Genomic DNA, 57671 nt, shown 5'->3' with positions numbered 1-57671 from the left:
GATGTAGCGCCCTTGCGGGAGAGTGTTCTGGTCCTTGCCCACAAAGTGGCCGTTGATGTCGAAAATACCGACGGTTGTGGCCGTGCCGTAGAACTGCGGTGCATTCACGAGGCGCGTTGTTGACGTGTCGGTGGATGTAGTCGGCGTGTACTTGTCCCAGCCGGGCATGTCTTCGAGCGAAAGGACCCGCTCGTCATCCATATTGCTCTTCCACACGGCGTCCTTTGTCTGGCCGGGCCAGGTTCCGCTCCAGGTGCTGTACCACGGCATCCACCAGCTCCATACCGCTTCGTCGGTGTGCATGTTGTTCACGTCGGGAATGGGGCCGTTTTCGCTGAGAGCGAGAATCTTCGTGGCATTCGATGCGTTCTTGAACTTGTCGAATGCGCTCGCGTTGCTGGAATGGTCGTTTGCGCTGTTGTATATGTCGATGGAAAGCACGTCGTAGTATTCGCTGCCCGGATTCCAGGAGGTGACGGTAGAACCTTCGGGGTTGAACACCCAGATCATGTTCTTTACGCCCTTCACCTTCACCATGCGGTCAAATACCAGGCGGTAGAGAGCCGCGAACTGCTCGCCCGAATTGATACTCCACCAGAACCACTTGCCACCCGCTTCGTGCAGGGGACGGAAAATGCCCGCCACGCCTTCTTTCTGCAGTTCGAGGAAGTAGTCTGCGATGTGGTCGATGTCGGCAACGATTCCCTTGTAGGCGGCACTTTCGGTGTTCCATTCGGTGGTGCCGCTCTTGAATGCGGTCGCGAAATCGAAGGTCGTGTATCCCTGGCCGTTGTCTGCGCCCTGGATATAGAACGCGTCATCCTTGTCGAGCGGGTCTTTCCAGTGCCAGGTGAATGCGGGAATGCCGCCAGCCTTCCAGAGGCCCTTTGCAATGGAGATGGCCTTGTCGGTGTATTCCATGTTCCAGCTGCCGGAAGCGTTCGGGCCTGTCGCAAAAAGGAAGTCGAGGCCGACGAGTACCGGGTACTTGCCCGTGCGCGTGTAAATGTACTTCACGTCGTCGTGGGTCTTGAAGTCGGCGCCCAGCGTGTATCCGCTCATGTCGCCGGTCATGATTCCGCTAATCGTCTTCTTGCCGAAGTTCTCGCGCAAGAAACTGTAGAGCTTTACCGCACTTTCGGTGGCGTTCGGGGTGACCGGGGTAGCGGAGATTTTGAAAGCCGCAGATTGGTAGGGCTCTACGTCGATATAGTCCACGCTGATCCAGCCCCAGTATTTTTCGAGCGAGATGGTGTTCGTGCCCGCCTTGAGAGTGACGATGGTTGAAACGTCGGACCAACCGGTGGTCGCCTCGAAATCGACTGTGCCCGAGGTGGCGCCGTTTACTACGATGTAGTTCGCTTTGAAATCGCCCGCCTTGTAGCGGATGGTCACCTGGTACTTGCCTGCCGTTTCGGCAGATACCCCTTCAAAGGTGATGTTGCCTTCCTGCATGTCGGCGTAACCCGTGCCCGAGACGCCCGAGGCGTTGATTTTTTTAGAACCTCCGGAGAGCGTTGCGGATTCCGCCTCGTATTTGGTGGCGAAGGCTACAGTTGCGAGGGTTGCCACGAGAATAATGGCCGTTTTTCTTTTAAACATTAGAACTCCTTGATACACCATTGTACCCTTAATCTATGTTCTAGGCGGTATTTTAATGAGTTTTTTTTCGATCATATGTGGACAAAAATGTCAACATATCTGTAAAAAATCAACAAAAAATAGCCGTAAAAATTGATTATTTTGACAATAGAAACTATATTATTGGGGTTGGTAAACCATGTTCGCAAGAAACAAAATCAACATATACGACTACACTGACTACCGTAAGTTCCTGCAGGACTTCTACGAGTTCGAAAAGTCGCTTGATACGACCTTCAGTTACCGGGTCTTTGCTGCTGCGGTCTGTATTGACGCAAGCCTCCTGGTGAAGATTTTGCAGGGGAAACGTCATGTGTCCTCAAAAGGCCTTGAGACGTTTGTTGATTTTTTCCGTTTCAAGGAGGCGAAGGCGGAATACTTTCGCGAGATGGTCGCCTATGGCAAGGCAAAGACCGACGAAGAAGTGCGCAAGCATTTCGAGGCACTCCAGAAAATGCGCCCTGCCAGTTGCCGCGAGCTTGACGAGGCACGTTACCGTTACTTTCAGCAGTGGTACTACCCGATGATTCGCTCGGCACTAGATGTGTTCGATTATCGTGGCCCGCAAGATGCCGACGCACTCGGTGAAGCCTGCATTCCGAAGCTAAACGCCTCTCAGGTCGAGAAGGCCGTTGAAGCCCTGCTTCAGTTGGGGCTCGCCCGCCATTGCAAAAACGGTCGTGTGGAGCCCACCGAGGCACACCTCCGCACGCAGGAACACTGGCTGAGTGCCACCATCAGCGATTATCAAGGCTGTATTGCGGAACTAGCTCGTGATTCGATAGCAAATACCCCCAAGGAAAAGCGCGATATCAGTACGCTTACCATGGCGCTCGACTCGAATCAAATCCAAAAAATCCGCGATATCCTTGCCGAAACGCGAAAAGCCATCGTAAATGTGGTCAATGCGATGCCCGCGCAGATATGCGACAGCGTTTATCAGTTAAATTTCCAGTTGTTCCCGATGATGAAAAAGGAAGAACGATGAGATTGTCCCAGGAGTTTAGGAGTTATACACTTTTTTGCATCGCGTTCGGCATTGCGCTGGTCGCGTTCTCGGGCTGTTCCGACAGCGGGTCCGGGACTGCGGGAGCCACGAGCGAGACGACGAACGGGATTGCCGTCGCGGTGTACGACGTGGATCGTCACCCGGTTCCTCAGGCTCGTGTTACTTTGTACCAGCGTTCCGGTGCCGTTCGCGCAGAAAGCCCGTCCGAAGACGTGGAGGACCAGAAGGTGACGCAGTTCCTCCCGTCCTATGTCTCCGCACTTGAAACCGCCACTGCGGATGATTCCGGAATGGTGCAGTTCGAGACTCGACTGGACGAGTGCCAGAATGCAAGGTGCTATGTCGAAGGAATTGCCGGCGAGGACTCCTCGCTCATGGTGTGGACAAGGCTCAAGGCTGCGGATTCTACGATGAATGAAATCGAACTTCTGCCGTCCGTTTCGCTTACGGTGCGCACCGGTGCGGCTGACTCGGTTGCCGCAAGTTCGCTAGGTTCGGTTTTGCTAGACGTTTCCCCCTACTATGCAAGACAAGAAGGGAACGAGTTCGTGTTTCCGCATGTCCCGGCGGGAAAATATACCGTCGTTATGTGGGACAATCCTGTTGCCGATGTCTCGCTCGATGCGGGTGCTACCGTCGATACGCTCATGCACATTTGGGAGTTGACCCGCGAATATGTTTTCGAGGATTTCGACGATGGCGACAGCCTGAACAACATGACGAAGGACTACCCGAATTACGGCTGGTACTACATGCCGCACAAGGGTGCTTCCTTTGAAAGCCCCGACAGTGCGGGCGGCTTTGCGAGTGCGCTGGTCGATGATGGTACTCGCGGGAAGTATCTTTCGATGAAGTTCACCATCGCCGATTCGGGCTACGTCATGCTCGGGACGCATCTCGGGCTTGATACCGGATATTACGATCTAAGCGCACTTTCCGCAGTCCGTATGAAGGTCCGCGGGGACTGCATGTTTGCTGTTGCGCTTGAACATTACCGCGAAATAGCAAACAACAACTACAATAAGGCGCTGTGGTTTGCAAAGGCAAGCGATGAATGGACAGAGTTGGTCTTACGGCCTGGAAATGAAACGTTGGACGATAAGAATTACCAGGTCGCGTGGGGCGAAATCTCGAAAGAGATTGGCATATTCAGCATCTTTATATATAATGGCTCCCACCTGGAAATAGACGAAATCGTATTCGAGGGGATCGATACGGTTGGAGTGCCTGCTCCCTAGTCTTTCCCGCCGACAGGGAACAGCGCAAACTGTAGCTGGAAAACCTTGTCGCTCGATTCGTCCTCTTCGGCGATGAGCGCAATCTCCTTGCGAAAGGCATTGATGCGTTCTACAATGCGCTCGTAGCCTTCTTGGCTTATACCGAGGGTGAGCCCCGAAATATGGCGTGTGCCCGGCGGGTCGCGGTCGATGGAATCGGCGGCGAGCTTTAGGCACTGCTGATGGTACCCTCGGAGCGCGAGTCTCGACGTGCGGTCTCCGGTGGTAATGGCGCTTTCTGTCAATTCGTATTTGCCGTCCTTGCCCTTCTTGATGAGCTGGCAGTCTTCGAGCAACTTTACGGACTTCTTCGCTTCTTCGGCGGTGATGTGCGGGTGAACTTGCTTCGCGAGTGCTTCGTAATTGCCGTCAAAGCCGTACATGCCGATAAGGCTGCGGATGGTGAGGTGTCTCCAGTCCGAATACACCATGTATTGTGCGTGTCCCAAAACGTGCTGCTTTTCGGCGAAGCGAACCACCTTGAGTATGGCCTGCATTTCTTCGAATGCGCCGTTGCGTTCTTCGGTGGTTTCTGCCTGGGTAAACTTGACGAGCACTATGAAAAATTCTGTCTCGTGTTTGCCGAGCCTAAGGCCGCTTGCGACCTTGGAAATGCTCTGGCTCGAAAGGTTCTTGTCGCCGTTCATCACGCGGCTGATGAAATCCTTGGCCTTGAAACCGATCTTGTCCGAAAATACACGGAGAGAGAAGGCGGGATTCGCCTCCTTCTTGGCGTTGTAGTAATCTTTCAGAAATTCCCGGTAGTCCAGGTATTCGAAGATTTTTTTTGACGGTTTCTTTTCGCCCATGCCCTAAATGTAAGAAAAATGCTCGGAAGAGAATGCGTCGGCCATGTTTTCTCGTTGTCCAGAAACAACGCTAAATCGGGATGTCAAAAGAAAAGTGTGGGCGAAATCACTTTTACAAGGTAGATTTTACCTAGTTCCCGCGAAAGTTGTGCAAATGTTTGCGTTGTCCGGGAAAGGGTGTATTATGATAAAAAGGATGTTTGGAACCGTGGCGTGCGGAGTGTGGATTGCCGCCGCGGCGATAAGCCCCTCCGAGGTGGTGTCGCTTCCGGGCGACGCCGCCTACGGTGGTGGCGACAAGGTGGGTTCGCAGCTGGTGGCCGCGACGTACAATGCGGGCGAAGGTCCGGGTATCTGGATTGTGGCCGATGGCGGCTACAGGCTCTACCACAATGGCGCGCTCCTTGCCGAAGACAACCAGGCGGGCCGCGTGCGCTTTGTTCCGATGACTTTCCTGCCCGGCGAGAATGCGATTTCGGTCGTGGGCGTGAACGGCCAGGGCGCTCCCGGTGTTCTTGTGCAGATTGATGACCTCGACAAGTCCTACTATTCCGGCAGCGCTTGGAAGGCGAAACCTACGGTGGGTAACAACTCCTGGAAGAACAAGGGGCGCGATCTTAGCCAGTGGGGTGGTGCGACAACCCTGAACTATGCGAGCAACAAGCTCCCGAGCGGGGCTGCCCTTACGGGATTTGCCGCGAATACGCAGGCCAAGTGGATCTGGAGCGGCGCGGAAACTGACCCGACGGCCGTCCTGCTTTTCACATTCAACGTGAAGGCCGAAGGCTTCGGCGCCAATACCACCGGCGGCGATGCGGGTAACATCGTCATCGCGAGCGATACCGCCACTATCCGTAAGCATATGCAGAGTAACGATGCGGTGACAATCCTTGTGCCCGAAGGTACTTACGACTTCAGAAAGTTCGTAGATGCGGCCACATCTGCCGCCAATTCGGGATGGACTTGGTGCAAGTCTTCTTGTGGCAACACTGTCAATTCCAACAACACCTTTTATCGTATCAGCTTTACGCAGAACAGCTGTTCCGGCCTTAGCGAACAGACCACGATGGTGTCTGCGGGCGAAATCAAGAGTTGGAGCAACTGGATTACGACCAAGGGCAACAAGAGCCTCGTGGGTATGGGCCGTGGCGCAAATATGCGCGGTGTTTCGTGGTCAAACCGTTCCTACGAAGGTGCCAAGAACAACATTTATCGCAACTTGGCCCTTTACGATGTGAACCCGCACCTTATTGAGGGGGGCGATGGTCTCGAAGTGAGCGGCAGCGGCGGCAAGGAAGTTGAAAATATGTGGTTCGACCACATCAGCTACAAGTGGATTAGCGACGGCATGGACTTGGAATATGTCAAGGGCATCACCGTTTCGTATCTAGACTATGATGGCAGCAACGAGTACAACTGCTACTATTACGATCCGTATATGCACCTGGTTGAAACGGCGCAGCTGACTTTTGCGAATGTCTATTGGCACAATTCTTTCGGACGCGTTCCCAAGGTGACGAGCGAGGCGGATGGTTCCTACGCCTCGATGGTCCACATCTACAATTCCTATGTGGATTACAACCACTGGCATGTGATTGATGCCTCCGGGAAAAGCGACAAGAAGACGCAAGTCCTTTACGAAAACAACTATGTGAAAAATCCGCAAATTCAGGTGGCCGGAAAGGATGCCTATTCCTTGATCAAGTTCAAGAATACGACGGTCACCGGAGCAAAGAGCTCCACCCCCTATAACAACAATGGAACATCTCAGGCGTCGGCGTTCAACGACAATGTCTTTACGCCTTCTTATTCTTACGAACTACGCGGCAATTCAAGCCTTCCTACCGACCTCCCGAAACTTGTGGGCGTGGGTGGCCGCTACGGCAAGATGCCCGAATACAACCAGGCTTTTGGCCTGAGCAACAAGGCGGCTAGCGTTTCTATGACCGCCCCTGCGGCAGGCGCGAAGTTTGATGTCGGTGCGACGGTGACCTTGAAGGCCGATGCGAAGGACAACGACGGTTCCGTGAAGAGCGTCGCCTTCTATGTGGGCAATACTTTGGTTGGCTCTGCGACAAGCGCTCCCTACCAGGTAGACGCGAGCGGGCTTGAACCGGGCGTGTATTCCGCGGTTGCCGTGGTGACGGACAATTCGGGTCTTTCGCAGATGTCCGCGTTCGTGACCTTCTCTGTCGAAGGGACTGCCTACCCTGAGGTTGTAAAGTGCGGTGGGGGTTCCAGCAGCCAGAGCATCAATCTGGGCGAACCGATTGTAGATTTCTGCTACACCTGGAGCGGCGCCGAGACGGTCGTGCCCGAGGGCTTCCCGACGGGCGTTACGACCAGCATCGATAAGGCAAACCGCAAGATATCCATCAGCGGGACTCCTGCGGAAGCGGGCGAGTTCGCCTTTACCGTCACGGCCACCAACAACGATTCGACTTTTGTCAAGAGCGGCCGCATCGTGGTGACCGACCCGAATGCTCCCGCGTCGTCTTCGAGTGCCAAACCGGCATCTTCTTCGGGCGAATTCGTGGAATCGAGCAGCGGAATGACCCCGATTGCTCAACGTGTAAATAGGGCGACCGAGGCCGAAACCGCCTACTACCGCATGTTCGACATGCAAGGGCGCCCGTTGTTCGCTGGCTATAAAAAGCCTGCGAAAATGCCCGCTGCGCGGGTCATCGTGGTGGAATACACCACGGCGGGCTCTATAAAATGCAGGTATTTGCAATAAATATTCCTTTTTTTTCCAATTCTTAGTTATATTGGTATCGATGAAGTCCTGTAAAAACATAAAATCAGTAACGGTCGCCTTGTTGGCGGCCTTTATGGCGTTTTTTGCAGGATGTTCTTCAAGTGACAAAGTTGCCGGCAACAGTGCCGAGACGGGTTCCCCGGAACTTGCAGGTATCTTGGTATTGGACGGCGGCAAGCCGGCCGTGAATGCGCATGTGCAGTGCGTGCCCGAGGGCTACGACGCCATGACCGATGCGGAACTTCCTGCGGCATATTCCACTGAAACTGACGACAAGGGCCATTACCGCCTGGATTCCGTACCTGATGGAACTTATGCTCTTGAAGCCTTCCACGCACAGTCGGGCAAGCGCCTGCTGGTGCGGGGTGTGAAGGTTGCCGAAGACGATTCCGTTGCCGTGAGCGATACGCTGCGTGCGCCGGGCGTGGTAAAGCTTGAATTGGTGGATTCTTATAATGAACACAAGGTCGTTGTTGTTGTTCCGGGAACGACCATCCGCAGGGAAACGTCGATTCGTGATTTTCATGAATTGGTTGTGGATAGCTTGCCTGCAGGTGAACTTGATTTGCAGATTTACTTTGACGATTTATATTGGTCGTCTGTTTTTGAAGTCGAGGTCGCTCCGGGCGATACCCAAACAATCTTGATTCCGAGCGCGATTGAACCGGATGTCGTGATTCCGCACGATTCAGTCTCCTTTACCTGGAAGGCTCCGCTTTCGCTCCCCGAGGGGGTCGATACGCTGACGTCTTCCGTGACCGATATCCCGATTGCGCTTCGCCTTACGGAAGAAAACTGCAATTTCGATTCGCTGCAGTACATTACGGGCCGCTGGGAGGCCGTTCGCATTTCGAAGGACGGTTCCCGCAGCAAGAAACTCCCGATATCCTACCATGAGTTGGCAACCCCCGGTTACGGTGTGGAAACCAAACAAGTCGTGCTCTGGGTGAGGGTGGATTCGCTGAACGTGACCGATTCCTTGGAACTTTCCTACGATGGTCTGCTTAATCCGGCCTATGCATTCGATGTGTTCCCCACGAACCGAAGCTACTCACTGGTGTGGCATTTCGGCTATGCGGTTTCTCCCCAGACGGATTATGCCGAGATGGGGGACTTTGACGGCACGGCTTTTGGCTCGGTCGATGCTGATGCGATAACCGAAGGCGTTGTCGGAATAGGAATAGAAATGGATTCCGCAGGCTCGTTCTATGTCAAGAGCTCCGCCAGGGTGGATACGACGCGCGAAGTGAACATGTCTTTTGATGAAGACGGATACTTCTGCTTCTCGACGTGGGTGGAACTCGATGCGCTCGACAAGGAACAGACCATCTTCGAGAAGGCGAAGGAGTACGCGCTGCTCTATGTTCCCGAAAAGGGCTTTGTCGTGGAAATATATCATGTGGCGAATCCTGCAGATAGCGCCGATACCGCAAGCTTCAAGGTTTCCTGGGCTTCGGGCATGGACGGAATCAAGGCGGGCGAATGGACATACGTGGCGTTCAGCAGGCGTGCGTTCGAACAGACGGTGTTCTACCTGAACGATGCTAAAGTTTCGGCCTCGCCGGAAAAATCCGATTGGGATGATACGAAGGTGACGTTCTCGCTGGAGCCCTCCGACAGAAGCGATTCTGTCGGTGTCCGCGCCTACTTCGAGGTGGGCGGCTTTACGGGCAAGCTCGACGAACTCATGGTGGGCGGCTGCTTCCGCGATGAAACCTGGACGCGCCTGACTTACCTGAACCAGAAACCCGAAAGCTACTGGCCGGTTCTTCGAACTGAGAAATAATTTCGAGCAATACTGCTTACTTGAGCGTAATCTTTCCGTCGTCGGCAATCTTCACGCCGGCTTCGGGAATGTCCTGCTCGGTCAGTTCCTTCATGAGCTTGATGCAGGCGCCCTTGTCGTCACGCGTGGGCTTGCGGTCGCCGTTGTTGCCCCTCTGAATGAACGAGTAAATCTGGCCTTCCTTGAAGTTGCCTGTCTTCTTGTCGACGGTAATCTTCACGATGGGGGCGTAACCCGTGACGCCAGTGATGTTCACGCTGGTCGATGTCGCGAAGTTCCCGAGGCTGTAGGCGATAAATTTTCCCTTGTAGAGGTCGATGGCGCGCGGCACGTGCGGGCCGTGACCGAACACTACGTCGGCGCCTGCGTCGATGGCGAGGCGTGCGAATTCGTAGGGGTTGCCGCGCTTGTCGCCCAGGAATTCTTCCATCTCGCGCGTGACATGCGTGTACTTGGATCCTTCTGCGCCCACGTGCATCGTGACGATGACGATGTCGGCGCTGTCACGCAGTGCGGCAATAGTCTTCTTGGCCTTTTCGGTATTGAACACGGTCAGCGTCCCGCTGCTTACGGAGAACGAGGCGAACCCATAGCGAACGCCGTTCAGTTCGAGGAATCTCTGTTCGCAGCTGTTCTCGAAACCAGCGTAGGCGAGGTTTGCCTCATTGAGGGCGCGCATCGTGCCGATCTTGCCTTCGTTGCCGAAGTCGCCGGAGTGGTTGTTCGAAACGCTCACGTAGTCGAAGCCCGCATCGAGCAAGTGCTTCGTGTAGTGCTCGGGTGAACGGAAGCAGTAGCAGTTGCCGGATTTCTTGGTCACGCGGCAGCAGGGTTTCGGTAGCCCGCCCTTGTTCAGGAGAGTTCCTTCGAGGTTGCCGGTAGTGAGGTCTGCATCGCGCAGGATATCCTTCACTTCGGAGAAGGTGAGTTCGCCGTCCTGTGTGGGGAGCGCGGGCTTTTCGTCGGGGTAGTTGAGGCCCATCATGATGTCGCCCACGCCGATGATGGTGAGCGATTCGCCGGCGGCTTGTTCTGCTGCGGGTGCTGTTTGCGATTGTGCGAAAACTGCGCTTGCCGCGATGGCAGCGCACAGGGCAAAGGATTTTGAGAAGTTCATCTTGATCCCGTTAGTCGTGGATGGAGTTCTTGAGGCCTTCGATGAGGCGGGCGAAAGCGGCGTCGGTTTCCATTTCCTTCTTCACGCTCTTGATGGCGTGAACGACGGTGGAGTGGTCCTTGCCGCCAAAACGTGAACCGATGCTCTGCAAACTGATGGACGAACATTCGCGCATGAGATACATGGCCACCTGGCGCGCCTTCGAGATTTCCTTGGTGCCGCGTCCGGGCTCGGTGAGCTTGGATTCGGCAACTTCGTAATGCTGCGACACGGTGTGGAGAACGGCGTCGAGGCTTACGCGGCGGCGCAGTGTCGGAGCTATTTCGGCGGCGACCTTCTGTGCGATGCTCATGTCGATGTCGTGGTTCATCAGGCTCGACTGGAGCGTGAGCTTGATGATGGCGCTTTCGAGGCTACGCACGTTGCTTGCAATCTTTTCGGCGAGGAAGTGGAGCACGTCTTCGCTGATGTCGAGGTGGCGTTCTTCCGCCTTCTTGTGGAGGATGGCTTCGCGTGTTTCTACGTCGGGCGGCTGGATGTCGACGGTGAGACCCCAGGAGAAGCGGCTCACGAGACGGTCGGAGAGGTTCTTCACTTCGCCCGCGGGAGCATCGGAGGTAAGCACGATCTGCTTGCCGGCCTGGTGCAGCGCGTTGAAGATGAGGAAGAATTCGTTCTGCGTCTCGTACTTGCCGGTCCAATTTTGGATGTCGTCGATGAGGAGAATGTCCACTTCATTGCGATAGAAATCACTCATTTCTGTCACGCGACCTTCGCGCAGGCACTTCATGTACTGCTGTGAGAAGTCTTCGCTGGTGAGGTAGCATACGCGCTTGGCGGGGTCTTCTTCGAGCACGTAGTTGCCGATGGCCTGCAGCAGGTGGGTCTTGCCGAGGCCCGAAGGTCCGTAGATGAAAAGCGGGTTGTACTGCGTACCGTACGGGTTCTTCGCGACGGCGAGGGCGGCGTTGAATGCAAGCTGGGCCTTGTCTCCGGGGACGAAGTTCTCGAAGCGGAAGCTGTTCGAAAGCGGAACGCTCGGCTTGATAAAATCCTTGAAGTTGTTGTCGACGCTCGGGGCGGCGGCCTGCTGCAGTACGACTTCCTGCGGCTGGAACTCGAATTCCATCGGGGTGTCGCTGTGGGTTGCTTCTTTCCAACCGAGCTTGATAAGTTCCTTGTAAGCGGAGTAGACCTTAGTGTCCAGTCCGGGGGGCACGGAAATCACGGCGTGGCCGGTGGTTAGGTTCACCATCTTGGTCTGTGCGAAATACGTCTTGAATACGGAATCGGAGAGCATTCCGCGTAAATAGTTCAGGCATCTTTCCCAGTCAATCTGCATATCGGTCTATCCTCGTGCGCTTGTTCCCGGTAAATTTCAAATCTATCAACAGGCGATTAAGAAATTTAATAAAAAAGGGTGGGTGTGTTGATAAGTCTGCCGGAATAACCCTAAAAATGACCTTTTTTAGGGGTCGGACTGGCAGTGTAAGTCCTTGATGTTCATTGTGTTAGCGAAAAAGCCCTTTGGCGGGGCTGAGAGTGTCTGCCTGTATTTCATTGATTGTGAACAAATTAACGGCATTGTGCGGCGTGGCGACTGGCTGGGTCGGGGGAGACCGACTTACCGAAATTTCTATATTTTTGCGCAGTATGGATCTCTATCAAGTTATGGATTATGCATTTTGGGTCCCGGTACTTTTCTGGGCCCTCCTCTATTATTGGTTCTACCGCTTTTCGTACCCCCTCTATTTGCGAAAAATGGTAAAAAAAGGGAAGAAATGGGCCTGCCTGCCAGAAAAGGTCACGAAGACCCCCGGTTGGGTGGCCAAGTTGCGAGTGAAGAACTTCGTATTTTCGCTTGTCGCCTCGCTTGCGCTTTCGGTGACGCTCTTCTGGGCTTTCCACAAGTTTGCCGTTTGCCCGCCCGAGTATGCGTTTGCCGGTATTCCTGTGTTCCTGCTTTTCGCACTTGCGCTCTACCGCGGAGCCATGCGCCGGATTTCGGCACTATTCGAGACGGCGTATTTCCTGGAATACCGCAAAGTGCGCTACCAGTCCGAAAGGAAGGGCAATTTCCAGAGCGAAACCGATGTCCATAACCGTACGGTATGGAGCTTCGCGAAGAAACTTAGGAACGCCGAGGCGCATGGCCGGTTCTGGAAGTACCTGAATGCAATGGCCAGAACAAAGAAGATTCCGCCCGATATCTATGCGGAGACGATGTATGTCTAGGAATATCTTGGATACGCTCGGTATGGGTGAGGAAGTTCTCGAAGGGAAGAAGGCGTGGCTGTACGCCGAAGAGATTCTTCTCCTGGTTTCGAGGACGTTTGCGCTTAACATCAATGTGCTCAAGGGCAAGTTGCACAAGAGCATTTTGCTTGCCTACCTTTACCTGCGTATCGCCGATACGGTGGAAGACGATCCCGACATGAAAGCCTCCGAAAAGGAAACCTTGCTCGGGCTCTTTGCCGACATATTCCGCACGCCCGACCTGAAGGAAGAGGCCGTGTCTGCGTTCGAGGGCGCCCTGCCCGAAAGCTGGCGCAAGTCTGACCACCCGTACATGAACCTCTGCCTGCATACGCACGTGGTGCTGCCGCTCCTGAAGGAACTGCCCGAGGTCTATGCTGCTCCGGTGCGCGACGTGACCATCGAGATGTGCGGTGGTATGGCGAAGTTTGCGCAAAGGCAAGAAGCGGCGCTGAGTTCGGGATGGTTTACGCTCGAAAGCGTCGCCGACCTGGATGAATACTGCTATTATGTGGCGGGCATTGTCGGGAAGTTGCTCACAAACCTGTTTGCTGCGGATACATGCCTCATCAGCGATGCACGCAAGGCCGAGATGCAGAAACTCGACGTGAGCTTTGGGCTTGCGCTCCAGGTGGCGAACATCGTGAAGGACTGCGTAGAAGATTCTACCCGCAGGGTGTGCTTTGTTCCCGAAGAGATTTGCCGTCGACACGGCTTCGCGCATTCGTACGAGATGTTCGACGTGCCGGCTGCGGGTTCGGATGGAGCTTCGGTAGAATTCCGTGCCGACTTCAATGCCCGCCGTGCTGCGGTGATGGGGGAACTTGTGGCGAAGGCGTGGAAACACCTGGACGATGCCATCGCCTATACGAAACTCGTGCCGAACGTGAAGATGCGCACCCGCCTGTTTTGCCTGTGGCCGCTCTTTATGGCGGCAGAGAACATGAAACTCATTGGCGACGGTTCGAGCCTCTTTGCCAGCGACAGGAAGGTGAAGATTTCACGCGATACCGTGAAGAAAATCGTGAAGTCAACGACTGCACATTTCTATTCGGACAAGTGGATTGAGAAAACCTATACGAATTTGAAGAAGGAGGCGGGCATCTAGCCGCCCGGTAACGAATGAAATTCTACAATAAGTGGCCGTTCCATATTGGCGTTATTGTCTTTAGCATTGTCGCTGACCAGTTGACCAAACTCTGGGCGCTTGCTCGGTTCACGAACGAGACGGGAGCGCCGAACCACGACATCATCAACGTGATTGGCGAACTGGTGCGATTCCAGTTGGTGTTCAACAAGGGGGCCGCATTTAGCAGTCGCCCGCAGGACCTGATGCCGTTCCTTTCGCCGACAGTGTTCTTCATACTGATTTCTATCGTGGCGTGCGTAGTGATGTTCTTCTTTTACAGGAATATCGACAAGCGTGACTGGATGAGCCGTCTTGGTGTGGTGATGATTCTTGGTGGTGCTGTGGGCAACTTTATCGACCGCATGCGCCTCAAGATGGTGGTGGATTTTATCGACTGCGATTTGCCGGACTTTATCATGACTCGCTTCCCGACGTTCAATGTTGCGGATTCGTTCGTAACGGTCGGTGTCGCGATAATTATCCTTTCCCCGGTGCTCTTGAAGAAGGTGCATAAGCAGATTAAGGAAGAAAAGGAAATAGAGAAGCAGAAACTTGCCGATTCCAAGACGACCGAAGCGAACCCGGAATCGAATGAGTCTGAAGCAACCGAGCCGAAGGATTAGGCATGAATTACATTGTTAAAGAACAGCATAACGGCGAGCGCATAGACAAGTTCCTTGTCGGCGTGATGGAAAACGTGTCGCGCACCGACGTGCAGAAATTGATTGCCGCAGGCGAGGTGAAGGTGGGTGGCGTTGCTGCCGCCAAGAATTTCCGCGTGGAAACAGGCATGGTTGTCGTCGTGGAAAAGCTCATCGAGAAAGAATCGAGTACGCTTGAGCCCGAAGAAATCCCGCTCGACATCGTGTACGAGGACGAAGACATTGTCGTACTGAACAAGCCTCGCAACCTGGTGGTGCATCCGGGTAACGGCGTGAGCAGGGGTACGCTTGCCGCAGGCCTTCTGCATCATTTTAAGGACAACCTGTCGCAGGTAAATGGCCCGCTTCGCCCGGGTATCGTGCACCGCCTGGACAAGGATACGCCGGGCCTCATGGTGGTAGCCAAGAACGATGCCGCCCACAGGCTTTTGGCGCACCAGCTCGAAACCCGCACGCTGCACCGCACCTACAATGCGCTCGTGTGGGGCTGCCCGCGTGACTTGGAAGGCTGCATTGACGCTCCTATCGGGCGCAATCCGAAGAACCGCCTCAAGATGGCGGTGGTGAAGGGTGGCAAGGAAAGCCGCACGCATTTCGTGGCCAAGCAGTTCTTTGCGATTGCTACTTTGCTCGAACTCCAGCTCGAATCGGGCCGTACGCACCAGATTCGCGTGCATAGCCGTTATACGGGCCACCCGGTGGTGGGCGACCCGCTCTACGATGGCCGTGAAGAAAGCCTGAACCGCGTGCCGCCCCTGATGAAGGATATCGCAGCGAAGGTTCTCGAGATGGCTCCTGCTCAGTTATTGCAGGCGGTAAAGATTGAACTCATCCACCCGCGCACGGGCAAGAAGATGAAGTTCAAGGTCCCGCTGGAAGAACCGTTCGCGAAGGTGCTCAAGTTCCTGAAGAAGGAATGCCCGGCAGATGCGCCGGTGTTCGACGAAGAGGAAGGCTTCCGCGACTTCGATGCGGACATCCGCTTTGACGAAGGCTTCGAAGAGGAAATCGATGAGGGCTCGCTCGACAAGTTCGACGAATGCGTTTTCCCGGAACTGAAGGAACGTAAGACCCGTGCCCAGCGCCATGCCGAGAAGGCGGCTACGGCCGCACACCGCAAGGCGAAAGCAGCCGAACGCAAACTCATCAAGCAGATGAAGGCTGCGCGCAAGAAGGGAATTGCGACCGAGGACTTCGTGGAACCCGGTTACGAACCCACGATTGACCCGGACTTGCTTTGATTTTGAGGTTTTGAACGATGGCTGAATCCTACTTCTTTATCGGTGTTGCTGGCGTGGGCATGAGTGCCATCGCTCAGTACTTGGCGGGCAAGGGAGTCGCGGTGAGTGGCTCCGACCGTCAGTTCGGTGAATTCCTGGCGGGCAAGTGTGAAAAGCCGCTCGTGATGGGCCAGCTCGAGGACTGCGGAATCAAGTGCTTTGCGCAGGACGGCTCGGGCGTTGTTGCCGGCTTGACCGCCGTGGTGGTGAGTACCGCCATCGAGGACACGAACCCCGATTTGAAGCGCGCGAAGGAACTCGGCGTCCCCGTAATGCACCGCAGCGAAATGCTCGCGAAGATTTCGAAGGAAGCCCGCACGATTGCCGTGAGCGGTACAAGCGGTAAAAGCACCGTGACCGCGATGATTTACCACATTCTGCAGTATGCCGGATTGCAACCTTCCGTGATGACGGGTGCTGGCCTCGTGAACCTGCAGAAGGAAGGCAAGATCGGTAACGCAGTCAGTGGCAAGGGCGAATGGCTCGTTGTGGAAGCCGACGAAAGCGATGGAACGCTCGTGCGCTACGAGCCGGAAATAGGGCTCATTTTGAATGTGGACAAGGACCACAAGGAAATGAACGAACTGCAGGAAATCTTCCTCAAGTTCAGCCACAACATTCTGGACAACGGCAAGATCCTCATCGTGAACGACGCGCACCCGCTGGCAAAGAAGTTCAGCGCGGGCCGCGAATTCGATTTCGGGTTCGAGAACTACGTGGGCGTGCAGGGCACGGACTTCAAGACCGCTGGTACGCATATCAAGTTCCGCGTGCGCCATAAGGCGGAACTCGTGAATTTCGAAGTGCCGCTCCCGGGCAAGCATAACATGGAAAATGCCCTTGCGGCAACGGCTGCGGCGCTCTTTGCGGGCGTGTCGCTCCATACGTGTGCCGACGCGCTAGCCACGTTCCCGGGCGTGTTCCGCCGTCACCAGATTCTGGGGACGTTCAATGGCGTCACCCTCGTCGATGACTTCGCGCATAACCCCGCAAAGATTGCCGCAAGCATCAGGAGCGCACAGGACTTTACCGATGGTCGCGTGATTGCCTGGTTCCAGCCGCATGGCTTCGGGCCCACGCGCTTCTTGCGCAAGGACCTTGTGGAATTTATTGCGAAGACGCTTCGCCCGAAGGACTTTGACGATGACCGCGACAACGACATGATGTTCTTCAGCGAAATCTACTATGCGGGCGGTACCGTGACGCGCGATATCAGTGCGGGCGACCTTGCCGACGACTTGTTGCTGAAGGGCTGCGAGGCCATCTACATCGAGAACCGCGACGAGTGCGCGAAAAAGATGGTGGAATGCGCCCAGCCCGGCGACACCATCTTGCTGATGGGCGCGCGTGACCCGAGCTTGCAGGCCTACGCGCAGTCGGTACAGAAACTGCTGGAAAACCGCGAGTAGTTCTCTTGACGGTTGGAGGAGCCATGAAAAAGATTTTATTGAAATCGGCATTCCTGCCTGCTCAGGACGGGGCTCGTGTTGCCGACATCTTGATTGCGGGGAATCGCTTTGCCCGCATTGGGAATGTCTCGCCAGAAGAGTCTGCGGGTGCCGAAGTCGTGGACTGCTCCCGTTTTGCCGTTTTTCCTGCATTTTACAACGGGCATACGCATGCTGCCATGTCGCTCTTGCGCGGGTATGCCGACGATATGCCGCTGCAGAGGTGGCTGCAGGAATACATCTGGCCGTTCGAGGCCAAACTTACGGGTGGCGATATCGAGTTGGCTTGCCGCCTTGCCGTTCTCGAGATGATAAAATCCGGGACGGTGTTCTTTGCCGACATGTACTGGCATCGTGAACGTACCATCAAGATAGTTGAGGAAATGGGCATCCGTGCTGCGGTGGGCGTGACGTTTGCGGAATCGCTCATGACGGCAGAACAGATAGAGGGCAATTTTAAGTTTTTGGCTGCCCATACGGGTGAATCGGATCGCATAAGCCTTACGGTTGCTCCGCATTCCGTTTATACGGTGGGCGAGAAGATGCTGAAGCGTTGTGCCGACTTTGCGCGTGCGGAAAACTTCTTTGTCCATACGCACCTTTCCGAAACGGTAAAGGAACTGGAAGATTGCGAAAAGCAGTATGGGTGCAGCCCTGTACGCCTGCTGGAACGTGCCGGGCTGCTCGATGAAAAACTTGCCGCGGCGCACTGCGTCCATTTTTCGGACGATGACATGAAGGTTTTTGTGGAATCCGGCGCAACGGCTGTACTGAATCCGTGTTCGAACCTGAAACTGGCTAGCGGAATCCCGCCGATTGACTGCCTGTTGCGTGCTGGCGCCAAGGTCGCCCTCGGTACGGACGGCGATTCTTCTAATAACAACCTCGACATGCACGAAGAGATGAAGCTTGCGGCTTTGCTTGCGAAGGTGCAGGGTGGTGCCGAAACTTTGCCTGCGTACGATGCGCTTAAAATGGCAACGGTGAACGCGGCTCGTGCCTACGGGCTAATGGATGCCGGCGAAATCAGGGAAGGCTACCTGGCAGATTGCCTGCTGGTTGACCTGAAGAACGAACGCATGGTACCTAGCCACAATCTGGTGAGCAACTGGGTGTATGCCGCCGACAGCAGCAGCATCGATTCGGTTATCTGTAACGGAAAGTTCGTGATGCGTGGCCGCCACGTGGACGGCGAAGAAGAGATTGTCCGCGATGCGGAAGCCTGCGCAAAAAGGCTTGCGTAAACTACTTAGTGGCTTTTTCGACCTTTTCCTTGACGGCCGAAACGGCCGAGTCAGCCTTTACTTCGACTTTCTTGGCTAGGGAATCCTTGGCTTGTGTAGCGGCCTTTATGGCGGCGTCCTTGGCCTGCTCGGCGGCCTGCGTCGTGGTCTCCTTGACCTTTTCGACGGCCTTGTCCGTAATTTCCTTGCTGAGTTCCGTCGCCTTCTTTTCGGCCATGCCAATCAAATCAGGTTCTTCGGAAGAGAATCCGAGTATCTCGAGATTGAACTTGTAAAAACTGTAGGCGATAGATTCGTTGCGCGATTCCTGCAGGTTGCCTGTGACCGGCAAAATGTGGAGAATGGACAAGAATATGGCGCAGATAATCCAAGCCTGGAATGCCCCGAAGAGCCCGCCAAAAATGCGGTTCACTTTGCCCACGGTAGTCTTTTCGATGGACTTTTGTACAAAGTGCCCAATCATGAACAGTGTAATAAACGGAATGAGGAACCCGATGCAGATACAGACGAGCGTGACGGTGAATCCGCTGATATCGAGATTTTTTGAAATGGTATCGGCAAGGAGGTCGTTTGCAAAGTAGGCGCCGGCAATGGCGGCAACCCATGCGATGAGGCGGAACAGGTCCTTCAGGAACCCGCGCCATACGCCAATCAGGGTCAATACGAGTACGCAAACGAGGCAAACAATGTCAATCCAATTCATGTTAGTCCGTTAGAGTATGTGCAAAAGGGTGAATATTGTCGAAGGAATGATAATACCGGTCGCAAGCCCAATAATAAACATTTTTTTCGACCAGCTCGGGTATGTTTTCGGTTCTATTGCGGGAATCGAACCCTTCACTGTAGCGGTGACCCATTCGGCGAGGTAGGGCGAGAGGTCGCGTGGGTAGGCGCGCAGCATGCGGCTGAGTTCGTCGGCCACGTCGGCGGCGGAAAGCGGACGCTTGGAAGGCTTCTTTTCGAGGAGGCGCATTATCAACTTTATGAGAGCCTTCGGTGTGCCTTCGGGGAAGGCCTGCTTGCCAATCTTTAGCCTGCGGATGTTTTGCAGGGTCTGGTTGAGCGATTCGCCACGGAACACGTTCTCTCCCAGCAGCATTTCGCTTGCGATGACGCCCATGCTGAACAGGTCGGAGGCCGGAGTAGCCTCGTTCCCGATGGTCTGTTCCGGGCTCATGTAGGCGGCAGTGCCGATTTGTGAACCGGCCATGGTGAGCGTCGGGTCGTCTTCGTATTCCTTGTCCACGTGCGCGACGCCGAAATCGAGCAGGCGGATGCGCCCGTCCTTGTCGACCATCATGTTGGCGGGCTTCAAGTCGCGGTGCACGATGCCTGCACGGTGTACGACACTCAGGGCGAGGAAAATCTCGTGGAGAATGGCCATCACGACCCATACGGGCGGCTGCTTGTTCACGTCGAGAATCTCGCGAAGGTTCTTGCCCATCACGAATTCCATGGAAAGCGAAAGCTGGCCGTCGCTCTCCTTCCAGAGGGCGTAGGGCACCACGATGGCGGGGTGGTTCAGGTGGGCGAGAATGGTTGCTTCTTGCTGGAAGCGCAGGATGAACGAATCCTGGTCCAAGAGTTTCGGAACCATCTGTTTCACGATGACCATGCGGTCGAGCGATTCGTCGTGACAGAGCCATACGTTGCCCATCGCGCCGTGCCCGAGCATCTGCGTCGGAGTGTAACCCCCGATTTTTTTCGGGAGGGCTTCCTTGCGGGGTTTCCTTGCTGTGCTCGTCTTCGCTTCGGCCATACTAGGTTTCTCGCTTACTTCTTATCGTCCAGATAAATGGTATGGTGCTTTGTTTTCGGGTCGAGGTTCGGGTAATCAAGAATGTAGTGCAGGCCGCGAGATTCCTTGCGGTGGAGTGCCGCGATGAGGATCATCTTGGAAACCTGCAATGCGTTCTGGAACTCGATGAAGTGGAAGTTCTCGGTTTCCTTGTTCTTGATGGCCGCCTGGATGTCCTTTTCTAGGTCCTCGATGATTTTGAGACCTTGGTTCAGGCCTGCGACGGTGCGGACGATACCGCAGTGCGTCCACATCATGTCTTGCAACATGGCGCGGCGCTTTTTCCAGAAGGCGGCCTTGCCGAAACTTACGACTTCCTGCTTGCGCGACTTGCTTACTGCAATCTTGTCTTTCAGGAGCCCGCTTTCGAGGATGTTGTCTACCGCACGTACGGCAAAGACCACGCTTTCGAGGAGCGAGTTCGATGCAAGCCTGTTTGCTCCGTGGACGCCCGTCGCGGCGACTTCGCCGCAGGCGTACAGGCCCTTGATTTCGGTGCGGGACCAGGTGTCGACCAGTACGCCTCCGCACATGTAGTGTGCTGCGGGCACCACGGGAATCCATTCCTTCGTGATGTCGATGCCAGCGTCAAGGCACTTCGCGTAGATGTTCGGGAAGTGGCTCTTGATATCCTTCGGGGTGCGGCCCGAGAGGTCGATAAACATGTTCGGCTTGCCGAGTCGCTGCATTTCGCTGTGGATGGCGCGTGCCACGATGTCGCGGGGCGCAAGCGAGTGCAGCGGGTGCACCTGGTTCATGAATTCTTCGCCCTTGTAATTCTTGAGGATGCCGCCGAATCCGCGTACCGCTTCCGAAATCAGGAACGGCTTCTTGAGGCTAGGTGCGTAGAGGCTGGTCGGGTGGAACTGCATGAACTCGATATCTTGCAGTGCAGCACCGGCACGGGCTGCAATTGCCATGCCGTCGCCACAGCTGTCGGGCGGGCATACGGTGTACTGCCAGATGCGTCCGGCGCCGCCGGTAGAAAGGATGGAAGCCTTCGCGTAGAGGTCTTCGACAATGCCCGTCTTCTGGTGGATAATCTTTGCACCCACGCAGCGCTTAGCCTTGCCTTCGCCCTTGCAAATGAGGTCCTTGATGTAGCAGTTCTCTATATAGTGTATGTTCTTGTGCTTGTGAAGTTCGCACAGGAGCGCGCGCATGATCTCTTTACCGGTGAGGTCGGCCGCGTGCAATATGCGGTGGTGGCTGTGGCCGCCTTCGAGGTGAAGGTCGAACTGCGTCTTGTCGGCAGGCGATGGAGTGAACTGCACGCCCCACTTCACGAGCTGCTTGATGGTTGCGGGCCCGCTCTTGGTGAGGATGTTCACGGGTTCTTTTTTGCAGAGCCCGGCTCCGGCTTCGAGCGTGTCGTCGATATGGAATTTGAACTTGTCTGTCTTCTCGGTGACGGTTGCAATACCGCCCTGGGCGTAGTTCGAAGAGCCGTCTGGCTTGGCGCCCTTGGTGAGAATGACGACAGAAAGGCCTTTTTCGGCGGCGTGTATGGCTGCGCTTAAGCCGGAAATTCCTGCACCGAGGACCAAAATATCGTACATGCGATGTCTCCGTTGAGAATCTTTAATTTTTCTATGTTCATAGATAGAAAAAATGCGCTATTTCGGCATTATTTGAACGTAAAATAAATGAGTTTGGAATTTATTACTAAATTTTGCTCCGACAAATTTTAATGGAGTCTACTCTATGTTAACGTGGATTAATGAAAAGGCCAAGTGGATTATCGTGATTTTCGCGGCAGGTATTGTCGTGGGTCTCCTGGCTATGGACCGAGTGCCGAAGACTGCGCAAAGCTATCCTGTCGGTGTTGTGAATGACCACAAGATCTCTTACGCGGAATTTGACTCTCGCTTCAAGATGATTCAGCAGAACCAGTTCCAGGGTCAGCACCTTGAAGACGAACAGTACTCCCAGCTCCGTAACGACATCTTCCGTTCTTTCGTCCGTCAGATTCTTCTGGACGAACAGTTCGAGAAGGCCGGACTGGCAGCCTCGGTCGCCGAACTCAAGGCCGAATTCAAGAACAATTTCCAGGCGGTTCGCGGCCGCGTGGTTCAGGAAGCCCAGTACAGGCTCAACGCTATCCAGCAGCAGGCTACCTCGCAGGAAGACCTGATGCAGCGTAGCCAGGCCTACATCGCAAGCCTCCCGAAGTTCATTACCGATACGACGGCCACCCAGGAAGATTACGAAGCCTGGCTCGAAACGCCGGAAGCCTTCAAGTGGGGCATGATGCTCCAGCTCGAAGAAGAAATGAAGAATACGAACATTCCGATGCATCAGCTCCAGACTCTGGTTTCCGCTGGCATCCATCCGACTACGCTTGAAGCCAAGTGGAACGTCGAACGCCGCATGACCGAGTTCGATCTCGATGTGGCCTTTGCTTCTGCCAGCGATTTCGCCGTGGCTGAAGACGTGGTCGATACCGCTATGGTCAAGGGTTACTTCAATGCTCATCTCGATAGTTTCTTCGTTGAGAACGATGCTGCCAAGTTCCAGTACGTGTCTATTCCGGTCGCCGCTACTGCAGCCGACGATGAACGCGTCCGTGAATATGCGATGACGATTTACTTCCAGCTTGCGGATACATCCTCTACCGCTACCTTCGAAGAAATGGCCCGTATTTCTTCTGAAGACCCGGGCAGCGCCGAAAACGGCGGTATCCTTTCTCAGCCTGCTGGTCTCGGCGTCTACGTTCCCGAATTCGAAAAGGCCGCTCTCGCTCTCGATTCCGGTGCGGTTTCTGAACCGGTCAAGTCTCAGTTCGGTTACCACATCATCAAGAGCTTTGGCAAGTCTACTGATTCTACCGGCAAGGTTACCGCGAATGTCGGCCATATCCTGCTTGTGGTGAACGCCTCTTCCGAGACGGTCGATAGCCTCGAGAAGATTCTGACTGGCATCAAGAATGAAGTGGCTGCCGGCAAGGAATTTGCCGCTGCCGCCAAGGAAAGGAATCTTGAAGTTGCTGAATCCGGATGGGTCGGCCGCAACGAGAATATCCCTGAACTCGGTTACCTCAAGGGACTTACTTCTTTCGCATGGCCCAACGAAAACCTTCCTGAAGAAGAAGGCAATGTTTCTCCGGTGCTCCGCAACAGCAAGTTTGTCGTGCTCGCCAACAAGGTCAAGGAACTCAAGGCTGGCGATCGCGACTTCGACATGTACTTTGAATCCATCAAGACTGCCTTGAAGACGAAGAAGTCTGCTAATGCTGCCGGCATCTACCTGAATTCCGTTGCAGACAAGGTTAAGGAATGGAAGGCTCCTGCTGAAGGCGATTCTACTGCTACCCCGGTTGCAATCGAAAAGGTTCTTGTCCAGAACATGAAATCTTCTGCCGAAGGTTATGTGAACGGATTCGGCTACAGCAGCACGGGTCTCTACAAGGTTCTTAATGGCCAGAAGGTTGGCGAATGGGGTCCGGTCATCGAAACGGATCTCGGTGCCGTGATGGTGCGCGTGAACAGCAAGACTCCTGCTGAAGAGGCTGCTGTCGCTGCTGCCGTGAAGCAAGAATACGATAACGGTGCTCGCTTCTTTGCATCGGCATTGTTCAATGATTTTGTGAGCAAGATCGAGAAGTCGACTCCGGTTGAAAGCAATCTCGACCTGTTCTACAGGGATTGACGAATTAGGCGGGCTTTGCTATATTTGAGCCCGCTTGACGCCCCCATCGTCTAGTGGCCCAGGACTCGGGATTCTCATTCCCGCAACAGCGGTTCGAGTCCGCTTGGGGGTACTAAAGAACTCACCTTACGGTGGGTTCTTTTGTTTTTTCTGTTTAGAGGGCTTTTTTTGAGGGGAGGGGCTTATCCGTTTTGGGGAAAATGTATTTATTTTATTTATATGATGCGATACATGACTCCTCTTTTCATTATGGCATTCTCGGCGTCGATGGTGTTAGCCGCAGTCAACCCAATGCCAGATCTCGTGGACCCGCGTGACAAGCAGGTTTACAAAACCGTGCAGATAGGCACTTATCGCTGGATGGCGGAAAACCTTCGCTTCAAGCTCAAGGGTACCGAGTGCTATGAAAAGAAGGAGTCGAACTGTGAACAGTATGGCCGCCTCTATACATGGGCCGCCGCCATGATGCTCGTCGACCATTACAATTATGTTTCGATTAAAAAGTTTAAGGCTCCAAAGTCAGGGAAAAAGTATCACGACGTTTGCCCTGCTGGTTGGCATGTGCCGACGAATAAGGAATGGTATAAGTTGAAGTACTATGTTGCCAAGAAGGGCAAAAGCGATGGCATTGGCATTAGCCTCAAGTCCCCTGATTTGTGGGAACGCGAATTGCGCCTCCCGGCGGGTACCGATGAATTTGGCTTTAATGCCATTCCTGCTGGTGAAAAGACTTCGTACAGCGGCTTTATGGATATAGGGCGTAGCGCACAGTTTTGGTCGTCCTTGGAAATAGACAACGTCGGTGCGTATTACTGGACGCTTATGTATGATACGAGAACCTTTGAAAAAGAAATGGCCGGCAAGGATGAGGCTGTTTCGGTCCGTTGTGTCGAAGACCGGCAATACGAAATCAAGGATCCGCCGCCGCCTCCAGTTGTCGTGAAGCCCGAGGTGATGAAGGTGCAGAACAAGACGATTTACACTATCCACGTGGGTGACCAGGTGTGGATGGCCAAGAATCTGGATGTAGATGTGCCGGGTAGTTTCTGCTATGCCGCAAAGCCTGAAAATTGCCAAAAGTATGGTCGCCTCTACACGTGGAGTGCCGCGATGCAGCTTTCTAAGGAATTCTCCGAGAAGTCGGCGCGCGATTCCGTGAGGCGTGTCCATAGGGGCGCATGCCCGGTTGGATGGCATATTCCGAGTATTTATGACTTTGAAAGGCTGAATTCCTATATCAAGGATATTGATGAATCCGTTCCTGTAGGCACGAACCTTAAGGCGCGCGATGTTTGGCCTGAAACGGAAAACTCGATGCCTGGCGAAAACGGTTTCGGGTTCAACGCGCTTCCGTCCGGCATTCTGCCTACGTATTCTTCGTTTACCGGGAAGGATTCCGTGACTGGTTTCTGGAGTACTGCAGAAAAGGATTCCGTGTCTGCCTTCTATTGGTCGCTCCGTTATGATAATGACGACATCGTGCGCGACAGTTCGGGCAAGGAAGCCGCATTCCCGGTGCGTTGCGTGATGGACCCGCCCGGAGTTGATGAAATCTATGACAGCACGGCGCTTTTTGATTCCCGCGATGAGAACCGCTACAAGACGGTTGAAATCGGAGGTAAGCGCTGGATGGCCGAAAACCTGCGCTTTGCCGCTCCGGGAAGTTTCTGCTATGAAGACAAGGACATCCGTTGCCGTAGTTACGGAAGGCTTTATCCGTGGCATGTGGCAATGAGGCTTCCGGATGATTTTATCGTGAATCCTGTGGAAGGCGCGATAACGGTTGAACATCAGGGCATTTGTCCGGCCGGTTGGCATGTGCCTTCGCAGGAAGAATGGAACAAGTTGATGGCCGATATTGCACAGATGAAGAAGGGTAGCGTGGCCGCTGCGCTCAAGACCCGCGAGGGCTGGGCTCGGGGCGGAGCTCCCATTTCCGAGTATTCGGGCTTCAATGCGATTCCGGCGGGTGCGCGTTATAGTGATGGCGAATTCATGGAACTCGGTACGAGTACGTACTTCTGGGAGGCTTCCGGTGGTGGTGATGTTGGCGCCGGTTACTGGAACCTCATCAACAGCAAGGACGAAGTGATGCGTGCGGAGGATTTCGAGAATAATGCATTCTCTCTGCGCTGTGTGAAGAACGAAGTCACCGAGGCTGACTTGAAGAAGGCTGCTGTTACTCCGGATGCCGCTGCGGGCACTGAAGGCGCATCGGGTACGGAAGGCGCCGCACCCTAGAACAGACTAAGTTGACCGTTTGCATCGGCTGCGGGCGTATCGCCTGCAACTTTTTTGTCGTTGGCAGGGGATGCCGCGGGCTTCTCGCTACCATCGTTTTCGTCGCTCGAAATGTCGCCGGAATCTGCAGTGGCTATCTGCTCCAGGAGCCATGCTTCGTCGTGTACGGGGATGCCGAACTCGTTCGCCTTCGTGAGCTTGCTTCCGGCCGCTTCGCCGGCGAGCACCCAGCTCGTCTTCTTGCTTACGGAACCCGATACCTTGCCGCCGTTTTCTTCAATGAGCTTGCGGGCCTCTTCACGTTCCATGGTCGGCAACGTTCCTGTGATGACTGCGGTCTGTCCATGGAAAAGTGTCTTCACGACGCCCTTGAATTCGGTGGGGCATCCAAGTTCAACGAGTTCGTCGATTTCCTGCGTGTACCGTTCTGTATGGAAGAAGTCGTAGACGGATTTCCCGATGCGTTCGCCCACGTCGTTCACGTTCTGCAGATCCTCGACGGTTGACGTGCGGATTTTTTCCAGCGTGCGAAAATGTTTGGCGAGGTTCCTCGCGCTGGTGCGGCCCACGAAGCGGATGCCGAGTCCGTGCAGCAGGTTCTCGAGGCTCCGTTCCTTCGATTTCTGGATGGCGTCGTAGACGTTTTTGGCGCTTTTCTTGGCCATGCGTTCCTGCGACTCGAGGTCTTCAATGGTAAGGCGGTACAGGTCCGGAATTCTCTTGATTTTGCCCGTGGCAATTAGGCTTGCGATAAGGGCGGGGCCGAGGTTCTCGATATTCATGGCCTCGCGGCTCACGAAATGCTCGAACAGACATTGCACCTGCGCCGCACAGTGCATGTTTTCGCAACGGAGGATGACTTCGCCGTCTACGTGCGTGAGCGGTTCTCCGCATACGGGGCATTTTTCGGGGGCGGTCACGGGGACGGCCCCCGCCGGGCGCAGGTCCTTCTTGACATCGGTGATTTTCGGGATGATTTCGCCGCCCTTCTCGACGCCGACGGTGTCGCCGAAGTGGAGGTCCAGTCGGGCGACTTCGTCGAAGTTGTGGAGGGTGGCGCGCTTGACGGTGGTGCCTGCGAGGCGCACGGGTGCAAGGTTCGCCACCGGCGTGACCGCACCGGTGCGGCCGACCTGGAATTCTACGGAAAGGAGCGGCGTGTAGGCGCGTTCGGCCTTGAACTTGTAGGCGATGGCCCAGCGCGGGCTCTTGCTCGTAGTGCCGAGCGCACGCTGCATGGCAAGGTCGTTCAGTTTGACGACCATGCCGTCAATTTCGAAGGGGAGGCTGTCGCGGCTTGCGCCAATCTGCTCCGAAATCTTCATGATTTCGTCGACTGTGTCGGCAGTCCAGTAGTCGTTCGTGTGGAACCCGAGGCGCTTGAGTTGCTGCAGGTTCTCTTCGTGTGTGGCGTTGTTGCTCTGCGGAATGTGGTAGGCAAAGAAACGCATCGGGCGCGTCTTGCACTCGGCCACGCTCTTGAGCTTGAGTGAACCCGAGACCGTATTGCGCGGGTTCTGGAAAATCTTCTTGCCTTCCAAAATGAACTGTTCGTTCAGGCGTTCGAATGCCTCGCGTTCCATGTAGACTTCGCCGCGCACCTCGAAAGTGCCCTGCGGGATTTCGCTCGGATCAATCTTCAGTTTCTTCGCGTCAAAATATTCGGGAATGTCTGCAATCGTGAGCGCGTTCAAAGTCACGTCGTCGCCTTGGGCGCCGTCGCCGCGGGTAGCCGCCTGTTTCAGGCGTCCGTTCTCGTACACGATGGAAAGCGAAACGCCGTCGATTTTCCGCTCGCAAATCCACTTATGTGATGGTCCGCGCTTGTCGTCGCCGAGGCTAGCAATTCCCTCTTCCGCCGCCCTTACAAACTCCGCCATCTCTTCGGCGCTGTATACGTTTGCGATGCTGAGCATGGGCACGGCGTGTGCGACCTTCGCAAAGTCGTTGGTCAAGTCGCTGCCGACCCGCTGCGTGAGCGAACCCTGACCGCGCAGTTCCGGGTACTTCGCCTCGAGCGCTTCCATCTCCTTGAGGCCAAAGTCGAAATCCTGGTCGCTCATGGGGGAGACGCCTTCCTTGTAGTAAAGGCGGCTTGCTTCTTCTAGTTGCTTCTTCAGTTCGAAATAGCGGGTAAGGTCGAAATCTTTCTGGTCCATCTCGCGATCTACGGTTAACGGTATTGCGTGCTCCAGCGGCGTTTGAAGCGCGGCTCGTCGAGGACTTTCGCCCAGATGAATCCCTTGCGCACGTCTGCAATACTTCTTGTAGAGACGAGCGGTGCGCGGCGCGGTTTTGGGGCGGTTCCGTCATCGGGAACGTTTTCTGGGTTCTCGTCGCTAGATGATGCTGCGGATTCCCGTGCAGATCTTGCTCGGCCTTCCAGTTCATTCAACTTGCGCTGGCGTTCCAGTTCCTGCTGGAGGGAATCATCTTCAGCTTCGGATTCGTCTTCGCTGAATTGATTCTGGGCAGGCTTTTCGTGGCTGAACAAGTTGTCTAGTTCTTCTAGGTCGTGTACAAGCACATCGCATTCACCTTCGCCCATGTCGCGCCCGATAATACGGTGCTTCTGAAGTTCTGCAAGCATCGAAATCGCTTCGCCCTCGGTCAGGTCGAATTCGTCCATCAGGAATTCCGTATCGACAACATCGTAATCGATAACCTCTTCGACGATTTCGCGGAAGGTGTATGGGCCTTCATGTGGCTTCGGCTGTTGAACCGGCGGGGTAGGCGGCTCGATGTTTCCTTGTTCCGCTTCGCGCTGAGCGTTCTCGAACTGGCGAATCAAATCCTGCAACGAGCGGGAAGGCTTTACTTCCGGCTCATTGTAGCCCTGTTCGTCATAATCTGCGCTATCGAATTCCTGCTCGTCAGAATCGTCATCGGAATAGTCAGGAACATCGCCGTGTTTTTCGCGATATTCCTGATCTATCTGGCGTTCTTGCTGCTTCTTCTTATTATTGGCAGCAATCTTCTTGACGATAAGATCGAGAACCCAGATTCCTACGAGTATGAGTAGTCCTTCCACGGATTACTTTGCCTCCGGAGCGGCTCCGATTTCCTTCCTCATCTGGGTGTCGGCTTCGATGTTCTTGAGGTTGTAGTAGTCCATCACGCCGAGCTTGCCGTCGCGGAGAGCCGTGGCCATGGCCATCGGGATCTGGGCTTCGGCTTCCACGAGCTTGGCCTTCATTTCCATGACCTTCGCCTTCATTTCCTGTTCGGCGGCGTAAGCCATGGCGCGGCGCTCTTCGGCCTTGGCCTGGGCAATCTTCTTGTCGGCTTCGGCACGGTCGGTTTCGAGGATGGCGCCGATGTTCTGGCCCACGTCTACGTCGGCGATGTCGATGGAGAGAATTTCGAATGCGGTACCGGCATCGAGGCCGGAGGCGAGCACCTTCTTGGAAATCATGTTCGGGTTTTCGAGCACGTCCTTGTGGCTCTTTGCAGAGCCGATAGAAGAAACGATGCCTTCACCCACACGGGCAATAACGGTATCTTCGCCGGCACCACCGACAAGCTTCTGGATGCTGGCGCGCACGGTAATACGGGTCACGGCGTGGAGCTGGATACCGTCGAGGGCCACGGCGGAAACCTTCGGGGTCGTGATGACCTTCGGGTTCACGGACATCTGCACGGCTTCGAGCACGTTACGGCCGGCGAGGTCGATGGCGGCGGCTTCCTTGAAGTCGAGCTTGATGTTCGCCTTGTTGGCGGCGATGAGAGCCTGGATCACGCGGAGCACGTTACCGCGGCTAAGGTAGTGGGCTTCGAGCAGGTTCGTGTCGACAGGGAGTCCTGCCTTGCAGCTCAAAATGCGGGCTTCGACGATGACCTGCGGAGGTACCTTACGCAGACGCATACCGATGAGCTGGAAAATGCTTACGTTCGCCCTGGAGAACAAGGCCTGGAGCCAGAGGCTGAAGAACTTGCCGACGAAGGCGAGAAGGATGATGACGGCAATCGCCGCGATGATGATTCCTACGATAATGAGAGTATCCATGAGTTGTTCTCCGGTTTGTTTTTCTTAATATACTTATTTCAATGATGAATTAGACGGCTTTTTACAGGCGAAAGCCAAGGAACCGCCTATTAAAATCAATGGGACCACCGGTAATGCATATCGGCTGAAGCCGAGAGGGCCGCTGGCGAGCGCTATGCAGGCAATTCCGCAAGAAAGCAGTATCCTGGTGGGTAGATTTTCCTTGTCCTGGATTAGGAATTTCGTGTAGAATGTAATCTTGATGACGTTGAAGAGGAGTACGCAGATAAGGACAAGCCACAGCCATAGGGGCATGGATTGTAGGATTCTCTTGATGATTCCGGAATCCTGTGCGGCTAGGGCGTTCATGAATCCGTGCCTGTTCTCGATTCCGGCATAGGTGATGCAGTCAAACCTTCCAGGATCCAGGAAGAACAGGATGATTCCTTTTGCGAACTGGTATGTCGCGATAATCGGGTGTTCTAGGAAAATTTGGCGGCTGTGTCGGGAACGGAACTGCTGGCGCTCCTTGTAGTTTGTAATCTTGTCGGCCTCGCGTTCTAGGGAATCGATGACAAATTCACCCCGTTCCTGACCATCTGCCTGGTAAAGGACCAGTTTCATGTTGACTGCCAGCATGTTGGTTGTCTGTATGCTGGAAATCTCGAACACCTGGGTGCGCGAGTAATTCCAGCAGGCCATGGAAAGGACGCATAGCGCAGGCAAGATGGCTATGGGGATAATTCTGAACAGCCTCTTGCGAGTGACAAAGAGAAGCGCCACGATAGAGAATAGGATGGCTGCGGGGTAGAGAACAGGCTTGATCGTAAACCCGATGCTGAATGCGAGTGCCGAGAGGAGTATCCAGCGTATCCTGTTTTCCTTGAAGAATAGTATGGCGGATAGTATTCCCGCGGTCAAGAAGAACTGGAAGGGAATCTCGCTCATTATCGAGGTTGCGTATATCACCTGCGAGGGGGTGAAAATGAATCCCGCTAGCAGGAAGTTGATGGATGCGTTTGAACCGGTAAAACGGCGTACGAAAAAGAGGCAAAGGCAGATTGTTCCCAGAGAGAAGAGCGTCTGTAACCCCATAAGGGCTATCTTCGACTGCCCCATGGCAAGGATTATGGCCGGATACCCGAAAGGTCGCTTGGATACGGTCTCTTCGCTGAAGGGCTCGCCCTCGATGTTCGTGTTAAACCCTTGTCCGTTGGCGGCATTTTGCGCGCATAGGAGGTATTCTGCTGAATCGGCTGTCTCGTTTGCCCCTATGACGGTCCTGTACGAGAAAGCTCCCACATGGAGAATAATCAAGATACTCGCTAAAACTAGCGTTAGTCTTTTGTTCTCGAGGAGGCTGAAAAATCTCATAAAATGTGTTTTTTTGTGGGAATTTGCAATAGCTTGTTATCATTGGGCAATATATATAATTTGGGGGTCTGTAACGAGAAAAATGAGCCTGATATGAACTAGATTACAAACATTAATAAATTTTTACATATTTTGGTCCTTTCGGGAAAAAAGAGTTTATATTGCCATAAAGGCTATTGACCGCAGGAGATTCCGTGATGGTAACAGGAGACGCCAGATGAAGAGATTTGCCTTGTTTTCGTGGCTTATGAGCGTCCTCCTTTTGGCGGGCTGCTCGCAGGTCGTTTCGATGCCCCTTGAGGACGAAGAATCTACGGACAGTGATGATATCGCGGTCATGGAATCCTCGAGTTCCCATAAGGCGTCAAAGTCTTCCAGTTCGGGAAAGTCATCGAGTTCAGTCAAATCTTCGAACTCAGAAAAAACGTCGAGTTCTACTAAATCTTCGAACTCAGAAAAATCCTCTAATTCGAAAGAATCATCCTGTTCGGCCAAGTCTTCAAGTTCCGCAAAATCCTCCAGTTCTGCCGCGTCATCAAGTTCGATGAGTTCCTCCAGTTCCGCGATTTTGTCTTCGTCAAGTAAAAAAGTCCAGCCGAGGCTCGCCGAGTACCCCTATTATGAATATGTCTCCGTGCCATGGTCTTTTGGCCCGAGAAATCCTACGCCGCCCTATTACGATGCAACCGTGTTTAATTCTGTGGAATATACCTGGTTCGATGCTGACGAATTCAATGACAGCGACTGGGAATGGAGGCAGGAACTCTATACAACGATAAACGTTGTCGAAGAATTGGCTCCGAATGTCGTTTTCCTTTTTTACCCGACGGCTTCCAAACGCTATCTGTTGAGCTTTGAACCTAGGGAAGGGTATTCCATGCCATACCTGAGAGTCATGGTGAATGGCCAGGACAAGTATGCTGTAATTACGGGAGTTGCGAAGGACGGCCGTTGGTATTACCCGATGGACGCGGACTCGCTCCATTTCACGAAGGAGTCGGTCAAGCTGGTCTTGACCTACGGTATGAAAAGCAGGCTATATGACCAGCGCTGGCCGAATTTCATATTGTCCGATGATGGGACGGGTTATCCACAGGAATTCGATATCAGCCTGATTGTTGTTGGAAAGTACATGGGCACGAGCGATAGCGTTTCTGTAGATGTCTTGGCAGAGCGTATTTTGGAAAGATTGAATATTGCCCTTAATCCGGGCGGCATCAAGGTCCGTAAGGCAAATGTTCTCTATGCCAAGGATCATCCTGTCTATGGTTCGGATTTCCCCGAATCTGAACCAGTAGTGCTTTATCGGGACATGAAAATGAGGCATGTGTCGATTGATTCCCTAGCTATGTGGGATGGGCATATAGGCGAGTTTAGCTTTGTGCTGGGGTATTATGTCGATGATCAGGAAACGGAAATGGCGGGTTTTTCGCCAGAGCCGGGGAACCTCTTCTATTATACAAAACCGCTAGCATGCGCCGAGGTGACCTACCTTATGGATTACGTCGTGGATTGCATGATGTCTGCATCCCTTGTAACTCATTGGAAAAAAGGCGATAAGCAGTTTTCATCAAGGGATATCGCGAGTACGGCTTTGCATGAACTCGGGCATTTCTTTGGGCTGAAGCATACGTCGCCTACGGGGATAATCCTAAATGGGGATGGAACGGACGGATTGAGTGATACGCCGGCTTGTTCCGTAGTATATCCTGTGGCAAGTATTGCGCGTGAGTGCGATGACTATGGGTACATGATGTTCCCGCAGCTAACAACTGCCTACGAATACGCGACGTTTACACCGCAGCAGATGGAAATCATACGGACGTACTTGTCGTCAACTCCGCATAAATAGGGCGGCAGGAAACGTTTCTGCTTATTCGTCTTCGTCAAAAAAAGATTCTTTGATCTTTTTGCGGATATTGGGAATGAAGATTAAATAAAAAATTGCGGGAATGTCAAAGATAATGGCGATTACGGTCCATTTGACATGGAAATAACCCGTGCTTAATAGTTCTTCAAGTATTGAACAAGTTACAGAAATTATGATCGGAATAAGGAATATTTGTACCCATACAGAGGGGAAAAATATCAGCTTTCGTGCAGTGTCCGTGGCGATATTTTTCTTAAAGGCTAATAGGTGAAGTAGACTGAGTGGAACGCCTAATAAAATCGGAAATGTTGAAAGAAACAGGAATAGCTGGAAAAAATCTTCGCTCTTTCGCGTACCTAGCGAAGCCACTGAAAAGAGGGGAATAATGGAGAGCAGAATGGATGCCCCCATTGATGAAAGAATAAATTTCCAGTTTTGAAACTTTCTCATTCTTCTATCGGTTTGGAGGCTCCCACCCAGATGTGGCCTTCCTGCACGGCTGTGACTTTCACGCTCGTGCCGGATTCGATGATTTCGCCATGCGTCTGCACGTCGAACAGCTTGGTGCTGCCGTCGGGCATGGTGAAGCTTGCCTGGCCTACCGGGCGGAGGAATGTCTTTGCCACACCCTCATCACCGACAGAAACTTCCTGCACGGATTCCGTGGGGGAGGCGGCCGTCTCGAGGTCCGTCTTGAGCATGGGCGTCCAGCCTTCCGGCAAAAGCGGGATAAGGTACTTGCTGGCGGCAATGGGGAATACAAGCGCAATCGCCGCACATGTCAGCATGTAGAGCAACCCTAGTAGCCATGGGGTGGCGTCGAAGGTCGTTTCCACTGTCTCGGGAACAAACTCGGGCATTTCTGCAGGCGAGAATGACATCGCGAGTGCGATTATCATGCAGATGATACCGCCGATGCCGAATAGGAATGTCCCGGGCATTACGAAGATTTCTACGAGGAACAGGGCCACGCCGATGACGAGGAGTATCGCCGGAATGTAGCCGTCGAGTTGCGGGGCGAACTGCCCGAGGAACACGATGGCGACAAGGATAATGCCGATAATCCCGAATAGTCCGAAGCCGGGAGTCTTGAATTCGATGTAGAGGGCGCCGAACCCGAGAATGAGCAGGATGCCCGAAATTGCTGCGATGGCAGCAGCGATTTCTTCGCCGAGGGTTGTTTCGACTTCGCTGCGGCTTTCGATGGCGAGCGATGTCTCGAAATCTTCGCGGTTCTTGAATGTACCCTGCGAGAATCCGAGATCAATGGCTTCCTTGTCGGTCATGGTCAGGAGTTCGCCTTCCTTGACGAGGATCTTGGGGGCGCCCCAGAATTCCTTTTCTTCCTTGCTCATAACGGCGAACTTTTTGCCTTCAATGATGAGCGTCGTGTCGCGCTCGGTCTTTTTGCCCTTGTCGAGCGTGCGCTGGAGTTCGAGGACTTCAAGTTCGGGCGTTACGAAGGCAGAACTGAGCAGCTCGGGATAGCCGTTCTGCTGGGCAAGATTTCTGAACTTGGCGCGCAGGGGTGACTGGATCTTTTCGCCGACGATTTGCGGAGTGCCGTCGCCATTCTGCACGATGGGAGCGCAGTCGCCGATAGTCGTGGCTTCGAGCATGTAGAGCTTTTTGCAGGCGAGCGCGATGAGGCTACCTGCGCTGATGGCTTTTTTCTTTACGAGAGCGACAGTTGTCGGCCCTTTCACTGCCATGATGGTGTCGACCAGGTCGAATGCGGCATCGAGGCGACCACCGAAGGTGTTGATTTCAAATACGATGTATTCCGGATTTTCCTTGATGGCCTCGCTGATTGCACGTGCGCAGAATTCATACATGCTGGGGTCCACATCGCCTTCGAGCTTAATCCAGACGGCGTGCTTCTTGCCTTGCTTGGGGACTGCGACTTCCGTTGCCGTGGTGGCGGAATTGTCGGTGATGGCCTTCTCGATGGGGGTGGAATCCTGCGCCGTGTTGGCGAAGGAGAACGCGGCGAGCAACAGGAGCGCGGATAATATGCGTATCATAGACTTCATACCCCTAATATATCAAGTTTTTGTAGAAAAAATGATGGATTTGTCGTGAATTATGCGCTTTTTACGGACTAAAAGTGCATTCTGTGTTGTTTAGTCTGTAATTTATTATGTTGTATGTTGTGTTTTTGACGGTTTTAAACATAAAAAAAGTGGAATTTGTCTTTTCTGAATACAAAATGCCGCTTTTTGACGTTAATTTTGTTAGTTTATGCAAAATTTTACGGACTAAATGATGCATTGTGCTGCTTTAGTCTGTAATTTTCAAAAAAAAACGCTTGGAAATTGCTAGGAAAATCTCTCGTACAATGCGTCACGCTCGACGGGGATAAGGCCTTCGTTCGTAATGAGAGTCTTCATGCGTTCGGGGCTCATGCCCACGGGTACGGTGGCTCCGGCAGCGTGCGTAATCTTTTCCTCGATAATCGTGCCGTCCAGGTCGGAGGCTCCGGCGTGTAGCGCCTTCATCGCGGTCTCGATGCCCATCTGAATCCAGTAGGCCTTGATATGCGGGAAGTTGTCCAGGAATAGGCGCGCGACGGCGACCGTGCGCAGTATGTCTTCTTCGCTCGTGATGTTCGGGACGATCTTGTGTAGCGCGTTGTGCTCCGGGTGGTACACGAGCGGGATGAACGCGAAGAATCCGGGAGCCTCGTCCTGCAGGTCGCGCAGCATGCGCATGTGGGCGATGCGGTCCTCGGGTTTTTCGATATGCCCGAAAAGCATGGTGGCGTTAGTCGGAATTCCGATTTTGTGTGCGGCGCGGTGCACGTCGAGCCATTCCTCGCCGGTCTCCTTGCCGGGGCAAATCTGGTCGCGCACGCTCTGCACGAGTATTTCCGCGCCTCCGCCGGGCAGCGCGTCCAGGCCCGCTTCCTTGAGCGTGGTCATGATCTGCAGGGGCGTCTGGCCCGAGATTTTCGCGAAGTGGCAAATCTCTACCGCGGTAAAGGCCTTCAGGTTCACCTTCGGGAATTCTATGCGCAGTTTGCGCAACATTTCGATGTAGTAATCGAAGGGATGGTCCGGGTGGAGCCCGCCTACGATGTGCAGTTCCCGCGCTCCGCCGGCAATCGCTTCTGCGGCCTTGTTCCGAATGGTATCGTAATCCCAGTCGTATGCGGTCGGGCTGTCCTTCTTGATTTTCGAGAAGGCGCAGAACTTGCAGTGCAAAACGCAGACGTTCGTGTAGTTGATCTGGCGGTTGTTCACCCAGTACACGGATTTCCCGTGCCTACGTTCCTTCTCGGCATTTGCGCGTGCGCAAAGTTCGTCTAGCGGGGCGTTTAAAAACAGGTCTAAAGCTTCGGATTCGCTAAGTCGCGGCATTTTGTACAAACTAACATTCGGGCGCTATGCCCGTATTATTTAAACTGTTCGCACCACTTGGGCACGATTTCGGTCGCTTTTCCCTGCACGAACACGTCGGTATCCGGGTCGTGAGCCGGAATTTCGAGGTTGAGGCAAGTTACCTTTGCGCCGAAGCGTTTGGCGAAGTTCTTGAAGCCGGCGGCGGGATAGACCACGCTGCTCGTGCCGATGTAGACGAACTCGTCGCAGTTGCGGAGTGCATCCTGGATCAGGTCCATGTACAGCGGAACTTCTTCGAAGAATACGATGTCGGGGCGCGTGCCGGCTCCACAGAACGGGCACTTGGTTTCAAGCGTCTCTTCGCCGTTGAACATGAATTCGTGGCGTTCGTCCTTCATGCAGCGGAGCTTCATCAGGTCGCCATGCATATGGAGTATGCGCTTGCTGCCGGCACGTTCATGCAGGTCGTCTACGTTCTGCGTGACGAGCAAGAAACGGTCGCCCAGGCGCTTCTCGAGTTCGGCGAGGGCGATATGTGCGGCATTCGGCTTGTGTTCGGGAAGCCCCTTGCGCAAGAAGTTGTAGAAGTCCATGACGCGCTTCGGGTCGCGTCTGAGTGCTCCGGGCGTGCATACGTCCTCGATGTTCTCGTGTTCCCACATCCCGTCGTTGCCGCGGAAGGTGCGGAGCCCGGATTCAGCGCTAATTCCTGCGCCCGTCAGTACAACCAGTTTCTTTTCCATACATTTTTAATATAGCAATGCTTTGTGCGGGGGGTACTGCCTGTAGCGGTCTAGCATGCTTTTCTATGTCGAAAATGGGGCATGTTACAGACTAAAAACTATGGGGCCCCCATTTAGTCCGTAAAAAATTAGCTTGTATACAATAAAAAGTGCATGTTTTGACCATTTTGGAGCCAAATTTTAATGAAAAGTGGGCCGTTTGCCCGTTTTTTTTAGTGACTTTGTGTTAATTTGTTCGAAAAATTACGGACTAAAATCGACTTGAGTGCGATTTAGTCCGTAAGGAAGGCGAAAAATGGCCTGCTTTTTGCCGATTGACGCCCGTTTGCTCGCTAATCTGCCAGCGACATAAAGAACAGCGTCTCGGCAATAATGCCAGCCTCGAAATCGGGGAGGTAGAGGCTTTCGTTTTCGCCGTGGGCCGCACATTCCGGGTCTTCGAGGCCGGTGAGCAAGATGGGAATATCGCCGAAGGTCTTGCGGAAAAGCTCTGCGCCGGGAATGCTTGCCCCGCAACCGATGAATTTCGGCTCGGTCTTGTAGGCTTCCTTCATGGCTTCACTCATCTTCTTGAAGAAGGGGTGGGCGATGTCTGTCACGAACGGGTTTGCTCCGTCTTCGATGTCGATTGAAATCTCGAGCCCGTTCGGGGTTTGATCGCGCAGGAACTTCTCGAGTTTTTCGGCGCAGGCGTCGGCATTCATGCCGGGGGCCAGCCGGATGCCGATGCGGGCGTAGGCGCAATCCTGCAAGACGTTGCCCGCGTTGGTCCGGCTGCCCACTTCCATCGTGGTTACCACGATGGAAGGCCTGCGCCAGAGCGATTCGAGGATTTCCCCTTCGGGAACAGTAAGACTTACTTTATCCAAGACGCCGCTTTCGCAGCGGAAAGTTTTCTCGCTGTAACCGAGACTGCGGTAAGATGCAAGTTCTTCTGCGGTAGGCGGCACGAGCCCGTCTTCGAAATTCGGGATGAGAATTTTTCCGTCGGCATCGGCAAGCGATGCTATCATGCGGCAGAGTGCCTGTGCCGGGTCGGGGAGCGGGCCGGACCAGCTTCCGGAATGGAGGGGCGCCTTCGTGCTCCGAAGAGTCACGTTTACGGCGCTCATCCCGCGCAGTGTCGTCGTGATGGAGGGTACACCCTTCGCGAAGTTTCCGAGGTCGGCGACAATCACCGCGTCGCACTTGAGGAGTTCTGCATGCTTTTCGAGAATTTCGGCAAACCCGGCACTGCCGGATTCCTCTTCGCCCTCGATGATGAATTTCAGATTCGGCCCCTTGTCGCCGAGCAGTTCGCGCACCTGTTGCGCTGCGGCAATGTGCGTGATGATGCCCGCCTTGTCGTCGGCGGTTCCGCGCCCGTAGAGCCTGTCCCCGCGGGTCTCGGGTTCAAATGGAGCGCTGTTCCACAAGGCCTCGCGCATCGGGGGCTGTACGTCGTGGTGGGCGTACAGGAGTATCGTGGGCTTGTCGGGCGAGGTAAGGCTTTCGGCATAGACGGTAGGCCTTCCGCTGGGCGGGAGCAGGAACTGGATGTTGGTATAGCCCGCTTTGGCAAACATCGCCTTTACGGCTTCTGCGCTATCCATCACGAACTTCTGGTCAAAATTGTCGAAACTGATGGAAGGAATGCGTACGAGTTGCTTCAGCGCGTCGATGTATTTAGGAAAATTCTCGTGGATTCTGTTTTCTACGTTGCTGTTCATTTTTTCTGGCCTCATTTTTTTTGTAATTTAAATAATATGGGAAATGATTGTATCAACCACGAATACTATTTGCGCTTTAGTGACAAGGTTCTCGCTCTTATCCGTCGGATTTTTCACAACTCGCCGGAATTCCGTCACGACTCGTTTAAGCATGTAGCTCGCCTGGCTCCGTTTATCCCGTTCATGGGTGGGCGCCCGGACTTGACTAAGCCGCTTCGTCGCGTTATCACTTTTTCGGACCACAGCAATTCGCTTTATCTGGGCTGCCCGATTATTTTGGCAGCGGGTGCAAACAAGACTGCGGAACGCATCAAGGATTATGCGAATGTCGGATTCGGTGGCATTACCGTAGGTACGGCGACGCGCCATTATCGCGAAGGCAATACGCATAGGCCTCGCATCGGCTTCTTGGAAGAGGACCGTGCTATCCACAATAGTATGGGCCTTAATAACGAAGGTGTCGAGGTTATCGCAAAACGTGTGGACGCGCAACTCGTGAAGGCGCATAAGGCCGGACTCTGTGTGGGTATCTCGGTTGCCGAGACGCCGGGACTTACCGACCCCGAAGAAAAACTCAAGGACATTCTCGAAAGTTTCACGATTGCCTACCGTGCAGGCGATTACATCGAAATCAACGTGAGCTGCCCCAATACGGGTGAATCCCGTGTGGACCTGGACATGAGTTTTTCGGAACGCATCTTTACCGAAATCATGAACTTCCGCAACGGGCTTGGACTCCGTAAGGCTGTGTATGCGAAACTCAGTCCGGATCTTTCGGAGCGCCACCTGATTTCCATCATGGATATGCTTGTGCGTACCGGCGTGAACGGCGTGGTTATCGGGAATACTTACCCGACCGCGAAATTGAGTGAACTGCCCGTGAATGCGAAACCCGAAGACCTCAAGCCGCTCCGTGCTGACGGCGACTGCGGCGGCATGTCGGGCCGTCCACTGTTCGAGAACATGGTGTGGAATGTGAAGTATATCCGCGAGCATTACCCGCAGATGAGCATTATCGCTTGCGGCGGCATCGACCACGGCTATAAGGTGTACGACCTCATCAAGATGGGTGTCGACGCAGTGCAGTGCTATTCCGTTGTGGCCTTCCGCTGGATGGCAGCCCATGCGATGCGCAATGAATTAATGGACGCTATGCTGAATGATGGCTATAAGTCGCTTGGCGAATACGACGACCGTAATCCGAAGAAGTAGTTTGTCTGGGATTAGTTTGTAATGGATCTCCTGCGTAAAATCGCTGTGGCTCTCGTGCTTGCCGTTGGCCTTGCGTTGGCTGACGACTTCATGGGACTCCCTATCGAGGACGGGGCGTCTAAGGACGAACGCCCTCTGCCTACGTGGGTATTTGGCGGGGGAGGCTCGCTTGCTTATTACCTCAAGACGTTCGACGGTACGGTGAATGTCGATGCAGAATACAGGTTTGGTAGGCATCACTCGCTCGCATTGTACGGAAATCTCCCGATTGTTGCGGACTTTGTGGAGTTAGGCCTAGATTGGCATTGGTATTTCAAGGGCTCGCTCATGCGTAGCGGACACGACGACTTCCTCAAGTTTGCGGTTTCGACGTTCTACCTCGATTACGACGAGACGTATTTTTCTCCGGCGCTGTCGTTCGGCTACGGTCGCGACATCTTGTTCTTCAAGAAGGCGGATCTCTTTGGCCGGTTTGAATTCTTCGGGAGCTATGTCATAGGCCATCCGGTTGAAAAACCAAATGAAAGGCTCCCCATTACCGAGCCTGTACGCTTTTTTCTTTATCTGAAAGTTTCTCTCCTGTTCTTTTAGGAAGGTTGCATAGATGCTTCGATTGCTTGCGTTTGTCGCTATCCTGTTTGTTGCCGTTCCGTCGTTTGCGGGCCCGTGGCTCGGGCTTATTTTCAAGAAGACGGAATTCGAAAATCACCTCGCGCTCGACGTGAAGGGCGTGCATCCCGGTTCGGGCTGTGTTGCCGCGGGTATCGTCGCGGGCGACAAGGTCATCGGTTTTGCGGGCAAGCCGCTTGCCGACATGTCGCAGATTACTTCCGTCATTTCCAGTTCCAAGGCTGGCGCTACCGTTGCGGTCGAAATCCTGCGCGATGGTAAAAAGAAGAACCTCAAGGTAAAACTTACGGATAGGCCAGATGACATCAGCAGTCTTACGGGATCTGCCATTGGAAGCAAGATGGCGGAATTCGGCAAGAATTTCTATCAGAATGGCGAAAAGCGCAAGCAGAAACCGAAGGCCACGCTCCTTGACTTCTGGGCGACCTGGTGTGGGCCGTGCAGGCAGACTCTTCCCATACTTGAAAGCATTTATTCGAAACTCGGTGGCCAGGGACTTGAGGTCATTGGCATTGCTGATGAGAACCTGTCGACATTAAACGCTTTTTATGAAAAACAGCATCGCTCCCCGTATCCGCTTTATCGCGATGCGACGAAGGAACTGTGGCGTCGTTATGGAATACGGGCCGTACCCACGCTGATGCTCCTAGACAGCGAAGGCTATATTAAGGGCGTATGGAGCGGAGTGCCTAACCAAAAGGCGCTCGAGCAGATTGTCATCGAGACGATGAACGGAAAGTAGCAGGCGGCTTTGCACCGCGTTACTTACTGGATTGCGGGCTTGGAAAGCGTCGCAAAGATCTTCTCGTATTCGTCCTTGGAAATCCTCTTGTAGCCGGTCGTGATATCGGCGAACAGGTAGTAGGCGGAATCGCCCTTGACTTTCATGGAGTAGTCCATGCCGATATCGTTCTTGCCGCGGAGGGCTCCGTCTTCAATCTTGGCGGAGAGGTCGCCGTGAATGTTGCGGATGATGAAGTCCTGGCCGTTTTCAGTCAGCACTTCGAAGATTGTGTTGGCTTCACCTTGCCAGTAGCCGACAAAGGAATCCTTGTCCGCTTTCTGACCGCAGGCGGTGAATATCATAGGAACGATAGAAAGAATGGCGAGAGAGATTAGCTTTTTCATGTTTCTCAAAATAGTTATTTTTCTCCGCGGAAATGAAATATTGGCCCATAATTCTGCTTATTCTTGTTATTTTGGCTGTCGGGAGTGCCTGCTGGCTCATTTATACAAATACAAGGCCGGTTCCGCATGTCGAAATCCATTATGAGGAGCCTGTTTTCGATGCCGAAGCCTACTTGCGGAGTTTAAAATTGCAGAAGCGGCCGTTTAATGAACGTGGAGTCCACAGACTGGTGCTTCAGCGGACACGGCAGAAACAGGGAGTGTACCTGGAAAGCATGGAACCTGCGCTTGATTCTGTCGCCCTGGAGATTATAAACGTTTTCCACAATGTCATGGGGTTCGAGTACGTGCCGATAATTACCAGCGGGAACGACTATCCGTACCACGCCCGTCATTCTAAACATTACGAGAACAAGGCGCTAGACTTCCGCTTGAAGGGACTGCTGCCCGAGGAACGCAGGTCTGTTATCGAGATGTCGCAAAAACGCCTGGAAGGCCGTGCTCGGGTGCTGTGGGAAAAGGGCGAAGCCGAACACCTGCACGTGGAGTTGCTTGACTAACTATTTGCAGCAGCGGAAACCGACGCTCGGGTACTGGTTCTGCGGGTAGAAACTGAACTTGCTGTCGGTGCACTTGCTTTCGTTGTTCGTGTTCCATGCTCCGCCAGCCACCAGGAACATGTTCGGGTGGTCCTTGCTCTTGGTCGCTGTCCATTCCCAGAGGTTCCCGTTCATGTCGTACATTCCGAACCAGCTGCGGCACTGTTCCTTGCGGCCGCTGCGCTTCATGGCCTTGGTGTTGGTATTGCACTTGTTCTGCTTGTAGCCGTCGCCGTACGAGAAGCGTGTCTTGTCCTTGCCACGGCATGCCGCTTGCCATTCGTCGATGCTGCAGAGGTGCTTGCCGGCCTGCTTGCAGAGTTCCACCGCCTGTTCCTGGCTCACCATGTCACGCGGGTTGGCATCGGCTTCGTTCGGGTATTCGTAGGCGTCCACGCAAACGGTCTTACCGCCGACGGGGACGGGGTAGGCGTTCTTCCCGCAGATATTGTCCGATGCCATGTCGTACTTGGCTTCTTCCCATGGGGTGCGGTTCCCGACGGAGTCTTCCGCATAGAAGAATACGCTGCCAGTCTTGTTATATTCCACTGCCTTGCCCGCTTCTTGCGGGTTCAGCGTATCTCCGATGGAAAGGAATGTCTTGCATTTGATTTCGTCGCACTTCACCTTGAGCTTGATGGGGTCGTAGTAGCGGCCCGCGGGCGGCGTGATTTCGGCTCCTGGGGGGGTCTTGTCCGAAGAGCGTATGCTGTCCTGTATGCGCTTTTTCTCGAGTGAATCGAGCCTGGCCTTTTCGAGTTTTGCGATGCTGTCGGCGATTGCCGCGAGGGAATCGCTGCGGGCCTTGTCTGCGGCAGCAATGCTATCGCGTACGTGCTTTAGGCTATCGCGAACATGGCGCAGGCTGTCCTTGTTTATCTCGGGCTTGAGCGAGGCGATGCTGTCGGCAGCGCGGATGGAATCTGCCTGAGCGATGCTGTCGGCAATGCGGGCTGCCTCGGCGTCGGCGAGGCTATCGGCCTTCATCTTCTCGATGCGGCGTAGACTGTCGAGGATGTGCTTCTGCCTTGCCTCGAGTTCGGTTTCCTGTTGCTTCTGCAAGGCTTCCTGCTTTATCTTGTCAAGCTGGCACTGTACAATGAAAAGGCACAGCAACAAAAGGAACATGATGACCAGAACGGCAATGTTCTTCTTCTTCCGTTTGCTGGCCTTGTTCTGCGTGGCGTTGGTTTCGGTTTCGCTGTTCTCTTTCTCGCTCATGATACCCTATTTATTCGTCTACTTCAATTTTTTCGGCGTTGACGGTTTCTTCGTGGTAGAGTTCTGCCCAGTGGCGCTTGATTTCAGCCTCGAGTTCTTTGATGCTGAGCTTGCGGCGTAGGCTATTCCTGTAGGCAATGGAAATGCCGCCCGTTTCTTCGGAGACGACGATAACCATGGCGTCGCATTCGGCGGCAAGAGCCTTTGCTGCGCGATGGCGCATGCCGTAGCCTGCGTCGCCTTCGGCGTTGCCTGTGGGCATGGGAAGAATGCACCCTGCGGCGACAATATGCTGGCTGTTGAGGAGTACGGCGCCGTCATGGAGTGCCGAATTCGGGAAGAATAGGGCGCGCAGGAGGCGTGAACTAATCCTTGCGTTCAAGATTTCGCCAGTCTCTTCGTAGTTGCGAAGGCCAACGCGCTTCTCGAGCACGATAAGAGCACCGACGCGGTTCTTTGCGAGGTCCTGTACCGCGGAAGTGATGGATTCCGTCACCTCGTCGAGGCCGCTAGAGTGGAAGAATAGTTGCCGTAGGTCCGCTCGACTTATCATCTGGCCGATACGGGTGAGCGCGCTTCGGATTTCGGGCTGGAACAAGATGACTAGCGCCACGATACCGATACCCGTCAGGTTGCTGAGTAGCCACGTAATGCTTCGCAGTTCCCACCATTGCGCAATGAGCCATGCAACAATCAGAAGGAGGCCGCCCACGATCATCTGCACGGCGCGGGTGCCCCTGAATAGCAGGAACACGTAATACAGGATTATGGATACCAGGAGGATATCCAGGATGTCGGCCATGCGGACATCGATGACATCGAAGAGTTTAAACAGTACCATTGGACTTCAGGGCCTCCAGGTAAAGTATAGATTCTTTTGCCTCGCGGACGTCGTGCACGCGGATGACGGATGCCCCGCCAATGGCTGCGACAATGCCTGCGGTGACCGTCGGGATGAGCCTGTCACTCTTTTCGAGTCCAGACATCTTCCCAATATAGGATTTTCGCGATGTCCCGATGAGTACGGGGTAGCCTGTCTGCGCGAACACGTCGACGGCCTTCATCAGGTCGATGTTGTCCTGCACGGTCTTGCCGAACCCGATTCCGGGATCGATGCAGATTTTCGCTTTCTCGACACCCAGGGCGAGAAGCTTGTCGACCTGCGCGAAAAGTTCGCTTTTTACTTCTTCCACCACGTTCGCGTAGGGCTTGAAATCGTTCTGCATGTTGCCGAAGGAACCGCGCATGTGGTTGAGCACCACGCTGGCGCCGGTCTGTGCGACTGCGGAAAGCATGTCGGGGTCCATCGAGCAGGCGCTGATATCGTTGATGATGTGGGCGCCCAGGCGCATGCATTCGCGGGCGACCTTCGCCTTGACCGTGTCGACCGAGATGTAGAACTTACGGCTTCCGGGGTTCTCGAGGTCGTCGGAGATGCTTCTCATCTGGGCGAGAGCTTCTACTACGGGGCAAACGCGGTCTAGTTCTTCCTGTACACTTACGGGTGCCGAGCCGGGACGACTGCTTTCGCCACCGATGTCGAGGATGGTCGCGCCTTGTTCCAGGAGCATGACCGAATGATCGTAGGCGGCTTCGGGTGAATTATGCTTTCCACCGTCAAAGAAACTGTCGGGCGTCGTGTTGACGATTCCCATCACGAGCGGCATCGAACTTGCATCGATGGTGTCGTTGCCGATTTTCCACGGGTTAGCGCGGTTTATGTCGAGGAAATCCTTGAGCATTATGCCTGCGGCTCCTCGGGCGGAATTTCTGCGGAGGGCGATATACCGGCGGCTTCGGGCTTCGAGACGACCGGCGTCTCGCTTGCTACTGGAGCTACGGGCGGTTGCCTTCCCGGGTCAGGAGGGGGCGTCTCTTCGCGCTTCTTCTTTTCGGCCATCTCCTCGAGAGCCTGGTACTGGCGGCTCTTCTTGGTGCCGGTGAGTTTTTCGCCAGCCATGACCTTGTCGATTTCTTCGCGGTCGAGGACTTCGAATTCGAACAGCGCTTCGGCGAGGTCGACAAGTTTTTCCTTGTTCTCTTCGAGGAGCTTGCGTGCGGCCTGGTCCATGCGCTTGATGAGGTTGTTGATGGCGTTGTCGATTTTTTCGGCCATCATCTCGGACATTTCCTTGGGCTTGGAAATTTCGCGGCCCAGGAACACTTCGCCGTCGGCGCGGCTGTAGCATACCGGCCCGATTTCTTCGTCGAAGCCCCATTCCGTGACCATCTTGCGGGCAAGTTCCGTAGCGCGCTGTATGTCGTTGCTGGCGCCCGTGCTCTGGTGGTTGAAGAAGATGAGTTCGGCGAGGCGACCCGACATCATGATCATGATGCGTTCTTCGGCGTATTCGCGGCTGTAGCTTACCTGGTCGCGTTCCGGGAGGCTCATCGTGATACCGAGAGCGCGGCCGCGCGGGATAATCGTAATCTTGTGGAGCGGGTCAGAGTGCTTGCACAAAAGCGTCATGAGGGCGTGACCCGCCTCGTGGTAGGCCGTGTGGCGTTTTTCTTCGTCGGTCATCAGGAGCGTGCGGCGCTCGGCACCCATGCTGAGCTTGTCGCGGGCTTCCTCGAAGTCGAGCATCGTGACCTTCTTGTTGTTGAACCTGGCAGCGAGGAGGGCCGCTTCGTTCACGAGGTTCTCGAGGTCGGCGCCGGCGAGGCCCGGAGTGCCCTTCGCGATGGCGGAAACGTCCACGTCCTTGTCGAGCGGGACCTTTCTCTTTTTCAGGTGCACCTTCAAAATTTCTTCGCGGCCCTTGAGGTCGGGGAGCCCCACCACGATCTGGCGGTCGAAACGTCCCGGACGCAGGAGCGCCTTGTCGAGAACGTCGGGGCGGTTTGTGGCCGCAATCAGGATGACGCCTTCGTTTGCAGCGAAGCCGTCCATCTCGACGAGCAACTGGTTCAAGGTTTGTTCGCGTTCGTCGTGCCCGCCGCCGAGGCCTGCGCCACGCTGGCGGCCTACGGCGTCAATTTCGTCGATAAACAGTATGCATGGGGCATTCTTCTTGCCTGTTTCGAAGAGGTCTCGCACGCGGCTTGCGCCCACACCCACGAACATCTCCACGAAGTCGGAACCCGACATGCTGAAGAATGGCACTCCCGCTTCGCCAGCGACGGCGCGTGCGAGGAGCGTCTTACCGGTACCCGGAGGCCCGACGAGCAAGGCTCCCTTCGGGATACGCCCGCCGAGTTCATCGTACTTTTTCGGGGCCTTCAGAAATTCTACGAGTTCCTGAAGGTCCTGCTTGGCCTCGTCACAGCCAGCCACGTCGTTGAAGGTGGTGCGTTTCTTGGGGTCGTTTGCCAGAATCTTGGCTTGGCTCTTGCCAAAACTAAACGGATTCTTGCCGCCACCGCCCATTTGGCGGCTCGACATGAGCCAGAAGAATGCGATGAGGATGATAATCGGGAGGAATGCCATGATGGTGTCAATCCACGTTGTCGATTCGTGGATGACCTTCACCTTCACACCCTTGAACATTTCCCAGGCGGTAATCTGCTCGTTAGAGATGTCGAGCATGTGGCTTGTGAATTTGCGTGTATCACCGTCGTTTTCGGAACGGGTGAACCTGGCTATGGGGCTCTTGTTCTTGTTCGCTTCGGCTATTTCTTCGGGGGAAAGCTTGTAGGCCCCCTCGATGATGATGCCGTCGGGGGTCTTCTGGAGCGAAAGTTCGGTAATGACCTTGGTGGAGTCTCCCATCATGGCCAGAAATTCGGTGCGCGTCAGGCTTTGTTCCTTGTCGTTGCCGGTGAGGAACATGGCAAAGAGCATGACAAGCATGACAAGAACGATTATGAAATTCCTGTTCTTAAAGGGCGAAGCGGGCTTCTTGTTTTGGCTCATTATAATCCTTTATCTATTCACTCGCAAGATACAAATTTCTGCGCTTCCTCGGGGCTATTGAACTCGCAAATCCGGACAGTACGGCCGATTTTAGCGATGGAGCGCTTGCGATAGGCCGCGCGGACAGGGATTTTCACATGCGCGGGCTCTTTCTGGCTATAGAAGAATCCGATGGGAAAGCGCAGTCCCTGCTCCGAAAGCCACAGCCGGAACATCTCCGAAAGGTCCGCGTCGGCGTGCTCCCGCAGGATTTTGTTGAGCCTTTTCTTGTCCAGCGAGAGAGTTGTTGAGTCGTTACGGGCTTCGGCAAATAGTGCCTCGCACCTAGCGATAACCTTCGTGTAGGCCCTGTCGGCAAGCCCTGCCAGCTGGCAGAGGTGTTCCCCTGCTCCGGGGCATTCCTGTTCTAGGTGGGGCAACAGTTCGTGTCTTGCCTTGTTGCGCGCGAACTTGACATCGTCATTGCTTTCGTCCTCGCACCATTCGAGCCTGTTTTCGCGGGCATAGGCGAGCAGTTCCCTGCGCGTCACGTTCAGGAACGGGCGGAAAATTGTGATGCCAAGCTCGGGCATCTCCCTTGTTGCCTGAATACCCCTTAATCCGGCAAGCGTTGTGCCGCGACGGAGCCGCATGTACATGGTTTCCGCCTGGTCTCCCGCATGGTGAGCCGTCACGATTGCTCTCGCCTTGTCATCCCCGCGCAGGCGGGGATCTCCTGTCTCGTTGAATGTTTCAGCTAGCGCCTGATACCTCGCATCCCTTGCATTCTCTTCGAGCGAGCCCTCGGCATTTTTCAGCGCTTCGCCGTCCAGTTTCTTCAAGAAAAACGGAACGTTATACTTGCGGGCGAACGCCTCGACAAATTCCGCATCCCTGTCGGCTGTTCCTTCGCGCAGCCCGTGATGCACGTGCGCAATTCCGAGCCATTCAATGTCCAAAGATTCTTTATTGCAAATAAAATAATGTGCCAGGCAGATGGAGTCTAATCCGCCCGAAACTGCAAGCAGTAGGCGCTTGAAACCATGACGGCGAATATTTTGCGTTAAATCAAGACTCAATCAAATAGACTCTCGGATAGGCAAGGATAAACGGGAATAGTTTTTTCATGGCGGATTCTTGTCTAGAATGGCGTGACTATGATGCCGAATTTTAAGTTCATGTACGAGACATTGATTAATCCGGCGAAGGAATGGTCTTTGTATGCGTCGTTTAGCTGGAAGTCAACCAATCCATAGAGAGAAATATATGAATTGATGAAAACCTCCAGCCCGAGTAACAGGCTTATGTCTGGAGACGACCGGAAACCGTTCTCTAGAAAGTCTGTTTTATCGCCGTCCATGTACTCGTCAATAAGCGGGAATGAGACCTGGGCACCTATTTCAAACATAGCGTTACTGACCCTAGTCTTCATGGCGAACAGTAGGGGAATTGTCAGGCTAGTCTCGGTTAAATCTCCGGTGAGAAGATCCGTTGAACCATTCTCTCCCTCAACGAAAATTTCGTCTATGCTGGTGAGGCTTGCGTGCTCCAAAAGAACTCCTGTTCTTATGGCGAAGTTATACTGGTTCAGGGGAATCAGTACGGATACGCCTATTTGTGTAACGGCTCCGGAGAACAGGGTGTAGGCGGAATCTGAAGGGATGTAATAGGTGTCGTCGCTTAATCCTGCAAAAGTCCTGTATCCTAGAGATGCAGAGAGTCCGATGGAAAATTTGAAGGGGACGGGTTCACGTTTCTTTTCGGCTTCTTCCTTTTCTGCTTTTTGCACGCTATCCCTAAAGATCTTTGTCTCTTCGGTGTGTATACGGATGATGCGGAACCCTTCGGGCGTGCGCTCGGGTTCGGCCTGTTCGGCCGGGCTTGTCTGTTCTTCGGGTGCGACTTGTTCAACCGGGCTGGCCTGTTCTTTGGGCGCGGGCTGGTTGTCGACTGTTTCCTGTGCGAATATGAATGTCGTTGCGAGCAGGAGAATGCATAGAATATTGCGCTTCATGATGTTCTCCTAGTAGCACAGGTTCTTGTTGAGGTATTCTTTCTGTTCCTCTTCGGTAAAGTAGGAGGGACAGGTTTCCTGGATGTCATCTATGAAACTTTGATGGATTAGCGGATCTACAAATGCTCCGGTTGCCGCCCCTGTTGCCGTTCCTAATCCTGTAAAGAATAGCCAGAACGCCTCGAAGGCCGAACCGTCGCCCAAGAGGGCGATGAATGCGGCCATCGGTAGTCCCGCTAGGGCTCCGATGCCTCCGCCAATGATTGCGCCGATTGTAAAGCCACGTAACAGGTGGTTTCTGGAGAAGTGGGAATTATTCCTGACATAGCCGTTCTTGCAGAGTGTCACGCTATCCTTGGGGACGATAAGGTAGTAGCCTTCCTGCGACCTGTTCGTGGGGAATACGAGGTAGTCGTTTCTCTGGTCGTAGCAGAATCGGTCTGCCTGGAACATTGTCTGACTGTCGTCTGTCTTGGACTCGAAGGAAATCTTCGTGGATTGGACCTTCATGTCGGCGCCTTCGTACTTGACGATTTCGCCTTTGCTTCGCTGGGGAGTCTCCAGCGGTTGGTGAGCCCGAGTCGGGTTAGTGCAGCCTGTAAATAAGAAGACCAGTGCGATTAGGGTTAACGCATTGAAAACCAAAGGAATGTGCTTCAAGAGTATTTTCTCCATGCTATGAATATACACAATCTTTGGGATAGGAGGTGTATTTTTTTACTTATTTGTGGCGATTTTGCCGTAGAAATCGCGAAAATCGTCCCAGCGGTAGTAGGGGGCGGCGGGGCAGTTCTTGACGGCTGCGGAATCGCAGGTCACGGGCAATTTCTGCTCGATTTCGTTGTGCATTACCTTCACCAGGATGGGGGAGCCCTTCTTTGCGGACTTGTAGAACACAAACTGCGTGTTTGCCGCCATCGGGCTAATCTCGTAATCGCGCCAGACCTTGTGCAGATTTTCCATGTCGGCGGTCTCGATGCCCGTATTCTGCGTGCCGTTTTCCATTTGCAACAATGCGGCGAACGGGAAAATGACGGTATCGTGCCCGAAACGGAGCGTCGCGGAAACTTTTTTCGCAGGTTTTGCCGTCTTGTCGGCCTTTGCGGTGTCGGCGGCGATTACCTTGTCTGCAACATCGAGGAAGTTCTTCAGCAGCGGACGGGCATTCTCGAGGCCTTCCTTTTTGCCGAAGGGATTGTTGCCCAGCACGCTGTACCACCAGGCGTTCTGTGCGTGCCAGCGGGCGGCGAGATCCTCGTCGGTCCACAGGTCGTCAAAGCTGAATTCGATTTCGGGGCTGCCCTGCAGGCTGTTGCCGATTTCGTATATCTTGCTGAACAGGTCGCCTGCGTCGATATTCTTCTGTACGTATGTCGAATCGTTGAAAATCGCATTCATCATGCGTGCGGGGTTCACATGGCTGTAGAGTTTCTCGTTTTCCTTTTGCCATGCGGGCGTGTTGGATTCCCCGATAATCTTGCCGAAGTTTAGCGGGCTGATGAAAGCCATCAGGTAGCCGCCCGATTCTTGGTGGATGTCGAGCTTGGGCTTCTGCGCGCGCAGTTCCTCGAGGAAGGCCGCCATGCTCACCACGCAGCGTACGCTCGTACTCGCGTAGGCCTCGACGTAGGCGTCATTCTTGAACACCTCGGGGAAGTTCTTCACCATTCGCTTGGCGATTCCTTGGTGCTGTGCTACGCCGAGCTGCGTGAGGTCGCCTGCGCGCGGGGCGGCGTATTCGTCCAGGAATTTCGCACGCTCGAGCAGGCTCTTGCCGAGTTCGGTCAGCTTGTCTGCGGAGTCGGCTTGTGCAAGCGTGTTGTAGAGCATGTGATAATGGTCTGCAGGCTGGTGAAAGCGGCTACCGTGCCTGCCGTAATGGCTCACGTAGAACGGCTTGTAGCCTGCGGGGGCCTTGGTGTATTTGGCGCTAGGAGTGGGGTAGGCGTAGTAGTTGCTTCCCATCTGGTCGGCTTTTTGGGCGAAAACCGCTATGGTAACAGTAAGCAATAATGCTAAAAACTTCTTCATGATGAGGCCTCTTGACTTTTAAAGATAAAAAAAGGCCTGTCCATGGACAGGCCTTTTTGAATAAATTCCTAAAACAGGATGACTTTTAGTACAGCAGAGCGAACACCATGCCCGGGCGGAAGTATTTGCCGGCGGTGTACTTCAGAGCCGTGCTGTGGAGCAGCATGAAGAGTGCGCTCGCTTCAACCTTATTGGCCTTCGCGATGCTGCCGAATGCCTTGGTAAAGGCGGGCAGGTTGCGCGGGAGCTTCGGGCTGATGCGGCTGTCGGCAAGGAGGGCGCCCTTCTTCAGGAGTTCCTTGTGCATCTTGTCGGCGGCGGTGGCGCTAAGGCCGAAAGCCTTTACGAGTGCTTCTGGGTGCAGGCGGCAGGAACCATTGAATCCTTCCGGTGCGGCGAACGGGATGCGGGCTTCTTCGTAGAGGTTGCGGATCATGGAATCGCCCATGTCGGCAGCCTGCTTTTCGAGTCCGTGGTGCATCATGGCGCACATGATGCTGTACTGGATGCCGATCCACACGTCGTGAGCCTGGAAGTTGAATTCATCCAGCGGAGAACCGTCCTTACGAACAAGGTTTGCGGCACCGATGAGCGGGCTGTTGGCCTTGTAGTTCGTGTTGAAAACGCGCAACAGGTTGGCCTTCGCCTTCTTCTCGTCGCTAATCGGCTTGAGGCCGAGCAGGCGGAGGTAGGTGTCGGCGAGCATCGTGTCGGCGAAGACGTCATCGCAGTCGTTAGCAATCTTTGCGTTCCAGCTGGCGGTGAAGGCTTCCTTGCACTGGGCGGTGAGCCATGCCTTCTTGAGGCCGCGGAGTTCGTTCTTGGAAAGTTCCACGTCGCTCGGGATCTCGCCGGAATTCAGCCATTCGTTAATGGTCTTGAGAGCTGCCTTCACATCGTTACCGTCGATAACGAGCGTTTCCTTGATGGCGTCGGCGAGTTGCGGGAGCTTGTCGGCCACAACGTCCTTTGCTTCCATCGGAGTCACGAAGAAGTGGTAGTAGCCTTCGGCTTCGTCCCACAGGGCTTCGTCAAATTCCTTGTTGGCGGCATCGGCCTTGGCGTTCCAAGTGTCTGCCTGAGCCTTGTCACCGAGGATTTCGGCAATCTTGGCGGCGGCGCGGAGGCCTGCAATCCAGAGGCTACCGCAGTACACGGAAATGCCATGGCTGGAGAGGTTGTCGAAAGTGTCGTCGGTACCGTGGGTGAGCGGGAAGTTTTCGCCTTCGTTCACCATCTTTTCGAGGTACTGCATGGCGGCGTAAACGGCTTCCTTGCAATCCTTCAGGTTTTCGATGTCCTGCGTCTTCACGTAATGACGGAGAAATCTTTTGGGCGTTCCCGCACATATATGTGCGGTCGGGCTATATTGCAAGGCCACCCGTGCGCACTTGCGGCACGCCCGCGCGACTCTTGCAACCAAGCCTCGCTTCGCGAGTCTTGTCCCCAAGGGGTCACTATCCCTAACGCAAAAAATGTTGGTGCTTTTAGAATTGATTAACGATTAGGCTTTCAAATGCGCATTTGTCTGTAAATTTTTTGTTTCGTTGGCCATTAAACTTCTTTTTTTATTATTTTTTGTAAAAACATTATGATGTTTAAATGTGTACTGCTGATTGCTGTTTTCTTTGGATTATTTTCAGGATGCTCCGATAGAAGCGGCGTGTCTTGTGCGATTCCCGGCAATCGTGATGTGACTAAGCGAGGAAAAAGCGTCCAGGAAATATTCGACAAACAAGCCCAATGCTTTAAGTCTCAAAAAGTTGATATTCTTAAGAATTCCATTCGTTTCAAGTTTTTTTTGATTCTTGTTGGGTAAAATATTCGTCAATGAGGAAAATATGAAAATAACAAAAATTATATTTCTTTTGTTTTTTTGCTTTTTTTTGCCAAATTGTTCTGACAATCGGCAAGAATATTCTAGAAATGAGAATAATAAAGATAATGTAGAAAAAAAAACGGTTGAATTAGAAAATTTAAAAAAAGATTTAAAAAAAACAAAAGCAACAGATTCTGGTTTTAAAGAGAATCAATACTCTGGATGGTTGCATTTAAAAGAAAAAGAAGAAAAAAAATTAAATGATTTTTGTCAAAGAACTGGGGACTATCCTCAAGGGCATTGTGTGGATTCTTTGCAGTCGCTAATTCAAATAAAATATGATAGCCTATCCCGAACAGAATTGTTTAGTAAAATGAAAGAGAAACAACTTGAAGAACAAAAAAAATACGCAAAGCAAATAGCCGAAAGAAAAATGCCTAATCCACCTGGACCAGAAAGTTTTTTTCGTTTAATTGCAGTAAAGAATGTGTTGGGAGAAAAATAAGATGAAAAAATATTTCCTCGTAATATTACTCCTATCATCGATAACAAAAGCTTTTACGATATGTGATGATTTGGATATTGCTGTTAATGAAGGTTATGAAATAGAAACAGCAAAACAACTCATTCTGGAGGCACGAGAAAATGACCTTTATGCAGAATGTCTTGAAGCCACAGGTTCCAGTGATGTTTTCTTTTATTCTGGGGAATGGGTGAATACGTGTGAAGGTCAATCAGGTTCAAAAAACGGCTATATAAAATCCTATACTAGATGTGAATTTTGTGATGGCGCTAATATAAAGTTGCAATTACAGATAGATGAAAGCATCTGTAATGCAGAATGCAAAACAAAAAATACTGCATGTAGAAGAATGGCCACTGGCTGGGGTGGCGAAATAGTTAAGATTAATCCTAATGGTGGTGATTGTGGGGCGTTTGATCCCACTCTTCCAAATTGTTCAGAATCAAGTTCCTCTGAAAGTGAGCGATCTTCATCGTCAGAAATTCAAAGTAGTTCTTCAGTAGAGTCGTCTAGTTCGGAACTGGAAAGTTCTTCTTCAGAAGATGAAATGGGATCCTCCAGTTCAGAAGATTTAAATTCATCTTCTAGCGAGGAAGATGAAGATAGTTCTAGTAGTGAGGGCGGTTGCGGCGAAGGTGGGGACCATTGCGGTGGTTCGAGCGGTTCGGGTGGCGGAGGTGCGTACTGTCAAATTGACGATGACAATTGGGAAACGCTATCCCGGTTACCCAACATACATAGGGATATTTATTTTGAAGCCCCCTACATGATAAATAGGGACTATGCATATCTTCAGAACTGCTATTGTACCGGGACACGGGCTGTTGCATGTGATTTTGCAAATTTTGGACTTGTACAAGGATATGAACCCGTATCGATGCCTCTGTGCGGCCTCCGGGAAGGTTATTGGTGTAGGGGAATATCGGACGGTGCGTGTGATTATACGGGTGTTACAACCAGAATATACTATTCAGATTCTCCGGAATCAGTAGGATTTTCTTGGGGGGCTGCAAATTTCGATAATTCAGGAAGTGTTCTTCCGATAGAAACTGACTGGCAGACAGTTTTTCTTAACCACAATGGCTTTATCTCACATCAGTTCTCTATCAGACATCTTCTTCCAACGAATGTTTTGTATTACGATTTGGAAAACATGGTCCATGAAGCGCTTCCGACTTTCCCCGATATGAATAAACTTGTTGCCTATTGTATGGGTGAATGGATTCCTCATGATGATGATTGTTTTGGAACAGAAGATGAAGTTAATCTCGCTTTACAGGATTCTTCTGATGAATGTGCCATTTCTTATGGAATTCCACATTATGAAACGGAACTTTCGAATCGTGGGTGGTGTGTTGTCGGAGAATGTGAGGCCGCCGAACCCTATTCCAGTGCTGTGGAATATTCCAGTTCGTCCGAGGAGAATAGTTCTTCTAGTTTTGAAGAATCTTCATCTTCGGAAGAGGGAAGTTCTAGTTCTGAGGAATCTTCTTCGTCTGAGGAATTAAGTTCGTCTAGTGAATTTGGCTTATGCAAATCTATCCCATTTGGCTACATTCCCAATGACCCGAAGAACACCTGCTTTGAAAGCAACGGCAAATGCTACAGATGTAATGCAGCACGCCGTGCAGATGAGTGCGATGAAGATTGGATGTGGATTTACCCCTATACCCCAGATAAGTATTTCTTTACGGAAATTGATTGTGCTAGTGGAGAAAGAAAAGACAATAACAGAATCGGACAATGCCCAGGCTTCCCAATGGAAACTACTCCATACAATCCAGAGCGGGCGTGCATAGCATACAATGGAAGATGCTATAGGTGTAAATCTGAGAATAACTATGTCAATTGCTCTTATGACTGGCTTTGGACGGGTGATAACTTTGGAACACACAATATAGGCTCATGGTATGAAGAAGTTGATTGTTACAATCCATTTGAAGATGAAAATTTCGATGGGCAGTGTCCTGATGAATTTGTGTTAAAAAAATCCGCTGTGTCAGAAAATGAAAATCAATACGGAATAACAAACTATACAATTGATTTCTCGCCTGTTTCAAAAACTTTTGATGTGCTAGGACGTCGTCTTAATGGAACTAAACGTATGCATCAAATTATATTCACAACAAACAAAATAAAAAATACATCTTCGTTAGACTTTGCATTTGATGTTGGAAGTGTTATTAATATTCCCATTGAAAATTTGGGACTCTCCCGAAATATTTTGGCCAAAACAGGTGCAGAATGTCCCGCTTATACATGTGGAGAATTAGGGAAAGACTATGGCGTAGGAAATGATGTTGGGGTTTATTGTGGATTCCCCTGCACAAAATTGAATACGGAAAACGGATTTGCTAGAATAGAAATTACAAGTAAAGAGCAAACAGGGGCCTGTGGCGTAAACAATCCCAAATATACGATTACTTTTAAGATTTCTGCAACTACAACGATAATGAGAGGAAATGTATATTATGTGGCTCCTGTAGGGTATAAAATGGGTGACAACTTTGTTACAGAGGAAGATTACAACGCTGGAAAACGTCATGAGAAAGGACATATGGAATCGTATTCATGCCTTGAAAAGAATAATATGTTCAAGACTCAATATGTTTTTGAAATGACGAATATATGTGAGAGCGATTTCAAATGTGACAAAAATAGTGTTTTGGAGGGAATCGCATCAATCATTAGATCAACTTTGGAAGAACAGAAAGAAACAGGTACAGATGAACTGGTCAAATACAATAATAATTTATGGCAAAAAATGTGCGGATGGTATCATAGGGAATTTTCTCGTAGCGATGGCCCTGGAGGGCCTGGAAATGCCGCAACATTAACATGTCCGACAAAGGAAACGTTGCTAAACAACAACTATGATTTGACTGGATGTGAACTTGTAAAGTGATGAAGTATGTATTTACTATAATCTTGATGCTTCTTTTGTCGGCTAGTATTGGGGCTGCAAATATTTCTGCAACAAAAAATGAGGTGAAGTTCTGTTATCAGGTCGCGAAGAACAATTCTCTTGACTTGAAAATCGAACGCAATGCAGATATCGAATTACCTTTGTCCGAAATAGAGAAATATACGATATGTGAAGACAAGTGGCATCCCCAAATAGACTTGGATGAGGTCTATGAAGTTGCGTTCCCTAAAGAATGGAATTGTACTACTCTTGAGCCTCTTTGGTATATCAAAACATGCGAAGAACTTCAAAATTTTTTTAGAAACAAGGAAAAAACTACACTCCCAAAGAATGTTTCACATAATTGTAAAATTAGTGAAGAGCGAATTGATGGACGTGAACTAAAAGGCAGATTCATTCTTGAAATAAGAAAAAATCCGATGCGGTCTGCTGGAGAAACTCATTCATACAAGTTTACAAAAATATTTAACGTAAAGATAAGTGGTCGATGCTCCGATAAAACATTTAACTCAAAAAAAGATAAGGAATAACCATTTATTCTACCTATTCCCTTGAGGCTGTAAAATAAACTGTGTCACAATCCACCCCCAATAACCCAAAACCTTACT

The 57671-nt window shown here is 53.0% G+C and carries 46 protein-coding genes and 1 tRNA gene (1 of these 47 running past the window's edge); 21 read left to right on the top strand and 26 right to left on the bottom strand.

The window, feature by feature from the left end:
• On the bottom strand, positions 1-1602 hold the 5' portion of the coding sequence (locus B7994_RS12105) for a glycosyl hydrolase (RefSeq protein WP_088638730.1). 54 nt of this gene lie to the left of the window's left edge; only the first 1602 of its 1656 coding nucleotides appear in the window; it begins with the start codon at positions 1600-1602; its stop codon lies off the left edge, out of view.
• A gap of 178 nt (positions 1603-1780) precedes the next feature.
• Between B7994_RS12105 and B7994_RS12100 the strand changes: the two genes are divergently transcribed.
• Positions 1781-2629 carry a TIGR02147 family protein gene (locus B7994_RS12100; protein WP_088638729.1) on the top strand — a complete coding sequence of 283 codons (849 nt, stop codon included), beginning with the start codon at positions 1781-1783 and terminating at the stop codon, positions 2627-2629.
• On the top strand, positions 2626-3888 hold the full coding sequence (locus B7994_RS12095; RefSeq protein ID WP_088638728.1) for a hypothetical protein: 1263 nt from the start codon (positions 2626-2628) through the stop codon (positions 3886-3888). The genes B7994_RS12100 and B7994_RS12095 overlap by 4 nt, the downstream gene beginning before the upstream one ends.
• Here the strand turns inward: B7994_RS12095 and B7994_RS12090 are convergent.
• A complete protein-coding gene (locus tag B7994_RS12090; protein ID WP_088638727.1) occupies positions 3885-4736 on the bottom strand; it encodes a TIGR02147 family protein in 852 nt (283 codons plus the stop codon). The genes B7994_RS12095 and B7994_RS12090 overlap by 4 nt on opposite strands.
• A gap of 184 nt (positions 4737-4920) precedes the next feature.
• Here B7994_RS12090 and B7994_RS12085 point away from each other — a divergent pair, with 184 nt between their 5' ends.
• Positions 4921-7473 carry an Ig-like domain-containing protein gene (locus B7994_RS12085; protein WP_144063878.1) on the top strand — a complete coding sequence of 851 codons (2553 nt, stop codon included), beginning with the start codon at positions 4921-4923 and terminating at the stop codon, positions 7471-7473.
• A 94-nt stretch (positions 7474-7567) separates the two neighbouring features.
• The gene (locus B7994_RS12080; RefSeq protein ID WP_233143198.1) at positions 7568-9280 is read left to right on the top strand and encodes a carboxypeptidase-like regulatory domain-containing protein; all 1713 of its coding nucleotides are present in this window, start codon (positions 7568-7570) and stop codon (positions 9278-9280) included.
• A gap of 16 nt (positions 9281-9296) precedes the next feature.
• Here the strand turns inward: B7994_RS12080 and B7994_RS12075 are convergent, their stop codons facing one another.
• The gene (locus tag B7994_RS12075) at positions 9297-10397 is read right to left on the bottom strand and encodes a CapA family protein (RefSeq protein WP_088638725.1); all 1101 of its coding nucleotides are present in this window, start codon (positions 10395-10397) and stop codon (positions 9297-9299) included.
• 10 nt (positions 10398-10407) lie between these two features.
• Complete coding sequence (gene dnaA, locus B7994_RS12070; RefSeq protein WP_088638724.1) at positions 10408-11739, bottom strand: chromosomal replication initiator protein DnaA; 1332 nt, start codon at positions 11737-11739, stop codon at positions 10408-10410.
• Positions 11740-12158: 419 nt separating this feature from the next.
• Here dnaA and B7994_RS12065 point away from each other — a divergent pair, with 419 nt between their 5' ends.
• The 6 genes from B7994_RS12065 to B7994_RS12040 are packed head-to-tail and all read left to right on the top strand — an operon-like array spanning position 12159 to position 18416.
• A complete protein-coding gene (locus B7994_RS12065; RefSeq protein ID WP_144063877.1) occupies positions 12159-12632 on the top strand; it encodes a hypothetical protein in 474 nt (157 codons plus the stop codon).
• Positions 12625-13761: a squalene/phytoene synthase family protein gene (locus B7994_RS12060; protein ID WP_088638722.1), complete on the top strand. Its 1137-nt coding sequence runs from the start codon at positions 12625-12627 to the stop codon at positions 13759-13761. Before B7994_RS12065 ends, B7994_RS12060 begins: the two co-directional genes overlap by 8 nt.
• Before the next feature lie 14 nt (positions 13762-13775).
• On the top strand, positions 13776-14405 hold the full coding sequence (gene lspA / locus B7994_RS12055) for a signal peptidase II (protein ID WP_088638721.1): 630 nt from the start codon (positions 13776-13778) through the stop codon (positions 14403-14405).
• 2 nt (positions 14406-14407) lie between these two features.
• Positions 14408-15685: an RluA family pseudouridine synthase gene (locus tag B7994_RS12050; RefSeq protein WP_088638720.1), complete on the top strand. Its 1278-nt coding sequence runs from the start codon at positions 14408-14410 to the stop codon at positions 15683-15685.
• A gap of 17 nt (positions 15686-15702) precedes the next feature.
• Positions 15703-17133 (top strand): UDP-N-acetylmuramate--L-alanine ligase, encoded by a 1431-nt coding sequence (murC, locus tag B7994_RS12045; protein WP_088638719.1) that lies wholly within the window; start codon positions 15703-15705, stop codon positions 17131-17133.
• Positions 17134-17156: 23 nt separating this feature from the next.
• Positions 17157-18416 carry an amidohydrolase gene (locus B7994_RS12040; RefSeq protein WP_088638718.1) on the top strand — a complete coding sequence of 420 codons (1260 nt, stop codon included), beginning with the start codon at positions 17157-17159 and terminating at the stop codon, positions 18414-18416.
• A 1-nt stretch (position 18417) separates the two neighbouring features.
• Here B7994_RS12040 and B7994_RS12035 read toward each other — a convergent pair whose 3' ends face one another.
• Genes B7994_RS12035 through nadB form a run of 3 tightly spaced genes read right to left on the bottom strand, consistent with a single transcriptional unit; the run spans position 18418 to position 21773 of the window.
• Positions 18418-19119: a CvpA family protein gene (locus tag B7994_RS12035; RefSeq protein ID WP_088638717.1), complete on the bottom strand. Its 702-nt coding sequence runs from the start codon at positions 19117-19119 to the stop codon at positions 18418-18420.
• A gap of 9 nt (positions 19120-19128) precedes the next feature.
• The gene (locus tag B7994_RS12030; RefSeq protein WP_088638716.1) at positions 19129-20175 is read right to left on the bottom strand and encodes a serine/threonine-protein kinase; all 1047 of its coding nucleotides are present in this window, start codon (positions 20173-20175) and stop codon (positions 19129-19131) included.
• 14 nt (positions 20176-20189) lie between these two features.
• Positions 20190-21773 carry an L-aspartate oxidase gene (nadB, locus tag B7994_RS12025; protein WP_088638715.1) on the bottom strand — a complete coding sequence of 528 codons (1584 nt, stop codon included), beginning with the start codon at positions 21771-21773 and terminating at the stop codon, positions 20190-20192.
• A 145-nt stretch (positions 21774-21918) separates the two neighbouring features.
• Here nadB and B7994_RS12020 point away from each other — a divergent pair, with 145 nt between their 5' ends.
• From B7994_RS12020 to B7994_RS12010, 3 genes are all read left to right on the top strand, one after another.
• A complete protein-coding gene (locus tag B7994_RS12020) occupies positions 21919-23862 on the top strand; it encodes a peptidylprolyl isomerase (RefSeq protein WP_088638714.1) in 1944 nt (647 codons plus the stop codon).
• Positions 23863-23901: 39 nt separating this feature from the next.
• Positions 23902-23974: transfer RNA gene (locus B7994_RS12015), tRNA-Glu, on the top strand.
• 119 nt (positions 23975-24093) lie between these two features.
• Positions 24094-26103, top strand: a complete 2010-nt coding sequence (locus B7994_RS12010) for an FISUMP domain-containing protein (protein ID WP_158213147.1) — start codon at positions 24094-24096, stop codon at positions 26101-26103.
• On the opposite strand, the gene ligA is transcribed toward B7994_RS12010, so the two are convergent.
• Genes ligA through B7994_RS11990 form a run of 4 tightly spaced genes read right to left on the bottom strand, consistent with a single transcriptional unit; the run spans position 26100 to position 31462 of the window.
• Positions 26100-28262, bottom strand: coding sequence for an NAD-dependent DNA ligase LigA (gene ligA / locus B7994_RS12005; RefSeq protein ID WP_088638712.1), 2163 nt, complete (start codon positions 28260-28262; stop codon positions 26100-26102). The two genes, B7994_RS12010 and ligA, sit on opposite strands and share 4 nt — an antisense overlap.
• Positions 28263-28276: 14 nt before the next feature.
• Positions 28277-29134 (bottom strand): hypothetical protein, encoded by an 858-nt coding sequence (locus tag B7994_RS12000; protein ID WP_088638711.1) that lies wholly within the window; start codon positions 29132-29134, stop codon positions 28277-28279.
• A gap of 3 nt (positions 29135-29137) precedes the next feature.
• Positions 29138-30109, bottom strand: a complete 972-nt coding sequence (floA, locus tag B7994_RS11995) for a flotillin-like protein FloA (protein WP_088638710.1) — start codon at positions 30107-30109, stop codon at positions 29138-29140.
• A 33-nt stretch (positions 30110-30142) separates the two neighbouring features.
• A complete protein-coding gene (locus B7994_RS11990; RefSeq protein ID WP_088638709.1) occupies positions 30143-31462 on the bottom strand; it encodes a glycosyltransferase family 39 protein in 1320 nt (439 codons plus the stop codon).
• 217 nt (positions 31463-31679) lie between these two features.
• On the opposite strand from B7994_RS11990, the gene B7994_RS11980 reads away from it, so the two are divergent.
• Positions 31680-33314 carry a M43 family zinc metalloprotease gene (locus B7994_RS11980; RefSeq protein WP_144063875.1) on the top strand — a complete coding sequence of 545 codons (1635 nt, stop codon included), beginning with the start codon at positions 31680-31682 and terminating at the stop codon, positions 33312-33314.
• Between the two features lie 21 nt (positions 33315-33335).
• Here the strand turns inward: B7994_RS11980 and B7994_RS11975 are convergent, their stop codons facing one another.
• The 5 genes from B7994_RS11975 to B7994_RS11955 form a co-directional block, all read right to left on the bottom strand.
• The gene (locus tag B7994_RS11975; RefSeq protein WP_088638706.1) at positions 33336-33782 is read right to left on the bottom strand and encodes a hypothetical protein; all 447 of its coding nucleotides are present in this window, start codon (positions 33780-33782) and stop codon (positions 33336-33338) included.
• Entirely contained in the window at positions 33779-35365 is a 1587-nt protein-coding gene (locus B7994_RS11970) for a nodulation protein NfeD (RefSeq protein ID WP_088638705.1), read from the bottom strand. Before B7994_RS11970 ends, B7994_RS11975 begins: the two co-directional genes overlap by 4 nt.
• A 285-nt stretch (positions 35366-35650) precedes the next feature.
• Positions 35651-36691 carry an aminofutalosine synthase MqnE gene (gene mqnE, locus B7994_RS11965; protein WP_088638704.1) on the bottom strand — a complete coding sequence of 347 codons (1041 nt, stop codon included), beginning with the start codon at positions 36689-36691 and terminating at the stop codon, positions 35651-35653.
• A gap of 35 nt (positions 36692-36726) precedes the next feature.
• Entirely contained in the window at positions 36727-37416 is a 690-nt protein-coding gene (locus B7994_RS11960; RefSeq protein WP_088638703.1) for an NAD-dependent deacylase, read from the bottom strand.
• Positions 37417-37748: 332 nt separating this feature from the next.
• Entirely contained in the window at positions 37749-39125 is a 1377-nt protein-coding gene (locus B7994_RS11955; protein ID WP_088638702.1) for a M20/M25/M40 family metallo-hydrolase, read from the bottom strand.
• Between the two features lie 36 nt (positions 39126-39161).
• On the opposite strand from B7994_RS11955, the gene B7994_RS11950 reads away from it, so the two are divergent.
• From B7994_RS11950 to B7994_RS11940, 3 genes are read left to right on the top strand one after another with little or no spacing between them, the layout of a single operon-like run.
• On the top strand, positions 39162-40337 hold the full coding sequence (locus B7994_RS11950) for a dihydroorotate oxidase (protein ID WP_088638701.1): 1176 nt from the start codon (positions 39162-39164) through the stop codon (positions 40335-40337).
• A gap of 21 nt (positions 40338-40358) precedes the next feature.
• Positions 40359-40928, top strand: a complete 570-nt coding sequence (locus tag B7994_RS11945; RefSeq protein ID WP_088638700.1) for a hypothetical protein — start codon at positions 40359-40361, stop codon at positions 40926-40928.
• 13 nt (positions 40929-40941) lie between these two features.
• Positions 40942-41709: a TlpA disulfide reductase family protein gene (locus tag B7994_RS11940; protein WP_088638699.1), complete on the top strand. Its 768-nt coding sequence runs from the start codon at positions 40942-40944 to the stop codon at positions 41707-41709.
• A 23-nt stretch (positions 41710-41732) separates the two neighbouring features.
• On the opposite strand, the gene B7994_RS11935 is transcribed toward B7994_RS11940, so the two are convergent.
• Positions 41733-42095 (bottom strand): hypothetical protein, encoded by a 363-nt coding sequence (locus B7994_RS11935; protein ID WP_088638698.1) that lies wholly within the window; start codon positions 42093-42095, stop codon positions 41733-41735.
• A 32-nt stretch (positions 42096-42127) separates the two neighbouring features.
• Here B7994_RS11935 and B7994_RS11930 point away from each other — a divergent pair, with 32 nt between their 5' ends.
• Positions 42128-42655 (top strand): hypothetical protein, encoded by a 528-nt coding sequence (locus tag B7994_RS11930; protein WP_088638697.1) that lies wholly within the window; start codon positions 42128-42130, stop codon positions 42653-42655.
• On the opposite strand, the gene B7994_RS11925 is transcribed toward B7994_RS11930, so the two are convergent.
• From B7994_RS11925 to B7994_RS11885, 9 genes are all read right to left on the bottom strand, one after another.
• Positions 42656-43915, bottom strand: coding sequence for an SUMF1/EgtB/PvdO family nonheme iron enzyme (locus B7994_RS11925; RefSeq protein ID WP_088638696.1), 1260 nt, complete (start codon positions 43913-43915; stop codon positions 42656-42658). It abuts the gene before it with no gap.
• Between the two features lie 10 nt (positions 43916-43925).
• Entirely contained in the window at positions 43926-44756 is an 831-nt protein-coding gene (gene cdaA / locus B7994_RS11920) for a diadenylate cyclase CdaA (protein WP_088638695.1), read from the bottom strand.
• Complete coding sequence (gene folP / locus B7994_RS11915) at positions 44743-45657, bottom strand: dihydropteroate synthase (RefSeq protein ID WP_088638694.1); 915 nt, start codon at positions 45655-45657, stop codon at positions 44743-44745. Before folP ends, cdaA begins: the two co-directional genes overlap by 14 nt.
• Positions 45657-47708 (bottom strand): ATP-dependent zinc metalloprotease FtsH, encoded by a 2052-nt coding sequence (ftsH, locus tag B7994_RS11910; RefSeq protein WP_233143197.1) that lies wholly within the window; start codon positions 47706-47708, stop codon positions 45657-45659. The genes folP and ftsH overlap by 1 nt, the downstream gene beginning before the upstream one ends.
• 80 nt (positions 47709-47788) lie before the next feature.
• The gene (gene tilS / locus B7994_RS11905) at positions 47789-48829 is read right to left on the bottom strand and encodes a tRNA lysidine(34) synthetase TilS (RefSeq protein ID WP_088638692.1); all 1041 of its coding nucleotides are present in this window, start codon (positions 48827-48829) and stop codon (positions 47789-47791) included.
• Positions 48830-48891: 62 nt separating this feature from the next.
• The gene (locus B7994_RS11900) at positions 48892-49764 is read right to left on the bottom strand and encodes a hypothetical protein (RefSeq protein WP_088638691.1); all 873 of its coding nucleotides are present in this window, start codon (positions 49762-49764) and stop codon (positions 48892-48894) included.
• 9 nt (positions 49765-49773) lie between these two features.
• Entirely contained in the window at positions 49774-50439 is a 666-nt protein-coding gene (locus B7994_RS11895) for a hypothetical protein (protein WP_144063874.1), read from the bottom strand.
• 42 nt (positions 50440-50481) lie between these two features.
• A complete protein-coding gene (locus tag B7994_RS11890) occupies positions 50482-51795 on the bottom strand; it encodes a histidine-type phosphatase (RefSeq protein WP_088638689.1) in 1314 nt (437 codons plus the stop codon).
• A gap of 85 nt (positions 51796-51880) precedes the next feature.
• Positions 51881-53107: a GH116 family glycosyl hydrolase gene (locus tag B7994_RS11885; RefSeq protein ID WP_233143196.1), complete on the bottom strand. Its 1227-nt coding sequence runs from the start codon at positions 53105-53107 to the stop codon at positions 51881-51883.
• A gap of 529 nt (positions 53108-53636) precedes the next feature.
• Between B7994_RS11885 and B7994_RS11875 the strand changes: the two genes are divergently transcribed.
• From B7994_RS11875 to B7994_RS11865, 3 genes are read left to right on the top strand one after another with little or no spacing between them, the layout of a single operon-like run.
• The gene (locus B7994_RS11875) at positions 53637-54119 is read left to right on the top strand and encodes a hypothetical protein (RefSeq protein ID WP_144063873.1); all 483 of its coding nucleotides are present in this window, start codon (positions 53637-53639) and stop codon (positions 54117-54119) included.
• 1 nt (position 54120) lies between these two features.
• Positions 54121-57042, top strand: a complete 2922-nt coding sequence (locus B7994_RS13970) for a hypothetical protein (RefSeq protein WP_144063872.1) — start codon at positions 54121-54123, stop codon at positions 57040-57042.
• A complete protein-coding gene (locus B7994_RS11865; RefSeq protein WP_088638685.1) occupies positions 57042-57593 on the top strand; it encodes a hypothetical protein in 552 nt (183 codons plus the stop codon). Before B7994_RS13970 ends, B7994_RS11865 begins: the two co-directional genes overlap by 1 nt.
• Positions 57594-57671: the final 78 nt, after the last annotated feature.

Origin of the sequence: Fibrobacter sp. UWR2, assembly GCF_002210285.1 — a bacterium.
Lineage (GTDB): Bacteria > Fibrobacterota > Fibrobacteria > Fibrobacterales > Fibrobacteraceae > Fibrobacter.
Note: the sequence above shows the minus strand (reverse complement) of the source record. Positions and strands in the feature narration are given on the sequence as shown.

Coding starts and splice junctions, on each gene's coding strand:
- B7994_RS11975 (WP_088638706.1), bottom strand. CDS start 33,782: ATGAGAAAGTTTCAAAACTGGAAATTTATTCTTTCATCAATGGGGGCA.
- B7994_RS12090 (WP_088638727.1), bottom strand. CDS start 4,736: ATGGGCGAAAAGAAACCGTCAAAAAAAATCTTCGAATACCTGGACTAC.
- nadB (WP_088638715.1), bottom strand. CDS start 21,773: ATGTACGATATTTTGGTCCTCGGTGCAGGAATTTCCGGCTTAAGCGCA.
- B7994_RS12050 (WP_088638720.1), top strand. CDS start 14,408: ATGAATTACATTGTTAAAGAACAGCATAACGGCGAGCGCATAGACAAG.
- B7994_RS11875 (WP_144063873.1), top strand. CDS start 53,637: ATGAAAATAACAAAAATTATATTTCTTTTGTTTTTTTGCTTTTTTTTG.
- B7994_RS12020 (WP_088638714.1), top strand. CDS start 21,919: ATGTTAACGTGGATTAATGAAAAGGCCAAGTGGATTATCGTGATTTTC.
- ligA (WP_088638712.1), bottom strand. CDS start 28,262: ATGGACCAGAAAGATTTCGACCTTACCCGCTATTTCGAACTGAAGAAG.
- B7994_RS11955 (WP_088638702.1), bottom strand. CDS start 39,125: ATGAACAGCAACGTAGAAAACAGAATCCACGAGAATTTTCCTAAATAC.
- ftsH (WP_233143197.1), bottom strand. CDS start 47,708: ATGCTTGTCATGCTCTTTGCCATGTTCCTCACCGGCAACGACAAGGAA.
- B7994_RS12080 (WP_233143198.1), top strand. CDS start 7,568: ATGGCGTTTTTTGCAGGATGTTCTTCAAGTGACAAAGTTGCCGGCAAC.
- B7994_RS11940 (WP_088638699.1), top strand. CDS start 40,942: ATGCTTCGATTGCTTGCGTTTGTCGCTATCCTGTTTGTTGCCGTTCCG.
- B7994_RS11900 (WP_088638691.1), bottom strand. CDS start 49,764: ATGAAGCGCAATATTCTATGCATTCTCCTGCTCGCAACGACATTCATA.
- B7994_RS11925 (WP_088638696.1), bottom strand. CDS start 43,915: ATGAGCGAGAAAGAGAACAGCGAAACCGAAACCAACGCCACGCAGAAC.
- B7994_RS12085 (WP_144063878.1), top strand. CDS start 4,921: ATGATAAAAAGGATGTTTGGAACCGTGGCGTGCGGAGTGTGGATTGCC.
- B7994_RS12100 (WP_088638729.1), top strand. CDS start 1,781: ATGTTCGCAAGAAACAAAATCAACATATACGACTACACTGACTACCGT.
- B7994_RS12035 (WP_088638717.1), bottom strand. CDS start 19,119: ATGAATTGGATTGACATTGTTTGCCTCGTTTGCGTACTCGTATTGACC.
- folP (WP_088638694.1), bottom strand. CDS start 45,657: ATGCTCAAGGATTTCCTCGACATAAACCGCGCTAACCCGTGGAAAATC.
- B7994_RS12095 (WP_088638728.1), top strand. CDS start 2,626: ATGAGATTGTCCCAGGAGTTTAGGAGTTATACACTTTTTTGCATCGCG.
- B7994_RS13970 (WP_144063872.1), top strand. CDS start 54,121: ATGAAAAAATATTTCCTCGTAATATTACTCCTATCATCGATAACAAAA.
- B7994_RS11930 (WP_088638697.1), top strand. CDS start 42,128: ATGAAATATTGGCCCATAATTCTGCTTATTCTTGTTATTTTGGCTGTC.
- B7994_RS11895 (WP_144063874.1), bottom strand. CDS start 50,439: ATGGAGAAAATACTCTTGAAGCACATTCCTTTGGTTTTCAATGCGTTA.
- murC (WP_088638719.1), top strand. CDS start 15,703: ATGGCTGAATCCTACTTCTTTATCGGTGTTGCTGGCGTGGGCATGAGT.
- B7994_RS11950 (WP_088638701.1), top strand. CDS start 39,162: ATGGGAAATGATTGTATCAACCACGAATACTATTTGCGCTTTAGTGAC.
- floA (WP_088638710.1), bottom strand. CDS start 30,109: ATGGATACTCTCATTATCGTAGGAATCATCATCGCGGCGATTGCCGTC.
- B7994_RS11970 (WP_088638705.1), bottom strand. CDS start 35,365: ATGAAGTCTATGATACGCATATTATCCGCGCTCCTGTTGCTCGCCGCG.
- B7994_RS12030 (WP_088638716.1), bottom strand. CDS start 20,175: ATGGCCGAAGCGAAGACGAGCACAGCAAGGAAACCCCGCAAGGAAGCC.
- B7994_RS11990 (WP_088638709.1), bottom strand. CDS start 31,462: ATGAGATTTTTCAGCCTCCTCGAGAACAAAAGACTAACGCTAGTTTTA.
- mqnE (WP_088638704.1), bottom strand. CDS start 36,691: ATGCCGCGACTTAGCGAATCCGAAGCTTTAGACCTGTTTTTAAACGCC.
- B7994_RS11865 (WP_088638685.1), top strand. CDS start 57,042: ATGAAGTATGTATTTACTATAATCTTGATGCTTCTTTTGTCGGCTAGT.
- lspA (WP_088638721.1), top strand. CDS start 13,776: ATGAAATTCTACAATAAGTGGCCGTTCCATATTGGCGTTATTGTCTTT.
- B7994_RS12040 (WP_088638718.1), top strand. CDS start 17,157: ATGAAAAAGATTTTATTGAAATCGGCATTCCTGCCTGCTCAGGACGGG.
- B7994_RS12065 (WP_144063877.1), top strand. CDS start 12,159: ATGGTAAAAAAAGGGAAGAAATGGGCCTGCCTGCCAGAAAAGGTCACG.
- dnaA (WP_088638724.1), bottom strand. CDS start 11,739: ATGCAGATTGACTGGGAAAGATGCCTGAACTATTTACGCGGAATGCTC.
- B7994_RS12010 (WP_158213147.1), top strand. CDS start 24,094: ATGACTCCTCTTTTCATTATGGCATTCTCGGCGTCGATGGTGTTAGCC.
- B7994_RS11980 (WP_144063875.1), top strand. CDS start 31,680: ATGAAGAGATTTGCCTTGTTTTCGTGGCTTATGAGCGTCCTCCTTTTG.
- B7994_RS12075 (WP_088638725.1), bottom strand. CDS start 10,397: ATGAACTTCTCAAAATCCTTTGCCCTGTGCGCTGCCATCGCGGCAAGC.
- B7994_RS11945 (WP_088638700.1), top strand. CDS start 40,359: ATGGATCTCCTGCGTAAAATCGCTGTGGCTCTCGTGCTTGCCGTTGGC.
- cdaA (WP_088638695.1), bottom strand. CDS start 44,756: ATGGTACTGTTTAAACTCTTCGATGTCATCGATGTCCGCATGGCCGAC.
- B7994_RS11960 (WP_088638703.1), bottom strand. CDS start 37,416: ATGGAAAAGAAACTGGTTGTACTGACGGGCGCAGGAATTAGCGCTGAA.
- B7994_RS11890 (WP_088638689.1), bottom strand. CDS start 51,795: ATGAAGAAGTTTTTAGCATTATTGCTTACTGTTACCATAGCGGTTTTC.
- B7994_RS12060 (WP_088638722.1), top strand. CDS start 12,625: ATGTCTAGGAATATCTTGGATACGCTCGGTATGGGTGAGGAAGTTCTC.
- B7994_RS11935 (WP_088638698.1), bottom strand. CDS start 42,095: ATGAAAAAGCTAATCTCTCTCGCCATTCTTTCTATCGTTCCTATGATA.